General features: G+C 58.6%; 50 protein-coding genes (1 of these 50 running past the window's edge). 20 read left to right on the top strand and 30 right to left on the bottom strand.

Annotated features, from left to right (window positions below):
* The 13 genes from AC13D2_RS05275 to urtA all read right to left on the bottom strand — a co-directional run.
* Positions 1 to 464 carry the 5' portion of a HupE/UreJ family protein gene (locus tag AC13D2_RS05275; RefSeq protein WP_482938298.1) on the bottom strand. It extends 121 nt beyond the left edge of the window, so only the first 464 of its 585 coding nucleotides appear in the window; it begins with the start codon at positions 462 to 464; its stop codon lies beyond the left edge, outside the window.
* A 45-nt stretch (positions 465 to 509) separates the two neighbouring features.
* Positions 510 to 1,148, bottom strand: a complete 639-nt coding sequence (gene ureG, locus AC13D2_RS05270) for an urease accessory protein UreG (RefSeq protein WP_040474328.1) — start codon at positions 1,146 to 1,148, stop codon at positions 510 to 512.
* A gap of 165 nt (positions 1,149 to 1,313) precedes the next feature.
* The gene (locus AC13D2_RS05265; protein WP_482938304.1) at positions 1,314 to 2,009 is read right to left on the bottom strand and encodes an urease accessory protein UreF; all 696 of its coding nucleotides are present in this window, start codon (positions 2,007 to 2,009) and stop codon (positions 1,314 to 1,316) included.
* On the bottom strand, positions 1,999 to 2,466 hold the full coding sequence (ureE, locus tag AC13D2_RS05260) for an urease accessory protein UreE (RefSeq protein WP_300496546.1): 468 nt from the start codon (positions 2,464 to 2,466) through the stop codon (positions 1,999 to 2,001). Before ureE ends, AC13D2_RS05265 begins: the two co-directional genes overlap by 11 nt.
* A gap of 55 nt (positions 2,467 to 2,521) precedes the next feature.
* Positions 2,522 to 4,225: an urease subunit alpha gene (ureC, locus tag AC13D2_RS05255; RefSeq protein ID WP_420389367.1), complete on the bottom strand. Its 1,704-nt coding sequence runs from the start codon at positions 4,223 to 4,225 to the stop codon at positions 2,522 to 2,524.
* Between the two features lie 281 nt (positions 4,226 to 4,506).
* The gene (locus AC13D2_RS05250) at positions 4,507 to 4,821 is read right to left on the bottom strand and encodes an urease subunit beta (RefSeq protein ID WP_300496549.1); all 315 of its coding nucleotides are present in this window, start codon (positions 4,819 to 4,821) and stop codon (positions 4,507 to 4,509) included.
* 10 nt (positions 4,822 to 4,831) lie between these two features.
* Complete coding sequence (gene ureA / locus AC13D2_RS05245) at positions 4,832 to 5,134, bottom strand: urease subunit gamma (protein ID WP_007152777.1); 303 nt, start codon at positions 5,132 to 5,134, stop codon at positions 4,832 to 4,834.
* 353 nt (positions 5,135 to 5,487) lie between these two features.
* Positions 5,488 to 6,399, bottom strand: a complete 912-nt coding sequence (locus AC13D2_RS05240) for an urease accessory protein UreD (RefSeq protein WP_482938297.1) — start codon at positions 6,397 to 6,399, stop codon at positions 5,488 to 5,490.
* The gene (urtE, locus tag AC13D2_RS05235) at positions 6,396 to 7,094 is read right to left on the bottom strand and encodes an urea ABC transporter ATP-binding subunit UrtE (protein WP_482938303.1); all 699 of its coding nucleotides are present in this window, start codon (positions 7,092 to 7,094) and stop codon (positions 6,396 to 6,398) included. Before urtE ends, AC13D2_RS05240 begins: the two co-directional genes overlap by 4 nt.
* A gap of 17 nt (positions 7,095 to 7,111) precedes the next feature.
* A complete protein-coding gene (urtD, locus tag AC13D2_RS05230) occupies positions 7,112 to 7,936 on the bottom strand; it encodes an urea ABC transporter ATP-binding protein UrtD (RefSeq protein WP_292049257.1) in 825 nt (274 codons plus the stop codon).
* On the bottom strand, positions 7,933 to 9,069 hold the full coding sequence (urtC, locus tag AC13D2_RS05225; RefSeq protein WP_292049256.1) for an urea ABC transporter permease subunit UrtC: 1,137 nt from the start codon (positions 9,067 to 9,069) through the stop codon (positions 7,933 to 7,935). Before urtC ends, urtD begins: the two co-directional genes overlap by 4 nt.
* Positions 9,070 to 9,072: 3 nt before the next feature.
* Positions 9,073 to 10,671: an urea ABC transporter permease subunit UrtB gene (urtB, locus tag AC13D2_RS05220; protein WP_482938296.1), complete on the bottom strand. Its 1,599-nt coding sequence runs from the start codon at positions 10,669 to 10,671 to the stop codon at positions 9,073 to 9,075.
* A 98-nt stretch (positions 10,672 to 10,769) separates the two neighbouring features.
* On the bottom strand, positions 10,770 to 12,080 hold the full coding sequence (gene urtA, locus AC13D2_RS05215) for an urea ABC transporter substrate-binding protein (protein WP_292049254.1): 1,311 nt from the start codon (positions 12,078 to 12,080) through the stop codon (positions 10,770 to 10,772).
* A gap of 802 nt (positions 12,081 to 12,882) precedes the next feature.
* Between urtA and AC13D2_RS05210 the strand changes: the two genes are divergently transcribed.
* The 5 genes from AC13D2_RS05210 (at position 12,883) to AC13D2_RS05190 (ending at position 17,117) form a co-directional block, all read left to right on the top strand.
* Positions 12,883 to 13,152: a ComEA family DNA-binding protein gene (locus tag AC13D2_RS05210; protein ID WP_421911277.1), complete on the top strand. Its 270-nt coding sequence runs from the start codon at positions 12,883 to 12,885 to the stop codon at positions 13,150 to 13,152.
* 167 nt (positions 13,153 to 13,319) lie between these two features.
* Positions 13,320 to 14,096, top strand: coding sequence for a (Fe-S)-binding protein (locus tag AC13D2_RS05205; RefSeq protein WP_420389374.1), 777 nt, complete (start codon positions 13,320 to 13,322; stop codon positions 14,094 to 14,096).
* Positions 14,093 to 15,544: a LutB/LldF family L-lactate oxidation iron-sulfur protein gene (locus AC13D2_RS05200; protein ID WP_292049252.1), complete on the top strand. Its 1,452-nt coding sequence runs from the start codon at positions 14,093 to 14,095 to the stop codon at positions 15,542 to 15,544. Before AC13D2_RS05205 ends, AC13D2_RS05200 begins: the two co-directional genes overlap by 4 nt.
* Positions 15,541 to 16,200: a LutC/YkgG family protein gene (locus tag AC13D2_RS05195; RefSeq protein ID WP_482938295.1), complete on the top strand. Its 660-nt coding sequence runs from the start codon at positions 15,541 to 15,543 to the stop codon at positions 16,198 to 16,200. Before AC13D2_RS05200 ends, AC13D2_RS05195 begins: the two co-directional genes overlap by 4 nt.
* Positions 16,197 to 17,117: a DMT family transporter gene (locus AC13D2_RS05190; RefSeq protein WP_421911280.1), complete on the top strand. Its 921-nt coding sequence runs from the start codon at positions 16,197 to 16,199 to the stop codon at positions 17,115 to 17,117. The genes AC13D2_RS05195 and AC13D2_RS05190 overlap by 4 nt, the downstream gene beginning before the upstream one ends.
* 19 nt (positions 17,118 to 17,136) lie before the next feature.
* Here the strand turns inward: AC13D2_RS05190 and gloA are convergent, their stop codons facing one another.
* The 7 genes from gloA to AC13D2_RS05155 all read right to left on the bottom strand — a co-directional run bounded on the left by gloA (position 17,137) and on the right by AC13D2_RS05155 (position 26,325).
* Positions 17,137 to 17,694 (bottom strand): lactoylglutathione lyase, encoded by a 558-nt coding sequence (gloA, locus tag AC13D2_RS05185; protein ID WP_420389376.1) that lies wholly within the window; start codon positions 17,692 to 17,694, stop codon positions 17,137 to 17,139.
* Positions 17,695 to 17,944: 250 nt separating this feature from the next.
* The gene (locus AC13D2_RS05180) at positions 17,945 to 19,066 is read right to left on the bottom strand and encodes an alkane 1-monooxygenase (RefSeq protein WP_482938302.1); all 1,122 of its coding nucleotides are present in this window, start codon (positions 19,064 to 19,066) and stop codon (positions 17,945 to 17,947) included.
* Positions 19,067 to 19,282: 216 nt separating this feature from the next.
* Entirely contained in the window at positions 19,283 to 20,653 is a 1,371-nt protein-coding gene (locus AC13D2_RS05175; protein WP_278366628.1) for a sigma-54-dependent transcriptional regulator, read from the bottom strand.
* Positions 20,650 to 22,830, bottom strand: coding sequence for a sensor histidine kinase (locus tag AC13D2_RS05170; protein ID WP_482938294.1), 2,181 nt, complete (start codon positions 22,828 to 22,830; stop codon positions 20,650 to 20,652). The genes AC13D2_RS05175 and AC13D2_RS05170 overlap by 4 nt, the downstream gene beginning before the upstream one ends.
* A complete protein-coding gene (locus AC13D2_RS05165) occupies positions 22,817 to 24,835 on the bottom strand; it encodes a TRAP transporter permease (protein ID WP_482938293.1) in 2,019 nt (672 codons plus the stop codon). The genes AC13D2_RS05170 and AC13D2_RS05165 overlap by 14 nt, the downstream gene beginning before the upstream one ends.
* Positions 24,832 to 25,347: a DUF1850 domain-containing protein gene (locus tag AC13D2_RS05160; protein ID WP_420389379.1), complete on the bottom strand. Its 516-nt coding sequence runs from the start codon at positions 25,345 to 25,347 to the stop codon at positions 24,832 to 24,834. Before AC13D2_RS05160 ends, AC13D2_RS05165 begins: the two co-directional genes overlap by 4 nt.
* Positions 25,348 to 25,365: 18 nt before the next feature.
* Positions 25,366 to 26,325, bottom strand: coding sequence for a TAXI family TRAP transporter solute-binding subunit (locus AC13D2_RS05155; protein WP_278366623.1), 960 nt, complete (start codon positions 26,323 to 26,325; stop codon positions 25,366 to 25,368).
* Positions 26,326 to 26,607: 282 nt separating this feature from the next.
* Between AC13D2_RS05155 and AC13D2_RS05150 the strand changes: the two genes are divergently transcribed.
* From AC13D2_RS05150 to AC13D2_RS05130, 5 genes are all read left to right on the top strand, one after another.
* Complete coding sequence (locus AC13D2_RS05150; RefSeq protein ID WP_278366622.1) at positions 26,608 to 27,273, top strand: GntR family transcriptional regulator; 666 nt, start codon at positions 26,608 to 26,610, stop codon at positions 27,271 to 27,273.
* Between the two features lie 162 nt (positions 27,274 to 27,435).
* A complete protein-coding gene (locus tag AC13D2_RS05145) occupies positions 27,436 to 28,470 on the top strand; it encodes a DUF6160 family protein (protein ID WP_278366621.1) in 1,035 nt (344 codons plus the stop codon).
* 65 nt (positions 28,471 to 28,535) lie between these two features.
* A complete protein-coding gene (locus AC13D2_RS05140; RefSeq protein ID WP_278366620.1) occupies positions 28,536 to 29,594 on the top strand; it encodes a lysylphosphatidylglycerol synthase transmembrane domain-containing protein in 1,059 nt (352 codons plus the stop codon).
* Positions 29,591 to 31,807 (top strand): glycosyltransferase, encoded by a 2,217-nt coding sequence (locus tag AC13D2_RS05135; RefSeq protein ID WP_278366618.1) that lies wholly within the window; start codon positions 29,591 to 29,593, stop codon positions 31,805 to 31,807. Before AC13D2_RS05140 ends, AC13D2_RS05135 begins: the two co-directional genes overlap by 4 nt.
* A gap of 92 nt (positions 31,808 to 31,899) precedes the next feature.
* Positions 31,900 to 32,847, top strand: coding sequence for a YbgA family protein (locus tag AC13D2_RS05130; protein WP_278366616.1), 948 nt, complete (start codon positions 31,900 to 31,902; stop codon positions 32,845 to 32,847).
* 7 nt (positions 32,848 to 32,854) lie between these two features.
* Here the strand turns inward: AC13D2_RS05130 and AC13D2_RS05125 are convergent, their stop codons facing one another.
* From AC13D2_RS05125 to AC13D2_RS05115, 3 genes are all read right to left on the bottom strand, one after another.
* Positions 32,855 to 33,589, bottom strand: coding sequence for a DUF481 domain-containing protein (locus AC13D2_RS05125; RefSeq protein WP_278366615.1), 735 nt, complete (start codon positions 33,587 to 33,589; stop codon positions 32,855 to 32,857).
* Between the two features lie 19 nt (positions 33,590 to 33,608).
* Positions 33,609 to 34,622 carry an oxygen-dependent tRNA uridine(34) hydroxylase TrhO gene (gene trhO / locus AC13D2_RS05120; protein WP_278366614.1) on the bottom strand — a complete coding sequence of 338 codons (1,014 nt, stop codon included), beginning with the start codon at positions 34,620 to 34,622 and terminating at the stop codon, positions 33,609 to 33,611.
* A 211-nt stretch (positions 34,623 to 34,833) separates the two neighbouring features.
* Entirely contained in the window at positions 34,834 to 35,562 is a 729-nt protein-coding gene (locus AC13D2_RS05115) for a DsbA family protein (RefSeq protein WP_278366612.1), read from the bottom strand.
* A gap of 107 nt (positions 35,563 to 35,669) precedes the next feature.
* On the opposite strand from AC13D2_RS05115, the gene AC13D2_RS05110 reads away from it, so the two are divergent.
* Positions 35,670 to 36,635 carry an NAD(P)H-dependent flavin oxidoreductase gene (locus AC13D2_RS05110; RefSeq protein ID WP_278366610.1) on the top strand — a complete coding sequence of 322 codons (966 nt, stop codon included), beginning with the start codon at positions 35,670 to 35,672 and terminating at the stop codon, positions 36,633 to 36,635.
* Between the two features lie 15 nt (positions 36,636 to 36,650).
* Here AC13D2_RS05110 and AC13D2_RS05105 read toward each other — a convergent pair whose 3' ends face one another.
* Positions 36,651 to 38,591 carry a methyl-accepting chemotaxis protein gene (locus tag AC13D2_RS05105; protein WP_278366608.1) on the bottom strand — a complete coding sequence of 647 codons (1,941 nt, stop codon included), beginning with the start codon at positions 38,589 to 38,591 and terminating at the stop codon, positions 36,651 to 36,653.
* Between the two features lie 260 nt (positions 38,592 to 38,851).
* Here AC13D2_RS05105 and AC13D2_RS05100 point away from each other — a divergent pair, with 260 nt between their 5' ends.
* Positions 38,852 to 39,022, top strand: a complete 171-nt coding sequence (locus tag AC13D2_RS05100) for a DUF6435 family protein (protein WP_126813158.1) — start codon at positions 38,852 to 38,854, stop codon at positions 39,020 to 39,022.
* A 50-nt stretch (positions 39,023 to 39,072) separates the two neighbouring features.
* Here the strand turns inward: AC13D2_RS05100 and AC13D2_RS05095 are convergent, their stop codons facing one another.
* The 6 genes from AC13D2_RS05095 to tkt form a co-directional block, all read right to left on the bottom strand.
* Entirely contained in the window at positions 39,073 to 39,417 is a 345-nt protein-coding gene (locus tag AC13D2_RS05095; RefSeq protein WP_007154963.1) for a chaperone modulator CbpM, read from the bottom strand.
* Between the two features lie 14 nt (positions 39,418 to 39,431).
* Positions 39,432 to 40,415: a DnaJ C-terminal domain-containing protein gene (locus tag AC13D2_RS05090; protein WP_300496591.1), complete on the bottom strand. Its 984-nt coding sequence runs from the start codon at positions 40,413 to 40,415 to the stop codon at positions 39,432 to 39,434.
* A gap of 519 nt (positions 40,416 to 40,934) precedes the next feature.
* Positions 40,935 to 41,999: a class II fructose-bisphosphate aldolase gene (fba, locus tag AC13D2_RS05085; protein ID WP_292049236.1), complete on the bottom strand. Its 1,065-nt coding sequence runs from the start codon at positions 41,997 to 41,999 to the stop codon at positions 40,935 to 40,937.
* Between the two features lie 189 nt (positions 42,000 to 42,188).
* A complete protein-coding gene (locus AC13D2_RS05080; protein WP_421911293.1) occupies positions 42,189 to 43,349 on the bottom strand; it encodes a phosphoglycerate kinase in 1,161 nt (386 codons plus the stop codon).
* A gap of 29 nt (positions 43,350 to 43,378) precedes the next feature.
* A complete protein-coding gene (gene gap / locus AC13D2_RS05075; protein ID WP_482938292.1) occupies positions 43,379 to 44,407 on the bottom strand; it encodes a type I glyceraldehyde-3-phosphate dehydrogenase in 1,029 nt (342 codons plus the stop codon).
* Positions 44,407 to 46,407 carry a transketolase gene (gene tkt, locus AC13D2_RS05070; protein ID WP_300496601.1) on the bottom strand — a complete coding sequence of 667 codons (2,001 nt, stop codon included), beginning with the start codon at positions 46,405 to 46,407 and terminating at the stop codon, positions 44,407 to 44,409. The genes gap and tkt overlap by 1 nt, the downstream gene beginning before the upstream one ends.
* Positions 46,408 to 46,652: 245 nt before the next feature.
* Between tkt and AC13D2_RS05065 the strand changes: the two genes are divergently transcribed.
* The 8 genes from AC13D2_RS05065 to AC13D2_RS05030 form a co-directional block, all read left to right on the top strand.
* Positions 46,653 to 47,654: a metalloregulator ArsR/SmtB family transcription factor gene (locus AC13D2_RS05065; protein WP_300496604.1), complete on the top strand. Its 1,002-nt coding sequence runs from the start codon at positions 46,653 to 46,655 to the stop codon at positions 47,652 to 47,654.
* Between the two features lie 148 nt (positions 47,655 to 47,802).
* Positions 47,803 to 48,993: a methionine adenosyltransferase gene (metK, locus tag AC13D2_RS05060; protein WP_482938291.1), complete on the top strand. Its 1,191-nt coding sequence runs from the start codon at positions 47,803 to 47,805 to the stop codon at positions 48,991 to 48,993.
* 467 nt (positions 48,994 to 49,460) lie between these two features.
* Positions 49,461 to 50,855, top strand: a complete 1,395-nt coding sequence (gene ahcY, locus AC13D2_RS05055; protein WP_482938290.1) for an adenosylhomocysteinase — start codon at positions 49,461 to 49,463, stop codon at positions 50,853 to 50,855.
* A 12-nt stretch (positions 50,856 to 50,867) separates the two neighbouring features.
* Positions 50,868 to 51,737 carry a methylenetetrahydrofolate reductase [NAD(P)H] gene (metF, locus tag AC13D2_RS05050; protein ID WP_482938289.1) on the top strand — a complete coding sequence of 290 codons (870 nt, stop codon included), beginning with the start codon at positions 50,868 to 50,870 and terminating at the stop codon, positions 51,735 to 51,737.
* Between the two features lie 220 nt (positions 51,738 to 51,957).
* A complete protein-coding gene (locus AC13D2_RS05045) occupies positions 51,958 to 52,716 on the top strand; it encodes a transporter substrate-binding domain-containing protein (RefSeq protein WP_421843831.1) in 759 nt (252 codons plus the stop codon).
* Between the two features lie 69 nt (positions 52,717 to 52,785).
* Positions 52,786 to 53,457 carry an amino acid ABC transporter permease gene (locus tag AC13D2_RS05040; protein ID WP_292049227.1) on the top strand — a complete coding sequence of 224 codons (672 nt, stop codon included), beginning with the start codon at positions 52,786 to 52,788 and terminating at the stop codon, positions 53,455 to 53,457.
* Positions 53,458 to 53,470: 13 nt separating this feature from the next.
* On the top strand, positions 53,471 to 54,217 hold the full coding sequence (locus AC13D2_RS05035; protein WP_036208977.1) for an amino acid ABC transporter ATP-binding protein: 747 nt from the start codon (positions 53,471 to 53,473) through the stop codon (positions 54,215 to 54,217).
* A gap of 296 nt (positions 54,218 to 54,513) precedes the next feature.
* A partial coding sequence (locus tag AC13D2_RS05030; protein ID WP_482938288.1) for an invasin domain 3-containing protein occupies positions 54,514 to 57,671 on the top strand: 3,158 nt, incomplete at its 3' end.

The following is a 57,671-nucleotide window of genomic DNA, read 5'->3' as shown; positions in this document are numbered from 1 at the left end:
GTGGCGATGGAGAAGCCAGCCAGGTAGACGGCCAGTGTTGCGCCTTCCGGCATTTCTGTACCGTGGGCGAAGCCGTGGAACAGCATGAAGGCGCCAACCAGAACGCCGCCAACCGCAGCGGGCAATTTCGCCAGGGTGGCTATGAGAATGCCAGCCACCAGCACGGAGAAAGTGATGCCGGTTTCAACGCCGGGCAGGCTCAGGCCTCCCCAAGCCAGGGCTGCGCCCAGAACCATGCCACCGATTACGAAGGCCGGCGTCGCGTTTTTCATGAGGTTATTCTGGCGCACACCCCAGAACCCAATAGCCGCCATGGCCAACAAATGGTCCAGGCCCAGCATTGGGTGCAACAGGCCACTGAGGAAGCCGCTTTCAGCGTGGGCACCGTGGCCGGTGTGGGCGGCTGAGGTGGTGGCGGTGAGTAGCAGGCCGGCGGCCATGAGGAGTTTGGTGGTCTGGTTCATGGTGTTCTTCCTTGTGTTACTGGATTCGGTGTTGGTGGTTCGGTGTCAGGCGGTTTCGGCCACTTTGTTGGGGCGCCGTTCCGGCAGCATGCCGCGCTCGAGGATGAAACTGATGATGGTTTCCAGCCCTACTCCGTCGTAGAGGTTGGTGAACACGAAGGGGCGTTCGCCGCGCATTTTCTTGGAGTCACGGTCCATTACATCCAGGGAGGCATGTACCTGTTCGGCGATGTCGATTTTGTTGATGATCAACAGGTCGGATTTGGTGATGCCGGGGCCGCCTTTTCTCGGGATTTTGTCGCCGGCGGAGACGTCGATGACGTACAGGGTGAGGTCGGACAGCTCTGGGCTGAAGGTGGCGGAGAGGTTGTCGCCGCCGGATTCGACCAGCACCAGTTCCAGGTTGGGGTGTCGGCTTTGCAGGTCGTCGATGGCGGCGAGGTTCATGCTCGCATCTTCGCGGATGGCGGTGTGCGGGCAGCCGCCGGTTTCCACGCCGAGGATGCGGTCGGCTGGGAGGGCCTCGTGTTTCAATAAGAAGTCCGCATCCTCACGGGTGTATATGTCATTAGTGACCACAGCAATGTCGTAGTGGTCTTTTAGGGCTTTGCAGAGTTGGCGCAGCAAGGCGGTTTTACCTGAGCCGACTGGGCCGCCGACTCCTACTCTCAGACAATGTTTCATTGGTTATCTCCTCTTCTTGTCTTGTTCCGAGAAGGTCAGCAAGTAGGCAACCCTTTTTGAAAAACGCTTCAAGCACATCCATGTGCGCTTGGGCTCCGCCATCCATGGCTCCGCACATTTTCAAAAAGGGTTGCCTACTTGCCTCCCCGATCATCGGAGTAATGTTCAGCTTCTGAAAAGCCGTGAGTACTGGGTTTCGTGGTGTGCGCTTGCGAGCGCGAGGCCGGGCAGTACCGGGCCGAGTTCGTTATCTTCCCGCGTCAGTGCCTGGTCGACGGCGTGTACCAGTTTTGGGCGCAGCCGTTCGGTCAGCCGCTGTGCGGCGGTGTGGCCCAGGGGCATGGCTTTGCAGGCGACGGCGAGTTGGTTTTCCAGCCAGGCCCAGGCGAAGCCGAGCAGGGTTTGGCGCACGGGTACGTGGCGCATGTGGGCCGCCCTGGCGAAGACGGTGACGTAGCCGGGGTTTTCCGGCATTCGGTCTTCCGCTGGTAGCAATTCCAGGCTGCCCAACAGGCGGACGAGTGCGGAGCCCAGGCGGGTGTCTTCGTCGCTCAGTTCCGCGGTTTCGCGGGTGGCGTGCAGCCATTGGTTCCAGTGGGCCAATTCGGCGCTGTCACTGTTGGCCCAGGCGGTTTGCAGGCGCGCCAGCAGGGGCAGTTCGCAGCGGGTGAGGCCGTCTTCCAGTACGCCTTCCAGCCAGTCGCCCAGTTGGTCTTCGTTGTTCACCCAGCCCAGTTCGAAGGCGCTTTCCAGGCCCTGGGACCAGGCGAAGGCGCCGATGGGCAGCGCGGGGCTGACGAGTTGCATCAGGCCCAGCAGGGACAGGTCGCCGACGGCGGTCTGGCTGCTGTCAGTGAGCATGAGCGTGGTCATGTTTTTTCTCTGAGTAAGCGCCAGGTTCCGGGTCAAACGGGGCGCGGTGGTGTTCCAGCGTGGCGCCCAGGCGTTCGGCGAGTTCTTCCAGTACGTGGTCCGGCGGGAAGCGTACCCAACCGGCTTGTTCGTCGGCGCCGATTTGGAGAGCCACGTGGCGGTTACCGAGGTGATAGCACAACCGGGCCAGAGGCAGGCCGGGTTCGATGCGGGCGGTGACCACAGGTTCGTCCGCCGCGCGGATGCGGATAACTTCGCCGCTTTGCGCCTGCAGGAATTCGCCCTCTCGCAGCACAGGGCCGCGGTCGAGGAACAGGCCAACGTCGTAGCCGGTGTCGGTTTTGGCGCGCAGGCGGCCGCGCATGCGCAGTTCGAAGGGCAGCGTTAGGTGGTCGTGGATTTCGCTGGTTTCCACTGGGCCGATTCTTTGTGTCAGTTCAAGCATGTTGTGCTCCTCAGCCTTGAGCTGTATTTGTTAAAACAGCCTTGAGCTGTCGTGATTAAAAGAGATGATATAGCTGCGCCAGTGGCAGTTCGGTGGCGGGCTCGCAGGTGAGCAGTTCGCCATCGGCGTGCACTTCGTAGGTTTGTGGGTCCACGGTCAGGTGTGGGCAGGCGTCGTTGAGTTTGAGGTCGCCCTTGCGAACGCTGCGCACGTTTTTACAGGCCGCGAGGGTGCTGTTCAGCCCCAGTTCTTTACCAATATCCGCATCCAGCGCGGCCTGGCTGACAAAGCTCAGGCGGGTGGCACTGGCGGCCCGGCCCAGCGCCCCGAACATCATGCGGTAGTGCACGGGCTGGGGTGTGGGTATAGAGGCGTTGGGGTCGCCCATGGGGGCGGCTGCAATCATGCCGCCTTTGAGGATGAGCGCGGGTTTTACGCCAAAGAAGGCCGGGTCCCACAGCACCAGGTCCGCCAGTTTGCCCACTTCCACGGAACCCACTTCGTGCGCGATGCCGTGGGTGATGGCGGGGTTGATGGTGTACTTGGCGATGTAGCGTTTGGCGCGCAGGTTGTCGGCGCCGAGTTGTTCGTCATCCGGCAGCAGGCCGCGTTGTACTTTCATCTTGTGGGCGGTCTGCCAGGTGCGGCACACCACTTCCCCCACCCGGCCCATGGCCTGGGAGTCGGAGGCGATCATGGAGATCACGCCCATGTCCTGGAGGATGTCTTCGGCGGCGATGGTCTCGCGGCGAATGCGGGAGTCGGCGAAGGCGACGTCTTCCGGGATGTTGGGGTCCAGGTGGTGGCAGACCATGAGCATGTCGAGGTGTTCGTCGATGGTGTTGACGGTGTACGGCCGTGTGGGATTGGTGGAAGACGGTAGTACGTAGTCTTTGGAGCAGGCGGTGATGATGTCGGGGGCATGGCCGCCGCCGGCGCCTTCGGTGTGGTAGGTGTGGATGCACCGGCCTTTGAAGGCGGCGAGGGTATCTTCCACGAAGCCGGATTCGTTGAGGGTGTCGGTGTGAATGGCAATCTGTACATCGAACTTGTCCGCCACGGTGAGGCAGTTGTCGATGGAGGCCGGTGTGGTGCCCCAGTCTTCGTGGAGTTTTAGGCCCATGGCGCCGGCTTTGATTTGCAGTTCGAGGGACTCCGGCAGGCTGGCGTTGCCTTTGCCGAGGAAGCCGATGTTCATGGGCATGTCGTCGACGGCCTGGAGCATTTTGCCGATGTGCCAGGGGCCGGGGGTGCAGGTGGTGGCGTTGCTGCCTGTGGCCGGGCCGGTGCCGCCGCCGAGCATGGTGGTAACGCCGCTCATGAGGGCTTCTTCGATTTGCTGGGGGCAGATGAAGTGGATGTGGGCGTCGATGCCGCCGGCGGTGAGGATTTTGCCTTCACCGGCGATGATTTCGGTGCCGGGGCCGATGACGATGGTGACGTCTGGCTGGGTGTCGGGGTTGCCGGCTTTGCCGATGGCGGCAATCCTGCCGTTTTGTAGGCCGACGTCGGCTTTGACGATGCCCCACCAATCGAGTATCAGGGCGTTGGTGATGACGGTGTCCATGACGGCTTCGTCAGCGCGCTGGCTCTGGCCCATGCCGTCGCGGATGACTTTGCCGCCGCCGAATTTTACTTCGTCGCCGTAGTGGGTGGCGTCGCTTTCAACTTGTATCCACAGTTCGGTGTTGCCCAGGCGGACTCGGTCCCCGGTGGTGGGGCCGTACATGTCGGCATAGGCTTGTCTTGTGATTTTCATGCTATCCCTCTCTTTAACTTTGGGAGCCAGAGCAAGTGGCAATGACTTTCCAAAACACGCTCAAGCACATCCTTGTGGCGCTTGGGCTCCGGCATCCATGCCTCCGCACAGTTTTGGAAAGTCATTCCCACTCGCTCGTCAGAGTTGATTCGTGTAGTCCAAAGGCCAGGCACAAACCTCTGCTCCGCACATTCCTGGAAAGCCCTGTCCGACCGGCCCTTAGAGCTAGTTCGCGCCTTCCGCACAGTTTGAAAAGTCATTCCCGCTCGCTCCCCTAGTCATCAGTTCTTGTCGAGGCTTCCCATGACTTCCTGTCGGAAACCATAAATCTCTCGCTTACCGGCGAAGGGTATTAACGTCACTTCGCGGGTTTGACCGGGTTCAAACCGGATGGCGGTGCCGGCGGCGACGTCGAGGCGGTAGCCGCGGGCTTTGGCTCGGTCGAAGTCCAGCGCGGGGTTGGCTTCGGCGAAGTGGTAGTGGGAACCGATCTGGATGGGGCGGTCGCCGGTGTTGCCCACTTCGATGGTGATGCGTTGGCGGCCTTCGCAGAGTTCGATGTCGCCGTCTTTGAGGTCGTATTCTCCGGGGATCATGGCGCGCTCCTTAGACGATGGGGTTGTGGACGGTGACGAGTTTGGTGCCGTCCGGGAAGGTGGCTTCCACCTGGACTTCGTCGACCATGTCGGCCACGCCTTCCATGACGTCGTCGCGGGTGAGGATTTCGGTGCCGGCGGTCATCATTTCAGCCACGGTGCGGCCTTCACGGGCGCCTTCCATGATTTCGGCGCTGATGAGGGCGACGGCTTCCGGGTAATTGAGCTTCAGGCCTTTGGCTTTTCTTCGTTCGGCTAACAAAGCTGCTGTAAACAGCAGGAGTTTGTCTTTGTCTCTTGGGGTTAATTCCATTTTTGTTCTCCTCGGGTTCTGGAGTTCTTCGGCAGGAGGGAAGGGGTGCACGGGATACGCTGTGAATACGTCCATGTACGCTCGGAAAAAACATCCATGTTTTTTACGATCCCGTGCACCCCTTCCCTCCTGCCTTGTCTGAATACTGAGTTGCCTGCCGGATTAATCTCCGTTGCTCAGAACAACAATGTCTTGCCCTATCGAGCTAGTGCGCTAACTCGGATGTCCACTGAACAGGGCGGGGCGAACCATCCGGGGATGTCGAAAACATGGATGTTTTCGTCAAGCGTACATGGACGTATTCACAGCGTGCCCCGGACGGTTCGCCCCGCCCTGTTCCCACACCAATACAATCAAGTCAGCCATATCCGAGGCACCACCGCAGACTGGCCGGCCAACAGAGGCCGAAGTACCTCCCAGGCCCGCTGACAAACATCCCATGCTTCGTTTCGTTCATTGCCCAGGTAACGCAACAACACCACACCGCGCCGGCGAGTAACGGCCCAGTCGGTGGAGGCCTGTAGTTGTTCCCGGATCGCTTCCACTGCACCGGCTTCGTCCTCCAGGCCAACTACCCATAAGGTCGCCTGAACGGTGGCGCCGCCCTGCCCCCATTTGCCTTGAAAACGGGCATGAGAGGGGTCCAGGAGTTGGCGTTCCAGCCATAGCGGTTTGCCGTTCATACTCAGGCTGAAGCGTTGCTCCATGTGGCCGGTGATGAACGGCAGGTTGCTGGCCGGGCGGCCCAAAGCAAGGATTTCCCAGCCCAGGCATTTGGCGCCGGTTTCCAGGTCGATGGTGGTGGTCTGCTCGCCCCGGGAGCCGTTGAAACCGAGGGTTTCCTGGGGCAGGTATTCGAGAATGCCGCCATTGGCGACGTTCAGGTGTGTGTGCTGCGCCCAGGCGACGCCGTTGCGGTCGGCTTTGTAGAGTTTTGCCGCCGCGGGGGTGGTCACCAGGGTGTGGGCGCCATTTCCAACCGACACGTTGATGTTCAGGGCGTCGCCGCTGACCAGGCCGCCGGGCGGGTGTAGCAGGTACACGTGGCAGCAGCCGGTTTTGCCTTCCGGGTAGAACGGGCGCTGTACCCGCAAAGGCCCTTTGAACCGGGTGCGGGTCATGCGGGTAACCTGCGCGCCCTGCTCCTGCCTGGCGTCGAAGGCCAGGTCCAGGGTGGCGGCCCAGCGCCGGCCCGCGTCGAAGCGGTGGCCGGAGTCGTGGGCCGCGTTGGTGGCGCGGGTTGTGATGGGCTCGTAGGCGGTCATACCGTCAGGTGCTTCTTGATGAGTTCATCAGACAGTTCGGCAATCTCGCCCTCAGCCACTCGGCGGCCGCGGTCCATGATGGCGAAGCGGTCGGCGTATTTGCGGGCGAAGGGCAGCTTCTGTTCCACCAGCAACACCGTCAGGCCGTCTTCCTTGATCAGCCGGCGGATGACCTCGCCGATCTGGGCCACGATGTTGGGCTGGATGCCTTCGCCGGGCTCGTCGAGGATCAGTAACTGGGGTTCGATCACCAAGGCACGCCCGATGGCTAGCTGTTGCTGCTGGCCGCCGGAGAGGTCGCCGCCACGGCGGCTTTTCATTTCCTTGAGTACGGGAAACAGCTCGTAGATGCGTTCGGGGATTTTCTTGCTGCCGTCCTTGCGCACGGCCAGGCCGGTGCGCAGGTTTTCTTCCACGGTCAGCAGCGGGAATATCTGCCGGCCCTGGGGTACATATCCGATGCCCAGGCGGGAGCGTTCTTCCAGTTTCTGTTTGGTCAGTTCGGTGCCGCCATCAAACTGGATGCTGCCGCTGCTGGTGGTTTCCTCACCCATGATGCATTTCATCAGGGTGGTTTTGCCAACACCGTTGCGGCCCATTACGCAGGTGCACTGGCCTTTGGGCACGTCCAGTTCAAGCTCCCAGAGGGTGTGGCTCTCGCCGTAGAACTGGTTCAGCTTGTCGATTTTCAGCATTTGCTTTTCGTCAGGCATCAGGCTTCCTCCCCCAGATACACCTTGATCACTTCCGGGTCGTTGGAGACCTGGTCCATGGTGCCTTCCGCCAGCACACTGCCCTGGTGCAATACGGTGACCTTGCGGGCGATGGAGCGTACGAAGCCCATGTCGTGTTCCACCACCACCACCGACTGCTTGCCAGCCAGGCTGGTGAGCAGTTCGGCGGTGCGTTCCATTTCCTGTTCAGTCATGCCGGCGACGGGTTCGTCTACTAAGAGCAGTCGCGGCTTCTGCATCAGCAGCATGCCGATTTCCAGCCACTGTTTCTGGCCGTGGGAGAGGATGCCCGCCAGCTGGTTTCGCAAGTCCTGCAGGCCGATGGTTTCCAGCACTTCGTCGATGCGCTCGCGAAACTCCGCTTTCATGGTCGCCCGCAGGGTGGGAATCACCCGCTTGTCGGTGGCCATGGCCAGTTCGAGGTTTTCGAACACCGTTAAGGCCTCGAACACGGTGGGCTTCTGGAACTTGCGGCCGATGCCGAGGGTGGCGATTTCCGGCTCGTTCATGGTCAGCAGGTTGTGGCGGCTGCCGAACCAGACCGAACCGGTGTCCGGGGCGGTTTTACCGGTGATGATGTCCATCATGGTGGTTTTGCCCGCGCCGTTGGGCCCGATGATGCAGCGCAGTTCGCCGTCGTCGATGGTCATGTTGAGGTTGTTGATGGCGCGGAAGCCATCGAAGCTCACGTTGACGTCTTCCATGTACAGAATCGGCCCGTGGCGGGTGTCCACGGGGGAGATCGCCGGGGTCAGGAATTCAAACACCCGGTCGCGGTTGGAAAGCTCCTCGAGAATGCTCATGCGGTCGCCTCCGTGGTGGATGGGGCGGTTGGGGTGTCTGGTTCATCCTGTTTGCCCTTGCGGCGGCTGGCCAGCAGGCCGGCGATGCCTTTGGGCAGGAACACGGTGACCAGCACGAACAGGCCACCGAGGGCGAACAGCCAGGCATCCGGCATCACGCCGGTGAACACGGTTTTGGCGTAGTTCACCAGTACCGCGCCAATCACCGCGCCATAGAGAGTTGCCCGGCCGCCAAGGGCGACCCAGACCACCACTTCAATGGAGAACAGGGGTGAGAATTCACTGGGGTTGATGATGCCCACCTGGGGCACGTACAAGGCGCCGGCCACACCCGCCAGCATGGCGGAGACCACAAACACGAACAGCTGCACCCGGTCCACCCGGTAGCCCAGGAAGCGGGCGCGGGCTTCGGCGTCGCGACAGGCGATGCTGACCCGGCCCAGTTTGCTGGTCACAATGCCGCGGCAGATCACGTAGCCAATGGCCAGGGCGATGCCGGTGGCGATGAACAGCCCCAACCGGGTGGCGTCGGTGCGCAGGTTGAAGCCGAGGATGTCGCGGAAGTCGGTCAGGCCGTTGTTGCCGCCGAAGCCCATCTCGTTGCGGAAGAACGCCAGCATCAGCGCGAAGGTGAGCGCCTGGGTGATGATGGACAGGTAGACCCCGGTTACCCGTGATCGGAAAGCGAGGAAGCCAAACACCAGTGCCAACAGGCCCGGGGCCAAGAGCACCATGATAAAGGCGAACCAGGCCATGTCGAACCCGAGCCAGTACCAGGGCAGTTCCTGCCAGTTCAGGAACACCATGAAGTCCGGCAGGATGGGATCGCCGTAGGTGCCGCGATCGCCGATCTGGCGCATCAGATACATGCCCATGGCGTAGCCGCCGATGGCAAAGAAGGCACCGTGGCCCAGGCTGAGGATTCCGAGGTATCCCCACACCAGGTCCACAGCCACTGCCAGCAAGGCATAGCACAGGTACTTGCCCAGCAAGGTCACGGTGTAGGCACTGACATACAGGGCACTGTCTTCTGGCATGGCCACGTGAAGGAAGGTCACAATGGCCAGCGCTGCAAACAGCACGCCCAGAAAAATCTGCGTGGATCGCTCACGCAAGGGTCTAGTTAGCCACATAACTTAGCCTTCTGCCGCACGGCCTTTCTGGGGGAAGAGCCCCTTCGGCCGTTTCTGGATGAACAAGATGATGAAGACCAGCACAATGATCTTCGCGAGTACGGCACCGGCCCAGGGTTCCAGCAGCTGGTTGATGGTGCCCAGCGACAGCCCGGCGATAAGCGTGCCCCACAGGTTACCGACGCCACCGAACACCACCACCATGAACGAGTCGATGATGTAGTTCTGGCCCAGGTTGGGGCCGACGTTGGTGAGCTGCGACAGCGCCACACCGGCCAGGCCGGCAACGCCGGAGCCAAGGGCGAAGGTCATGATGTCCACCCGCGTGGCGCGAATGCCCATGGAGCGGGCCATGGCACGGTTCTGGGTAACGGCGCGCACTTCCAGGCCGAGGCGGGTTTTACGCATGATCATCATCAGTGCGGCGAAGACGATCAGTGCGAACGCCAGTACGTACAGGCGGTTGAGTGTCAGCGACAAGGCGTCGTTGATCACCAGCGAGCCGCTCATCCAGTCCGGTGTCACCACGGTGCGGTTCTGGGGCGAAATCACGGTACGCACCAGTTGCTGCAGGATGAGGCTGATGCCGAAGGTGGCCAGCAGGGTTTCCAGCGGGCGGCCCTTGAGGAACTGGATCACGCTGCGTTCGATGATGATGCCGGCAGTGGCCGCCACCAGGAAGCCGGCGGGAATGGAGAGAATCAACGCCAGGCCGGGCTGGCCCGGCAGCAGTTGCTGCATGCCCCAGGTGGTGTAGGCGCCCAGCATGATCAGTTCGCCGTGGGCCATGTTGATCACGCCCATTACACCGAAGGTGATGGCGAGGCCGATGGCGGCCAGTACCAGCACCGAACCCAGGCTGAGGCCGAAGTAGAGGGTTTCGGCGGCGCGGTTGAGCTTGAGTTTCTGTTCGATGGTGCCCAGTGCCTGCTCTGCCTTGTCGGCCAGGGCCGGGTTATCGCTGCGCACGGCTTCGTTCAGGGCAGCGCGGGCACGGGGGTGCAGGCTGCCAGCCAGCACGTCCACGGCGTCAAGATTACCCTCACCGACCCGGTAAATGGCCAGTGCCTCTTCGATGCGGTGGCGCACCGATGCGTTCTCTTCCAGCGCAAGCCGCGCCTCCAGCGGCTCGACCAGGGAAGCGTCCACTTTGCCCATCATGTCCTGTGCGGAGGCTTCACGCACGTCAGGGTCTGCGGCGTTCAGGTCCAGCATCGCGAGAATGCCCTCAAGCTGGCCCCGAATCCGGTTGTTGATGGCGATTCTGTCCAGCTCGCGGCGGGACATTTCGCCCATGTTCTCGCCGGTCAGCGGGTTGGCAATTTCCCAGTCCCGGCTCCGGTTGTTCAATACGATAACGACCTGGCCGGTGTCTTCTATCCGGCTCAGGCGGTTGTTGCCATAGGCTTCGAGCCAGCCCCTGGCTCGTTCATCACCGCTACTAACGATGGCATTGATGGCGTCTTCCACGCGGCTGGCCGGCGCTTCTGCAAGGTTGTTCAGCAAGGCCTTTCCGGGATCGTCTTCCTGGGCGGAGGCTGGAAGCGACAACACGGAAACCAGGGCGATAAGCAGCAATGTGAGCGATCGAAGGATGCTCATGAGGGTGTCCTGTCGGTTGAAAGCGAGTTGCGGAGGTGGCAATTCGGGGCAGCATTGCCACCCCGAATTGCCTGTATTGCACTGTTGGCGGCCCTGCCTTACTCGGCTTCTTCAGCCGCCATTTCTCCGGCGGAGGCGCCGCACTTGCCGGTTGCGGTGTTGAAGCTTCCGCAGAACATCGGCTTGCGCCAGTCGGCGATCAGGTCACGCGAACCCGGCAGGAAGTCAGACCAGGCATCGCCAGCCACTGTAGACGGGGTTTCCCAGACTACGGAGAACTGGCCGTTGTCCTGGATTTCACCGATCAGCACCGGCTTGGTGATGTGGTGGTTGGGCATCATGGTGGCGTAGCCGCCCGTGAGGTTCGGAACGCTCACGCCGATGATGGCGTCTTTGACCGCGTCCACGTCAGTGGTGCCGGCTTTCTTCACCGCTTCGATGTACATGTTGAAGCCGATGTAGTGGGCTTCCATGGGATCGTTGGTAACGGCTTCTTCGTTGCCGGTGTGCTCGATCCACTGGTCGATGAAGTCGTAGTTGGCGTCGCTGTCCACGCTCATGAAGTAGTTCCAGGCCGCCAGGTGGCCAACCAGCGGGCCGGTGTCGATGCCGGAAAGCTCCTGCTCACCCACGGAGAACGCCACCACCGGGATGTCGGAGGCGGAGATGCCCTGGTTGCCCAGTTCACGGTAGAACGGAACGTTGGCGTCGCCGTTGATGGTGGAGACCACGGCGGTCTTCTTACCAGCTGAGCCGAAGCGCTTGATGTCAGACACGATGTTCTGCCAGTCGGAGTGACCAAAAGGCGTGTAGTTGATCATGATGTCTGCCTTGGCCACGCCCTGGTCCATCAGGTAGGTCTCAAGGATTTTGTTGGTGGTGCGCGGGTACACATAGTCGGTACCGGCCAGCACCCAGCGCTCAACGCCGATGTTGTTCATCAGGTAGTCCACCGCAGGAATGGCCTGCTGATTGGGCGCGGCACCGGTGTAGAAAACGTTCTCGGAAGACTCTTCACCTTCGTACTGAACCGGGTAGAACAGCAGGCCGTTGAGTTCTTCAACCACCGGCAGTACCGATTTACGGGACACGGACGTCCAGTTGCCGAAAATCACGTCCACTTTTTCCTGGGCCAGCAGTTCACGGGCCTTTTCGGCGAACAGCGGCCAGTTGGAGGCAGGGTCAACCACAACCGCTTCCAGTTCACGGCCCAGAACACCACCTTCGGCGTTCTGCTTGGCGATCAGCATTTCAACGGTGTCTTTCAGGACGGTTTCACTGATGGCCATGGTGCCGGACAGAGAATGAAGGATACCGACCTTGATGGGATCTTCGGCGGCCATTGCGTTAAGAGACATAGAGAGAGCCAGCGCTGACAGGCCCAGTTTCACGTGTTTTCTAATCGTCATGTTGTGCATCCTTTTCGGATTGATTGGTGTTATTGCCCCAAAATGCACCAACCCCTCTGCATCAGCTGTTCCAGAATGCAAATCATGCCTTATTTTTCAGCTACTTGAACTACATCCATCGATTATTGATCGGGTGTCGGGACCACCGTTGACGCACCACGATGAATCGCTACCCGGCTAAGCGCACTAATACGATGCGTCAGGGTCGAAGCAATACAACCCAATGGACTTATCAAATACCCCTTTGTTTTCATGGGAATTTTTATTACCTTGACGTCTATCTTCCTGCCGCTGCCAAAAAACGGGGCAACCGCATGTTCAACTCTGGTGCCCTGGACCTTTAATCGTGCACCCGCGTCACGAACAGGAAAACCTCATAAAATGCATGAGCATACGCTCAACTTTTATCTGCACTTTGATTACAAATCTGTAAGAGATATCGCACAGATGAGGGAGCGAATGTCCGATTTCTTGAGAATAGCTCCCATGTAGAATGGTCAACGTCAAGGATGAGAAGCTGGCAAGGAAAGCTGGCTCAGGGAAGATAACTCCACGGATCAGGAGTTGCCCAGGGAATCAGGGCTGCAGGGACGAACAACAGGGAAGACGCGCACAGGATGGTGCGCAGCCTGAAGGACCAGGCATGGGGTCAGCCACGGGCTCAGGAGCATAGGGAATGTGTTCCTGTCCGTGCACTTCCCCACCCCGCTAGCGACCTTCTTCTTTATTCAACCAGCTCCGCCGCTTTTACGTCCTGACGAATAATCAGACACGTAAAATCACTCTCAGGAGCAAAGCAAGAATGAAACGCACCCCTTTTATCGCCATGATGGTCCTTCTGTTCAGCCTGTTGACCGGGTTCGCCCACGCTGAACCTGCCACCATCAACATCAACACCGCCGACATCGAAACCCTGGCCAGTCTCAACGGCATCGGGCAGAGCAAAGCCGAAGCCATTGTGGCCTATCGCGATGCCAACGGTCCTTTCCAGTCCAGCAATGACCTGACCAACGTCAAGGGCATTGGTGAGCGTACGGTTGCGAAGAACGCCGAGCGCCTGACGGTCGAATAACGCTATCCGGGCAGTGGCCGGCTGCCGCTGCCCGCTCCCAAGCCACGCGCGATTACCCACCCGTTTTCCAAGCACGCAGACTCCCCATAAAGTCGTCTGGCAACTGCCAGGGCACCGCCCTATTATTGTGGTTCAGAGAGACAATAATAATCGCGAGCGACGGCACTATGGTTGATCCCATCAAGGTTTACCCGGCCAAACCTTCCAAGGTCTATTTCTACGGCACCTGCCTGGTCGACATGTTCTACCCGGACGCAGGCATGGCCGGCATCCAGTTGCTGGAGCGGGAAGGCATTCAGGTCATCTACCCCGAAGACCAGACCTGCTGTGGCCAGCCCGCCTACACCTCCGGCTATCACGATGAAGCCCGCGCGGTCGCCCGCGCACAGTTGGGACTGTTTCCGGAAGACTGGCCGATTGTGGTGCCCTCCGGCTCCTGTGGCGGCATGATGCGCAAGCATTACCCGGCGCTGTTCAAGGACACCTCCGATGAAGTCGCGGCTGCTGAAATTGCCGGGCGGGTGTGGGAGCTGACGGACTTCCTGGTGAACGTATGCCACATCAAGCTGGACGACCTGGGTGAACCCACCACCGTGGCGATGCACACCTCCTGCTCCGCCCGCCGTGAAATGGGTGTGGCGGAAGTCGGCCCCAAACTGCTGGGGCAGCTGAAAAACGTCAACCTGGTGGAACAGGTTCGGGCCGAGGAATGCTGCGGCTTTGGCGGCACGTTCGCGGTGCGACACCCGGAGATCTCCGGCGCCATGGTCAGTGAAAAGGTGGACACCCTGGTGGACACCGGCGCCAAAGAGTTTGTCACCACCGACTGCGGTTGCCTGATGAACATCGCCGGTTACGCTGAGAAAAACCAGAAGCCGGTGACCGGCCAGCACATTCTGAGTTTTCTCTGGGAACGCACCAGCAGTGGAGGTGAACCGTCATGAGCGAGACCGCACACGGCTCTTCACACCATTCCGCCCACCACATCGATGTGAAGGAGTTCCACCCGCGTGCCCGGGCGGCGATTCACAACCCGCAGGTTCGCCAGAACTTCCGCAAGGCGATGGACGGCTTGATGAGTAAGCGCAAGTCCGCCTTCGAGGGTTGGGATCTGGAAACCCTGCGGGACCTGGGTGCCAATATTCGCATGCGGGCGCTGGCCAGCCTGCCGGATTTGCTGGAGCAACTGGAACAGAAGCTGACCGAGAACGGCATCACCGTGCATTGGGCCGCCGATGGTGATGAAGCCTGCCGTATTGTGCGAGACATCTGTGTGGCGAGGGACGCCAAGACGGCGATCAAAGGCAAGTCCATGGTCTCTGAGGAAATGGAACTGAACCATTACCTTGAGGAACAGGGCATCGAGGCCCTGGAGTCAGACCTTGGTGAGTACATTGTGCAACTGGCGGAAGAAACACCCTCGCACATCATCATGCCGGCGATTCACAAGAACACCGGTGAGATCTCCCAACTGCTTCACGACAAAACCGGCACCGACCTTTCCAACGACGTTGAGTACCTGACTGCGAACGCCCGGTTGCAGTTGCGGGAAAAATTCCGCAACGCCGACGTGGGCATTTCCGGCGTTAACTTTGCCGTGGCCGAAACCGGCACCCTGTGCCTGGTGGAAAACGAAGGCAATGGCCGTATGACCACCACCGTACCGCCCTGCCATATTGCTGTGACTGGCATCGAGAAGGTGGTACCCAAGCTGGAAGACGTGACCGCCCTTTTGGCACTGCTGACCCGTTCGGCCACCGGCCAGCACATCACCACCTACTTCAATATGATTTCCAGCCCCCGCAAGGCCAATGAGCTGGACGGCCCGGAAGAGGTGCACGTGGTGCTGGTGGACAATGGCCGCTCTACGATTTACCAGGACGACGAGCTGCTGGACACCCTGCGCTGCATCCGTTGCGGCGCCTGCATGAACCACTGCCCGGTGTATACGCGGGTGGGCGGCCACACCTATGGCACCACCTACCCCGGCCCCATCGGCAAGATTCTGATGCCGCATATGGTGGGCCTTGATGAGGGTCGGCATCTGCCCACGGCTTCAAGCCTGTGTGGCGCCTGCGGCGAAGTCTGCCCGGTGAAGATTCCGATTCCGGACCTGTTGGTACGGCTGCGCCAGGAATCCGTGGACGGCGACAAGCTGCATCCGGCCAAGGTGCGCGGCCATGGCGCCAAGCGCAGTGGCGTGGAGGCCATGATCTGGAAGGGCTGGAGCTGGATGCATGCCAGGCCTGGGCTCTATCGCCTGGGCACCAGCCTGGGTGCGCGGTTCCGCAAGCTGCAACCGGGCAAGGTTGGCGCCTGGACCCAATACCGCACGGCGCCAAAACTGGCGCCCAAAACCCTGCACGAACGGATGAAGGAGCGTGGCCAATGAGTTCCAGAGACGCCATTCTCCAGCGCCTGCGCAACCGCACCGGCGGCGAACTGACGGCCCCGGAATGCGATTTTTCAGTGCTTGATCGTCCGGACTGGAGTACCGCTGAACGGCTGGATATGTTCGAACGGACCATCGAGTCGGTTCACGGGGAAGTGCATCGTACGACCGAATCCGGCTGGATTGATCGGTTGGCTGAAATCCTTCAGAGTCGCGGCGCCCAGACCCTGCTGATTGCCAAGGAACATGAGATCGGCCAGGCCCTGAGAAGCGCCACAAAAAACCGCGAGAACCTGCCTCAGTTGCTGGTGTACGACGAGCCCATCGAAAGCTGGCAGGAAGCGCTTTTCAATGAGGTGGACGCCGGCATCACCTCTACCCGGGGCGGCATTGCCGAAACCGGCTCGCTGATTCTTTGGCCGACGGCGGATGAACCCCGGCTGATGAGCCTGGTGCCGCCCATCCATATTGCAGTCCTGAAGGCGAATGAGTTGTACACCACCTTCCACGATGCCATGCAATCCCAGAACTGGGCCGCTGGCATGCCAACCAATGCGCTGTTAGTCTCCGGACCTTCGAAGACCGCTGATATTGAGCAAACCCTCGCTTACGGTGTTCACGGTCCCAAGGAACTCATCGTACTGGTTATTGAATGATCCGAGGCGCATTACTGATTGCCCTGGCCGCCCTGCTCTGGGCGACCACGGGTATCGTGGCAAAATTCCTGTTTTCCGGCTCCGACCTGCAGGCAGTGACACTGGGTTTCCTGCGCCTGGCGGTCGCTTTACCCTTCTTCTTTGGGCTGATGCTCAGGGAGCAGCGCGCACTCGCCCGAAGCGCAACCTTGCCACCAAAGTTCACCCGTAAAGCTCTGGCTCCGCTTGTGGCCCTGGGCTTCTTCCAGGCTGTCTATCAGGGCAGCTACCTGCTGGCCGTGGATATGACCGGTGCCGGTATCGCCACGCTGATTGCCCTGTGCCTGGCCCCCGTGCTTGTCGCCATCATGGCGGCGCCGCTGCTGGGCGAGAAACCGGGCGTGGTGACGGTGCTGGCGTTGGCCGCCGCCATTGCCGGCACCGCGATGCTGGTGATCAGTGACATGGACAGTGCCGGGCGGCTGCGCCTTGGCGGTATTCTGGTGGCGGTTCTGGCGGCGCTGGTTTACGCCGGGTTTACGCTTACCAGCCGGCATACGTCCACTGGCACACCGGTGTTCACCACGGCGTTCATCTGCTTTTTTACCGCGGCGCTGATCCTGCTGCCTGTCGTTGCGCTGAGTGGTGGTTTTGACGGGCTACAAAGCCTGGGAATCGCTCAGTGGCTGATGGTGGGTTACATCGGCGTGGTGCCCACCTGCCTGGGGTATGTGAGCTTCTTCAGCGGCATGAAGACAACACCGGCTACACTCTCGAGCATTATCGTGACCCTGGAGCCGCTGTTCGTGGCTATGCTTGCCTGGATGATTCTGGGGGAGGAATTGGGGATGATCGGTATTGCCGGGGCGTTGATTCTGACGGCTGCGGTGATCGTGGCTTCAAGAAGCAGTGCCGGGAACCGCCCCGACACTGCCTGATACCGCCGGTTCAGGCGGTTTACTCTTCCTCTTCCTCCCGACGCTGCTTTTCAAGCATGTTCGGCTGCAGGATTTCGATCCAGTAGCCGTCCGGGTCCTTGATGAACGCCAGGCCCTTCATTTTGCCATCGTCCGGCTTCTTGACGAAGTCCACGCCCAGTTTTTCAAAGCGATCGCAGGCACTGTAAACGTCCGGCACAGCAACGCCGATGTGGCCAAAGCCCTGGGGTTCGTCGTTGCCGTTGTGATACTCGAAGCCTTCCTCGTGTTCGGTGCCCCAGTTGTGGGTCAGTTCCAGCATGGCTTCGCGGCCAAAGATGAAGGTAGTGCGGTGGGCGTCATCGTTGGGGACCATGTTGGCCTGACGGTCGTCAAGGAAGGCGAGGAAGTAGAGGGTGAATTTCATTTCCGGGAAATCGAGTTTTCTGACTAGGCGCATGCCCATTACCCGAGTGTAGAAATCCATGGAGCGCTCGGGGTCTTTGATGCGCATCATGGTTTGGTTGAAGACGTAGCCTTCGGTTTCGGGGACGGTTGCTTCGTGCAGGCCTGGGGCTTGTTCGAAGTGTTTGGGCATGGGAGCTCCCTTTTATGGGTTCAGGATTCAACCATTATACTTGCGTGCGTTAAGGGGAGATTTCAAGGCCTGCTTTTGATTGCTTTCCTTGGGGCTGGTCCAAGCGGGTATGCCCCTCCCAGACACGCCGTGAACCCATCCATGGGGGCTCGGCATTGCCATCCTTGGCAATGCACGGTCTGGGAGGGGCATACCCGCTCGGACCGATCTGACTTTTCAGGTAACGCCTTCAGTTTTTACCAATTTTGCTTTAGACCAACTGATGTTCTTCGCCTTCGTAATACGCTTCTACCCTCGGATTCATCACCTTTTTCCACAGTGGCGGGATCATCGCCAGCACGACCATGGCGGCGTAGCCGGCGGGCAGTTGGGGCGCTATATCGTGGTGGCGGAGGACCTGGTAGCGGCGTTTGGCCCAGGCGTGGTGGTCGCTGTGGCGCTGGAGGTGGAACAGGAAGACGTTGGTGAGGAAGTAGTTGGAGTTCCAGCTGTGTTCCGGGCCGGTGCGTTCGTAGCGGCCGTTTTCGAGTTTGCGGCGGTGGAGGCCGTAGTGTTCGAGGTAGTTGACGATTTCCAACAGGTTAAGGGCGATGAAGCTCTGGCCGAGGAAGAACACGGCGCCGAGCCAGCCGAATGCGATGGTGAAGGCGGCCAGTGCGAGCGCGGTGATGCTGTACCACCAGATGAGTTCATTGCGCCAGCTTAAGGCGTTGTGGCCTTTTTTCTCGAGGCGTTTGGCTTCCAGTTTCCAGGCGTTCATGAAGTTGCGGGCGTAGGCCTGGGGCAGGAAGTTGTAGAGGGACTGGTTGTAGCGCGAGGACGAGGCGTCTTCCGGGGTGGAGACGTGGACGTGGTGGCCGCGAAGGTGTTCAACTTTAAAACCGGCGTAGCTGACCAGTGACAGCAGGAAGCCGCCGGCCCAGGTTTCGAGTTTGCCGTCTTTGTGGATGAGTTCGTGGGCAACGTTGATGCCCAGGCCACCGACGATGCCGATGGAGAAGATCCAGCCGATGCCTCCGGCCACATTGAACAGGCCGGACGCCAGCACAAACATGCTCCACATCAGCAACACCGCAAAGGCGGCAACCCAGCCCAGGGTGATGAACTTATAGAAGAGTTCTGTGTTCATGCGGGGAGTATCGGCTTCCTCGTCCGGGTTGAGGGCGTCTTTGCCCAGCAGCAGGTCGAGGATGGGGATGATGCCGAAGACGACCACCGGTACGCCCCAGGCGAACAGGTTGACCCATCCGGTGGCCTGCCCGGCTGCCAACAACAGGGGCGGCAGGGCCAGGGGCAGCATGGCGATCAGGTAGCTGTATTTCTTGAGTGTCAGCAGCACTTTCCGGCGGGCGGACTCGGTGCTCAGGAACAATGGTTTGGTACTCACGTGTTTTCCCTCATCGGCTGTTGCGTTGGATCTTGGCAATCGCTTATTGTTGATCGCATTATTGTTCGACAATACGACAGTCGTCAACAAAGAAATTCCAACTTTTTTGATCAACACACCACCACTCCGAGTGTCGATTACTGACAACCGGTGTGGATTCAGGGAGTTGTAAAGAATGGTTCAGGACAAACGAAGGGAGTGTCAGTCGGCAACAAACGCATCACGTTTGAGACCGTACTTCTGCATCTTTTCATTTAACGTGCGGCGGGGAAGGTCGAGCACTTCCATCACCCTTTTAATGCTGCCGTTGTGATGGCTCAACTCGGCACTGATGAGAGCCTTCTCGACCTGCTCCAGGCGGTCGCTAAGCGAGCCCTCTCCGGAAAACCCCGTCGAGCGATTGCTCTGCCCGAGTTGTAGCAGGTCCGACAACGATATGCCGCTGAAGCTGCGGGTCAGCAGATACCGTTCGGCCGTGTGTTTTAGTTCACGGACATTGCCGGGCCACTGGTGCAGCTCCAGCGCGAGAACGTCCTCGTAGTTGAGAGCGGGCACCGCCAACTGATTGCTCTTGCCCGCTTCCCGCAGGAAATGGCCGAACAGTGCCGGCACGTCATCAATGCGGTCCCGCAAGGCGGGCAGATATATGTCTGCCACCATCAGCCGGTAATAGAGGTCTTCCCGGAAGTGCCCGGCTCTGGCTGCTTCTCTCAGGTCTTCCTTGGTGGCTGAGATGATCCGAACATTGATCGGAACAGGCGCATGGGACCCCACTCGTACCACTTCCCGCTCCTGCAGCACCCTCAGCAATTTAATCTGGAACGACATCGGCATGCTTTCGATTTCGTCGAGAAACAAGGTGCCTTCATGAGCCGCTTCGAAATAGCCAATACGGCGTTTCTGGGCCCCTGTGAACGCGCCCGCTTCATGGCCAAACAATTCACTTTCAAGCAGGCTTTCGGGTATGGCCCCCACATTGATGGCGACAAACGGTTGATCTCGCCGGATGCTCAGCTGGTGAAGGCTTCTGGCGACCAGTTCTTTGCCGGTGCCGGTTTCCCCGGAAATCACCACGTCGGCATTGGCCCTCGCCAATGCCTGTATGTGTTGCCGGAGGGTTTGCGTTGGTACAGACTCACCAATAATGGCCGAGGCCAGCCACTCCCCTTCCTTCGCGGTTGAATGCTGTGGCTGGGTCGCGAGGGTAACCTGCCGTTGCTGGCAGGCACGTTTGATCAGTTCAACCAGGCGATCCTGCCGGTAGGGTTTCTCAATAAAATCAAAGGCGCCCAGCTTCATGGCTTCGACCGCCTGGGCAATACCACCATGGCCGGTAATCAGTATCACCGGTATCCCCTGGTCGATCGACTGAAGCAGGCTCATGCCGTCCATGCCAGGCATGCGGATATCGCTGACGACAACGCCGCGGAAATCGGTGGTCAACAGGGGTAACGCATCGCGGGCATCGCTGAAGGTGGTGACCTCAATGTCCGCCAGCATCAACAGCTGTTCCAGTGATTCCAGTACCGTGGGTTCGTCATCAATCACTACGGCATGCGTTATGTTTTTCAAGAATGACCCTCCCTTCTCTCGGCACTGGCGGCACTGGCGGTACTGGTGATCGGCAGGATCAGGGAAAAACAGGTCCCTTTGCCGAGACGACTGCTGACAATCAGTTCAGCGCCGATATCACAGGCCAGGCTATAGCTGATTGCCAACCCCAACCCAAGCCCCTTTCCCATTGGTTTGGTGGTAAAAAAAGGCTCGAAAACGTGTGTCAGCTGCTCATCGGTCATTCCGTGGCCATTATCTTCAATGCTCAACGAAACTTTCCGGGGCGGCCCGTCCAACTCTTCCAGTTTAATATCAATTCGGGCGTCAACCTCGCCGACGAGCGCGTCCATGGCGTTGGTCAGCAGGTTGACGACAATCTGTTCGAGCACCATCGCATTGGCCCGCACCTCGTAATCGCGGGGCAGCGACAGCCGACACTCCACCTGTTCACTGGTGAATCTCGGCGCCAACAACTCCAGAGCATACTCAACCGGAGCCTGCAACGAAACAAAGGCGCTGCCCGAGTTGCGCTTACCAGAGAAAATTCGCAGCTGACGGGACAGCTTCGACAGGCGAGCCACCAGATCCTCAATCTTGAGGAAATTGTCGTTCACCGCGTCCACCTTGTTTCTCGCCAACAACATTTGGCTGCTGGCAACGAAATTCGACAACGCCGTGAGCGGCTGGTTGATTTCGTGGGCTATCGCGGAGGACATCCTGCCCAGGGCCGCCAGCTTCTGGTTCTGCGCCAGTTCGGCCTGCGCTTCTTCCAGATCCCGTGTGCGCTCCTGAACACGTCGCTCAAGGGCCCGGTTCGCCTCCTGAAGCGCCTGCTGCGCAGTGGTCAGTTCGGTTATATCCTGAATGGTCAGTATAAACTCGTTGTGCTCTCCCACTCGAATCGGGTTGAGTGTGTATAAAATAGGAAAGCGGTTGCCATCTGAGCTGACACCCTCGGCGCGACAGGAGCCATTGCCTGTTTCTTCCGGCTGCCACGGCTGAATCAACTCCGAGGGATCTCGGAAAATGGCGTCATGACCGAGCCTGAACAGGTTTCGGGCATGTTCGTTGAGGAACAGTGGCCGGAATTGGTCATCCAGGTTGAGCAGCCCCACATCGGTGTTCTGAATGATGGCACGTTGATGCGATTCACGCTCGGCGGTCAGCCGGGCAAGTGCATTCTGGGCATGGGTGCGACGACGGCGTTCGCGATAGAACAGACTGCCTACAGCGAAGCCGGCATAGAGCAGGACAATCATGCTCTGGGACCACTGCACCTGGGCTTTGACCTCGGCCAGCGGTATCCGGTGGTGCATTCGCCATGGGTAGCCCGGGATAGGCGAACCAAACACCAGCTGGGGGCCGCCTGCATTCAGATCGAACGTGGACCAATCGCTCGATTGCCATTCGGTCACCCGTTTCAGCGGGGTGACCGGACTACTTCCGTACTGGCGGGTTTGAGCCAGCTCAGCCTTTACGCCCGCGGAGAGCGGCTGCAATGTGGAATAGTGCCACTGCGCGGCAGATGCCAGGAAGATAATTCCCCTCCTGTCCGTCACCCACACTGCGTCTCCTGATGCCTGCCAGCTCTGCTCCAGTTTCTGCAGGTCTATCTTCACCGCGATAACGCCCTGCGTCTTTCCTCCTGCGGAGTAGACCGGTGCCGACAGGAACAACCCCGGAATACCGGAGGTTGCCCCAACGGCAAAGTAGAATCCGCGAGCACCCTCCAATGCATCGCGGAAGTACGGGCGGTAACCGTAGTTCATGCCCACGAAACTGTCTTGCGTGGTGTAATTGCTGGAGAAGTGGGTGGTGCCCTCCGGATCCATCAGGAAGATTTCATCGGAGCCGGCCTCACGATTGATCTGATCCAGGAGCCGGGATATCGATACATCACCCGACAACCGCATCCCCTTACCATCAGGCGAGCCCAGGCTATTGACGATGCGCGGGTCGGAGGCGAGAACCCGTGGCAGGTACAAGTGACGATCAATCGTGGCCAGAAGGGACGTTTTGTACGCGCCCAATCGCTGCAGCGAATCAATCTTCGCCTGATTGATTTCGTACCGCATCAATGCCGGATGGGTAAAAACAAGCACCAAAACCAGCAAAAACAGCCCGACAAACAACCAGAACGGCAATGATCGAAGCGTCGGGCTGTAACGCCGTAATGGCTGACTACCTGAGGGCATAGTTTTGTTGTTCCTGGTGGCGCTGCCAGTAGTTCATGGCCAGCAACACAAGCATCGTCATGACGCCCGCAACTTCCACGTTGAAGTCAGGGTAAAACACCGCTATGACGGCGCCACTCAGCGCAATTCGCATCCATGCTTTCATGCTGGTGAAGAGGAAGCCTTCCAGCGCCGCCGCAAAGGCCGTCAGGGCGAGAATGGCAATGAATCCGTTCCACAACACCAGAGGCAGCGGCCCGCCTTCTATGATGACGGGGTTGAACACCATAAACAGCGGAATGAGGTAAAGGCCCTTCGCAAACTTCCAGGCCTGAACACTGGTTTCCATGGTTTTACTGCCTGCGATCGCCGCCCCTGCAAACGCCGCCAGCGCTACAGGCGGGGTGACATTGGAATCCTGGGAATACCAGAACACCAGAAGGTGGGCCACCAGCAACGGGATACCGAACTCGTTGGTCAACGCCGGCCCCACCAGCACGATCAGCACGATGTAGCTGGCGGTCACCGGCAGCCCCAGCCCCAGGATCAGGCTGGCAATGACCACCAGGAACAGCGCCATCAGGATGTTGCCGTCAGCAAATGCGATCATCATGGAAGAGAACTTCAGGCCCAGCCCGGTTAGGCCAACCACCGCCACCACGATGCCGGCGATGGCACAGGCAATACTGACCGGAACAGCGTTGCGCGCGCCGAGCTCCAGCCCCTGCAAAAGCTTCACGGTGCCTTCCCGACAGGCATGAGTCAGTGCTGTGCCAAGCTGGTTCTCCGCTCGGCCCTGTTTGTAAGCGACGTACAGGCCATTCAGCCCGGCGATACCAATGATACCCATCACGGCGTAAAAACCGACCCGCATCGGGGAAATACCAATGACCAACAGATACACCAACATGATGATCGGCAGCAGAAAATACCAGCCGGTGGCCATCACATCCTTGACCTGGGGAAGATCGCTGGAAGGCAGGCCCTTCATGCCCTGTTTCACCGCACAGATATGAACGAGCAGATACACCGTGGCGAAGTACAGCAGGGCCGGAAATACACTGACCTTGACGATATCCAGATACGGCACGCGGGTGTATTCCGCAATCAGGAAGGCGCCGGCGCCCATCAACGGCGGCATGATTTGCCCCCCCGTACTGGCGGCGGCTTCTATACCACCCGCCTGGGCGGGACGAAAGCCCAGTTTTTTCATCAGTGGGATCGTAAACGCGCCAGTGGTCACCACGTTCGCGATGGCGCTGCCGGAAATCGAGCCCATACTGGCCGATGCCAGCACCGCGGCCTTGGCCGGGCCGCCACGCTGACGACCGGTTGCCGCAAAGGCCAGGTCAATAAAAAAGCGACCGGCACCGGTGACTTCCAACATGGCGCCAAACAGCACAAAGATGAAAACAAACGTTGCCGCAACACCTAACGGCAAACCGAAAATGCCCTCTTGCCCCAGATACAACTGGGCACCGATACGATCCAGGGAATAACCGCGATGGTTTAGAATACCTGGTAGCCATTCCCCCAATTCCGACAGCGGTCCGCGCTGACCACTCATCGCGTAAACGATCGCAATAACACCGATCACCGTGAGGCCGGTACCTACCGCACGGCGACTTGCCTCCAGCAAGGTTATGGTGCACACCCAGGCCATGACAATATCGGTCTGGTTCCAGAACCCTGCCCGGCTGGTAATCTCGTCAAGAAACCAGACCAAGTAAAATCCAGACGCTGCTGAGGCAATCAACAGCGCGGTATCGATCAGCGCCGCTATCGGGCCACGGGGCTTACCGGGGCGCGGCCCGAATAACAGAAAACACAGCACCAGCACCAACGCAAGGTGAATACCGCGTTGATAGAATAAGCCTAGGGGCTGGATACCTGCACTGTAGAGTTGAAAGAGCGACAGGCCGATACCGACGAGCGCAACAAGCCAGAGCAGAAGCCTGGGCCCGTTCATCCGTTCAGGTTGCCAATCGCCATTGGTTTTCAGGTAGATGGCCGTTTGTTGACTCATTTGAGTTCGTTTCCTTTATCGCCTGCAGGCCGCACTCGAATCTCAACGAGTTGATCTGCCGCCAGATCGCTGAGACTGATCAGGCGCGCCCCCAATTCAATACGGTGATTCACCGAGGGGGCACCGACACGCAGCGCGAGGCGATTGTTGGGTATGGCCACCTGCATATCAACAATGCGGTAACCGTGTTTGTCATCAGACGTCAGTGTTCCACGCCCGCTCGTGTAACCAAGGCCGGCGGCAAAGTCTGGCGTGTGACTGCTGTCCAACACCAGTTGGCCCCCTTCCATCTGAAAGCAATCGGTGACCGGGAATCCCTGAACCGAGTGATTCCACACCAGGCACCACCGCCCTGCTTTAGGCAGGCCGATCTCGACCAGTGTGGTTTGGTCGGCGCCCGACACCGTCAACTGCCAGGGCGCGGAGCCCTGTGCGTTGACTACCGGGGGCAATAGCCCCCACAGCAGTATTCGCGTCAGGCAGCCGGCCAGGAAGACCATGCGCCGAGGCATGATGGTGGTAAATTCCGATTATTCGCGCAGGTGGTCCGGCACCGTGGCGCCGGCTTCCTCGTAATAACGGATCGCACCCGGGTGGAGCGGAATGGGCGTGGACTCCAGGCTGAACTCCACGGTGGTGTCGTCAGCGGCCGGATGAATCGCCCGCAGGTCTTCCACTTTTTCGAACAGCAGCTTGGTGATTTTGTAGGCAAGCTCCTCCGACATGGCGTTATTCACCGTGAGTACGTTGGGAATGCCAATCGTTGAAGTGGCCGCATCAACTCCCTCGTAGGTCCCCGCGCGCAACTGATAGGGCGCAAATACCGGCACGTCGGCCCTGGCGTTGGCGACTTCTTTCTCAGAGAGCGATACCAGAGCGATGTCGCGTGTGGTGGCAAGGCTAACAATGGAGCTCGTTGGAGGCCCCACACTCCAGAACCCGGCGTCGATGTCGCCATCGCGAATGGCATCCGCGGACTCGTTGAAGTTCAGGCCGCGAACATCGAAATCGTCGAAGCTCATACCGTTAGCTTCCAGCAGCGACTTGGCGTTAACTTCGGTACCGCTGCCGGGCGCGCCGACGGACACACGCTTGCCAGCCAGATCTGCCAACGAAGTAATACCGGAGTCCGCCAAGGTAACGATCTGAACCGCATTCGGGTAGAGCGAGGCGATGGCCAGCACATCCAGCTTATTGCCATTGAAGCGATCACCGCCGTTGTAGGCCTGATGCACAGTATCGGCCAGAGCAATGGCCAGGTCGGAATCCAGGCGATGGACCAACCCCATGTTTTCTACCGAAGCGCCTGTTACTTCAGCAACCGCGCTATAACCTTCAATATGGTTACTGATCAACTCGGCAAGCCCACCGCCCAGAGGGTAGTAGGTACCGCCGGTGCCACCAGTGGCAATGGAAAGATTCGTGTCCGCCTGTGCGGGAGACACACCGATCAGCGCGGTTGCGCCCAGAGCAAGGAATAACTTACGCATGTTTCTTACCTCGTTTTTGTTTGAATAGCGTCGGTACAGGTGATGCCCGTTGACGTCTCTACAGGATAGCAGCTTGTGTGCCAATTCTCGGAGACGCGTAAAAAGGGAGCTATGGCGCAGGCCAAAGAAAAGATAAGCAGAATTCCGCCGATTTGGCAGAACGCTGATAAGCGGAATTCCGCCTATTGGCAACTACTGATTATTCTGGCCATTAAGGTTAGTATCCGGATACGATTTCATACTGCAATCGCGGTTTTGAACCTCAGGAGTATGCATCAGTCAATGGATTTCCAGATCCCCAACACCCTCGCCGAGCAGATCGCCAACTACCTGGCAGAGCGCATCATGACCGGCCAGATAAAGCCCGGGCAACGCTTGCACGAGGCAAGCACCGCCAAGGAATTGCAGGTAAGCCGGGCGTCGGTGAAAGAGGCACTGTATACCCTGGAACGCTGGCACCTGATTGAAATCACCCCTCGTAAGGGCGCGTCGGCCACCAAACTGGATGCGGCGCATGCATCAGAGCTCTATGACGTTTATATGCATCTGTTGATCATGCTGGCCCAGCGCCTGTGTGAGCGTTGGCGGGAAGAGGACAAAACAGCCTTGTTATCGGCGGTTGGCCACGTCACTGAACAGATGCAGGGCAAAGACGCCAATATCACGGCCATTGTGGAAGCGAGCTTTGAAGTGATGGGTGTTTGCTGCCAGGTGGTGGGCAACCCCTACCTCACCGAGGCACTGACCAACTTCAAACCGGCCGTCAGCCGGGCCTACTATTTAAGCGCGGATCGATACCGGCAGGATCTGGATCGCACCGGCCGCTTCTTTACCAATCTGACGAAGGCCATCCTGGCGCGGGATTCCGATGAATCCGAAGCACTGGTGGCGGATTTCGGCGCCCATCAAAAGGCGCTGATCCAGCAGGCGTTGGCCTCTTCGGCCTGACCGGGTCTGTGACTCAACTCACAGACACCCCTCCCTATCCCGCCTATCGTAACAGTCTGTAACAAATTCATCAGTCCGCTGCGCTGGTTAGGCTGTCCCCTGCGGCTACACAACGACTGAGACCGGCCTGAAGCCGGCATAACAACAACGATCGGGGCCACCATGACACGTCGAAACGCCCGCAAGCGCCTGAAACCATTCAAACCTGCCCTGCGCAGGTTCTTTACCCTGAGCCTGACCACCAGCCTGTCGTTACCGGTAATGGCCGACTTCCGGCCTCTGGACGACAGCAGCCTGGGCAACGTTACCGGCCAGACCGGTGTCACCATCGAAATGGAAACGAAGATTGAGATGGACCGCCTGAGCTGGACGGATGAAGGCTCGCTGAACGTCAACGGTATTCGCCTGTCGGGTCAGAACGACACGGTGCTGGACAACCTCAAGCTGACGCTGGACATTGCCGGCCAGGATGAGGTGCTTGAATACGGCTTCTCCGAGATCGCCCGCCGCGCCGACGCCGGCCTTCTGGATGCCTCCAACCCGGATGTGGCCGATGCCCTCGCCCGTTATGCCGTGGGTGGGGGTTACGGCAAACAGTTCGACAGCGGAGATCTGGTGATTCACCTGGGGGCCACGGATTACGGCGATCCCTCCAGTCTTGACGACTACCTGCAGGCCGTGGATTTCGAACTGGCCGTAGACAGTGTTGAAGCGACGGGCTCCGGCGGTACCGCCAGCCTGTTCTCCAACATCATGCTGCAGGGTTATATCGGCCCTACCGATCTGGTGATTCGTAACCAGGGTAACAACACCCGGACGCTGTCCAATGGCAACGTGGTGTCGGGCTCGGAACTTCAACTGGATACCCATTTCGAGATTACCGACGGTAGCCTGGACTGGGACGCCGCCGACGTGATTCTGCTGTTCAACTTTGCCGCCGTTGGTATTGAAGGCCTGCAGATTCACAATCGTCGGGGCGATGACACCCTGGGCCACTTCGGAATGGCAAGTGCCACCGCAAAGCTTTCCCGGGGCACCAGTGCCGCCTCAGGCAAGGAGGGCCTTTCCATTCACGAAGTGGACTTCCGGGCAGACATCGATATGCCGGTGTTCAAAGTCGGTGGCACCAGTATCGGCTCCGTACAGTTCACGGATTTTGCCATCAAAAACACCACCATGATGGTGTATGGCCACTAGTAAGACACTGGACAAGCCCCCCGCCACCAACAGTAAACTGCCCGTCTCTTAACGGCGGGCAGTCCATGACCAACATCCCGGATCAAGATTATCAGCAGCGCGCGTCCTGGCGCCGGCTCACGGTATTCAGCCTGATATTCATCGCCATGACCGCCGCCGGGCTCTATGCGGTTTACGATCAGTTTGCCGGGCGCAGCGTCACCTTCGACACGCGCCTGGTTTCGCCACAAGCGCTCGCCTCCATCATTGGCCTGTTGGTCGTTTATTTCGTGTCTGACGGCCTGCGGCTGCATTTCACCCTGCGGGCGCTGGGGCACCGCCTGCCCTTCCCGGCGATTTTCCGGCTGGTGTTCATCAACCTGTTCTTCTCCAATGTGACGCCCATGGCCACCGGGGGCGGCTTTGCGCAGATCTGGTATCTCCAGCATCATGGCGTGCCGGTGGGCCGCGCCACGGCGGCCACCACCATCCGCACTGTGATCGCGGTGATCTTTATCTTTTCCCTCACGCCGGTATTCCTGCTCACGCTCAGCGCTCTGGACAATCAACCCCTGGTTGGTGAACTGGGGCCGGTGCTCGCCGTGCTGATCCTCCTGTACCTCGGCTTTTTCATGGTGGTGCTGTTCCGCACCCATTGGCTGATTGCACCATTAGGCCGGTTTCTGAGCTCACTGCGCCGGTTTCACCTGATCAGTGAACGCCGGCATCGCCGCTGGCAGTTCAAGGCCAAGCGGGAGATGATGCGATTCTCCCACAGCTTTGGCGACTACCTCAGGGGCCCCAAACGGTTCGTTGCGCTATCAGTGTTGTTCACCTTTATGTTCCTGCTTAGCCTATTCAGTTTTCCGGCGTTGCTGATCTCAACTCTGGATTACGAGGTAGACTACCTGGTGAGCACGGGACTGCTGGTGGTCACCACCTTTGTGATGTACTTTTCACCGACACCCGGTGCGTCTGGCATTTCGGAAGGGGTGTTCGGCAGTTTCTTCCGGGACATACTCACCGCCAACCACCTGGTGCTGGTAACCATCAGTTGGCGATTCATCACCATCTACCTCGGCATGCTGGCCGGCCTGGTGATACTGCAACGGGAACTGGTGAGAAACAGGAAGGCATCCGAATGAAGCGACGTCACCCGTTAAAAGTGCTGTTCTACATCAGCCTGACGATCGTTGTGCTGCTGATCGGATACAAGGCCTACCTGAACCTGTTCGCGCCGGATTTCGAGGCCCTGCACACGGAACAGGTTGCCCGTATCAATGACAAGCTCTCTGATAACGGCGGTTTCAGTTTTGCGGTTGTGGGCAATATCAATAATTCCGTGGGTGTTTTCGAGGAACGCATGATACCGGCCCTCAACCAGTCCGGCGTGGATTTCATGGTGTCCGCCGGTAACGCGGTTAGTGGCGGCGGCGAAGACAAGTACCGCGCCATCCAGGGCACACTCTCCCATCTGGAGATTCCCTACCTGCTGACCTTCGGCGAGAATGAGTACGAAAACTTCGGCAGTTACCGGTTTTACGACCACTTCGGCCCTCACTTCTTCAGCATCAAGGCGGGCGGCGCCCGCCTGATCTTCCTCGACAGCACCGGCAAGACGCCCTGGCAATGGCAAATCCGCTGGCTGAATGACCTGCTAAGCCAGGAGCGCAACCGGCTGCGCTTTCTCTTCGTTGGTCACCCACTGCTCCACCCGGATCAGGAAGCCCCTTTCGAGCAGGATGATGATTTCCTGCAACCCCCGGAATTTAGAACCGCCCTGCTGGACGCCATCGACCGCCATGATGTGGATATGGTGTTCTCCGCCAACCTCTCGCTGTATGCAGATCAGGCCGAGGGTGATACACGCTTCATCACCACCGGCGGAGCGGGTGGGCTGGTTCTGAACAACGACACCAGCTTCTACCACTACGTTCGGGTGGATGTGAGTGACGATGGTGAGATCAGCCACTCCCTGGTGCGCCTTCAGGCCAGGCAGCATCCCGTGCTGAGCACCCTGGAATCCCTGTGGTTCTTTATCTACTCGCTGTTCTATGTGGGCTACATCAACTTCATTCTGCTGGTTGCTGTGTTCGTGCTGATCAGCACCAAGCTGTACACCGCCATTTTCGTGGCGAAGGACTACTACCCGGACTACGATCTGGACCCCCAGCCCTGGCTATCGAAACCCTTGCGGGTGGCCATGTTCACCAACAACTACCTGCCGTTCATTGGCGGCGTGCCCATCTCCATCGCACGCCTGCGCAAAGGCCTGGAAACCCTGGGGGACATCATCCTCATCGTTTGCCCCCGCTATCGCGACCAACCGCCCGAGGAGGCCAACGTGGTGCGTGTGCCTTCCCTGCTGGCAATGGGGGAGAAACGGGAGTTCCGCCTTGCCAATATCTTCCTGGCAAGAATCCGCCAACAGGTGAGAGCGTTCAAACCCGACATCATCCACATTCACCACCCCATCTGGCTGGGCTCGCTGGGGCTGTTCGTGGCCCGGCGCCTGAAAGTACCGGCGGTGTACACCTACCACACCCGCCTTGAGCACTACGCCCACTTCGTGCCGCTGCCGGGCAATCTGTTCCGCAACCTGATCTCCCACGAGCTGATCAAACGCTTCGCCAACAAATGCGATGGCGTGATCGTGCCTACCTACTCCACCGAGGAGTACCTGCGGGTGATCGGCGTAAAAAGCCCCACATTCGTTCAGCCTACGGGCATTGAGTACCAAACATTTCAGGAAGTGGACGACGGTGATGTTCGCAAACTGCGGGACTCCCTGGGCATCGGCGATGAGACCGTGTTTGTCAGCGTCTCGCGGCTGTCCAACGAGAAGAACATTGATTTCATGATCGATGCCATTGAGGCGCTTCGCCGTCGCACCGACCGCCCTTTCCGGTTCCTGATGATTGGCGAAGGGCACCAACACGAACGCCTGCAGCAACGCATTGAAGAAGTGGGGCTTCAGGACTGCTTTACACTCGTCGGCTCCGTTCCGCCGGAGGATATGGCCATCTGGTATCACCTGGGCGACGCGTTCCTGTTTGCTTCCAAATCCGAAACGCAGGGCATGGTGATCCTGGAAGCCATGGCAGCCGGGTTACCAGTGGTGGCGGTGCGTTCCAGTGGCATCGAGGATGTGGTTCGCCATGGCTATAACGGCTTCAAGACGCCGGAGAAACAGGACCAGTGGTGCGACCACGTGCAGCAATTGCTGGAAGACGACACCCTGCGCCAGGAACTGGCCGACCACGCACTGGCATTCGCGGCGGACTATTCCGTCGAGCAGTTCGCCCGGGACATGCGGGAAATCTACGCCCTGACCCTGGCGCGATCCGCCTCCCGCTGAGAGCCCCATCGCGCCGCATTTAACATCGGAGATGATCGGTTTAAACTGGAAAAGCGTACTTTGAAAGTACTTTTTCGATTCGGAGACTGACAGTGACTGGCATTCCCGTTGGCATCAGCACCTGCCTGCTGGGCAAGGAAGTCCGCCATGATGGCGGGCACAAGCATTCCCGCTTCTGCACCCAGGTACTTTCCCGCCATTTCGAGTTTCGTTCCATTTGCCCCGAGCTGGAAGCCGGCCTCGGTGTACCCCGGCCCGCCATTCACCTGCGGGAATATCACAACAGCCTGAAGCTGATCGAAACCAAAGGCACGGCGGATCACACCGATGCCATGCAGGGATTTATCGACCAGATTCTACCGACCCTTGGGGACCTGCGGGGCTACATCCTGATGGCCAAATCCCCGAGCTGTGGTATGGAGCGCATCAAGGTGCACAATGAAGATGGCAACGTTACGCGCCGCGATGGCCGGGGACTGTTTGCCGAGGCACTGATTCGTCACTACCCGCTGATGCCGGTGGAAGAAGAGGGTCGCCTGAATGACGACATGCTGCGGGAAAACTTTATAGAGCGGGTGTTCGTCTACGATGACTGGATGCAGAACGTCGCCGGCGACAACCTCACTGCCCGTGCATTGATCGAGTACCATACCCGCCACAAATTCCAGCTACTGGCCCATTCCGAGAAACTCTATCGGCAGTTGGGGCCGATGCTCGGCGACCTGAAATCAGAACCGTTGAAAGACATTGCTGACCGATACATCGCGTCGTTCATGGAAGCGATGACCCAGCGGGTCAGCCGGGGCTCCCACGTGAACGCCATGCAGCACCTGATGGGCTATCTGCGGGATTCCATGGCAGACGAAGACCGGCAGGTACTGATGGAGCAGATAGACGCCTACCACCGGGGCGAAGTGCCCTTGGTAGTGCCGATGACCCTGCTGCGGATGGCCCAGCGGCGGGAGCCGGTGGACTATCTCAGCAGCCAGAAATACCTGACCCCCTACCCGGATGAGCTGGGGCTCAGGAATCGGGTTTAGGGCCGACTCAGAACCCGTAGAGCAGTGACAATGAAACCTGGGTGTCGGTGTCATCGACTCCTTCCGGCTCGTCTGACACGTACTGGACCAGATACGCAGCCTTCATCGAGAGGTTACCCACGACGGTTGCCTGTATGGAGGTTTCAGACTCGCTGATGGTGTTGTTCTCCGACAGACCGATTTCGGCACTCAGCTTCTGACGAAACAACGCCGTATCGGACAGAGCGTAATCGAACTTGCCTGCCAGCCGGGCGATGGCTTCTTCTTCCTCCTGATTACCGTCTGGTTCCGGTTCCTCCAGCCTGTTAAACCGGTAACCGCCACCAACGGAGAGATCCAGGAAAGAGCGCTTGCCACGCTGCCAAACACGGTTACCGTAACCGGTGGTCAGCGAAGACTGAAAGTCATATCCGGAAAAACGGTCGTCTTCATAAGCTCCGCGTACGAACAGGTATTGGCTGCCCTCAAACTTGTAATCAGACTGCACTTCAGCGCTGTATTTTTCAGCCGTTGTGGTGTCATCGGTTTCGGAATAATATGAACGAAAATCACCGGTATTCCGCCACTCTGAAACTTCGTGGACTAGGCCCAGACGGCCGTTGATATTGGTCTCCTCGGTGTTGCCGGACGTAACAAGCACACCCACTTCCCCTTCACCTTCCCAATTGTCATACTCAGCGCCAAAGACCATCGTCGGCGATACCGTCAAAGTAATGATCGCCAGAGTTGTTCTGAACTGCATAAATTCTCCTTGTTTCCTGTCAGGATTTCGCGCGGCGCTCCTCCCCTATGGCACTCTTACGGGCTTGCTGCGCCCGCTCTGCCTTTTTCCGGGCCTTGCGCTCTGCAATGATGCGCGCCGCATCTCCACCTACATGGGTTTCGCCCCGTTGCTCCGCCAGCCGCATCTGCCGCTCACGCTCGGCAAAGCGGGCTTTCTGCTCCGCCGTCAACGAATCGATGCAACGGTGGCAGCTCACGCCCTGCTCATACTCCGGGCGCTGTTTGTCTTCCTCGGTGATCGGCCGGCGGCACGCGTGGCACTGATCGAATTCGCCCCGTTCCAGCTTGTGGTTCACCGTTACCCGATCATCGAATACGAAGCACTCTCCGCGCCACAGACTCTGTGATTCCGGGATTTCTTCGAGGTACCTGAGGATGCCGCCCTTCAGGTGATACACCTCATCAAAGCCCTGCTCCTTCAGAAACGCCGTGGATTTTTCGCAACGGATGCCCCCGGTGCAGAACATGGCCACTTTCTTGTGCTGCGAAGGGTCCAGGTTCTCTTTCACATACTCCGGAAACTCACGGAACGTATCCGTGGCCGGGTTCCTGGCATTCTGGAAAGTCCCAATTTCCACTTCGTACTGGTTGCGAGTGTCCACTACCAATACGTCCGGATCGGAGATGAGATCATTCCATTCTTTCGGGTCCACATAGGTGCCGACGATCCGTTTCGGGTCAATGCCCTCCACACCCATGGTGACGATCTCTTTCTTGAGCTTCACCTTGGTTCGCTTGAAGGGCTGGATGTCTACGAACGATTCTTTGTAGTCGATGCCTTCAAACCGCTGATCAGCCTCCAACCAGTCGCGAATGGCATCCACACCTTCACGACTGCCGGCTATGGTGCCGTTAATGCCCTCGCGGGCCAGCAGCAATGTGCCGTGTACCCCTTTCTCCAACATCAGGCCCAGCAATGGCTGACGAAGGGCCTTGTAATCATTCAGAACTGCGAACTTATAAAGCGCGCAGACAACAACATCCTGGCTCATGAGTCTGGTTTCTCCTGCGGGCCGGACCGTAAATCCGGAGCATGGTTAATAATCGCCAAAGGGCGCGAGGGCCCATTCTAACGAATACGGAGGAGGGAAAGTATTACGGGGGGTTACAGCGACGTCATTAACAGTGCCCGGCGCTGTCGCTTTCGGCCTGGAAAACTCCCGCAACGCGGGAGTTTTCCAGAGAGAAGCTGTCGCCGTATTATTACTGGGAGCCGGCCAGCTCCCGTTCAACCACAGCCGACAGTTGCCCCCAGCCGGGGCGAGTCAGGCGGATATTGTCCACCAACACGGTTGGGGTACTGGTAACGCGGAGCTGCATGGCCACTCGACGGCTCTGCTCGATTTCTTCGACGTGAAGATCTGTGGTCATACACCGGCTGAAACGGCGCTCATCGAGCCCCAGATCGTCAGCGTAGCGGCTAAAGGTATCAACCGGGCTGCTGGAACCGCTCCATTCGGTCTGCATGTCGAACAACTTGTCGTGCATGGCCCAGTAACCATCCTGGTCACCGGCGCAACGAGCGGCCTGTGCCGCTGGAATGGCGTTGTCGTGTTGCTGGAGTGGCAGATCAAAATACACAAAGCGCACCTTGCCGGTCTCCACGTATTCCTGTTTCAACTGCTGGCTGGCGTCCGAAAAGCGCGCGCAGGCGGGGCACTGGTAGTCTGCGAACTCCCGCACCACCACGGGTGCGTCTTCGTCACCAACAGAGACGCCGAAGCGGTCCAGTTGGGCAGGAAATGGATCGGCGTTAGGGCCGGCAATCGGCAACTCATCCGAGGTGGGGGCCGGGCTCGCCGTCAGGAAAAAGACGCCCACCGCAACAAAGACAAGAACGATGACACTGATGCCGATGTACAACGACTTACGATCTTTCTTCCTGTTGGGCGGCGGTGCGCCGGTCTCTTTTCTTCTTTTTGCCTCGCCCATGGTAAAGCTCCTTATTGTTTATTCATTCGTGGACATTTTCATGCGGTAATGAGCACGCTAAGATCTTTATACATTACATAAGTTCCAACAAAAATTAAGGAATTCTCATGGCCTTACCTGAATCCCTGAAGACATCGCTGAGCCTCCCGCTGGTGGCGGCGCCCATGTTCCTGATCTCCGGCCCGGAGATGGCATTGGCCTGCTGCAAGCAGGGCATTGTTGGCAGCTTCCCGGCCCTGAACCAGCGCACCAGCGAGGGCTTCGAGGAATGGGTGATTCAGATGAACGAAGGCCTGGAAGACTTCCGGGAAACCCATCCGGACCAGACAGCCGCGCCTTACGCTGTGAACCTCATCGTACATCGCACGAACCCGCGCTGGGAGGCCGATCTGGACCTGTGCGTGAAACACCAGGTGCCCATAGTGATCACCTCCCTGGGAGCCGCCACCAAAGTGACCGAAGCGGTGCACAGTTACGGTGGCCTGGTGTTCCACGATGTGACCAACCAGAAACACGCCCGCAAGGCAGCCGAAGCAGGTGTGGATGGCATTATCGCGGTGTCTGCCGGTGCGGGCGGACACGCCGGCATCATTAACCCATTCGTGCTGGTGCACGAAATCCGCGAGGTGTTCGACGGCGTGATCCTGCTTGCCGGCGGGCTTTCCAAAGGCGAAGATATTCTGGCCGCCCAGGCGATGGGCGCGGACCTGTGCTATCTGGGCACGCGGTTTATCAACACCACCGAATCGCGGGCGGAAGCGGCCTATCAGAGCATGATTATCGAGGCGGTATCCGGCGATATCATCCACACACCGGCGGTGTCCGGGATTCCCGCAAACTTCATGCGCCAAAGCCTGGAGGCGGCAGGCTACCCCATGGACAAGCTGAACCAGGCCGGGGAACTGGACTACGGCAAAAAGCTCAAACCGGTGGACGACGAAGCCAAAGCCTGGAAAACCGTCTGGTCTGCCGGCCAGGGCGTCAGCCAGATCACCGACGTTATCTCGGTCAGCGATCTGGTCGGGCGAATTGGCAGAGAATACCGGGAAGCCCGCGCACGGCTCCGTGAGTAGAGTAACCGGGCGTACTTACACCCGGAACTGGGATGCCTTGCCCTGCAGGGTTTCCAGCAGTTCCCCGATATGCCCGCTGGCCTGATCTGAGCGTTCGATGGCGTCTACGGTTTCACCGGACAGGCGGGCGATGTCGGTGACGCTGATGCTGACTTCACCCGCATTCCTGCCCTGCTCTTCCGCGACCGCCGAAATCTCAAGCGCGCGTTTCTGGAGGCTGCCCAGCAATTGGTTGATCTGGTCGAAGTGCTCGTCGGCACGACGGAATTCGGCGGAGGATTCCGCCACCTGCCCCGAAACTTGATCAATCACGGTCACCGCCCGGCGGCTGCCCTGCTGAAGGCGATCAATAATGCCCTGAATTTCCGTGGTGGATTCCTGGGTGCGGCTGGCCAGGGTACGCACTTCATCCGCCACGACCGCAAAGCCTCGTCCGGATTCACCCGCCCTCGCCGCTTCAATGGCGGCATTAAGCGCCAACAGGTTGGTCTGCTCGGCAATGGCTCCGATCACTGACAGCACGGAATCAATTTCCGTACTCTGGCTGTTCAGTTCATTAACCGCCGCGACGGCCTGCTCCACATTGCTGACGACCTGATCCAGTCGCCCTCTCACATCGCGGGAGATTGTTGCCGTTGCCTCACTCTCCGCGTTCACGTTCTGGACGGAACCGGCCATTTCCTGGACGCTGTCGGCCACCTCGGTAATACTGCCTGACATTGCCGACATGGTATCCGATACCTCGGCCACTTCCTGCTGCTGGCGATTAACGGCCGAGACCGCATCGCGGCTAATCTGTCCCTGCTCACGGGCCCTGTCGGCGGCTGATTCGGCAGAAGACTTCACGTCTGACACCAGCTCCTGGATGCGAGCGATGAACTGATTCATGCCCCGAGCCATTTCCGTCAGTTCGTCGCGGCCTCTGAGGGATACCCGGCGAGTCAGATCGGCCTCACCATCGGCGATTTGCCAGATGGCTGAACTCAACCGGAGCACGCGGGGAAGAAGACCGCCGCCGAGCACGGCCGCCACCAGAACAATCAACACAACCACGGAGCCGACGGCAAGGAACGAGAGATTGGAGGAAAGGCTGCCCGCCTCTCGATCCAGTGCCTCCACAGTGCTATCAATACGCGCCTGTGTATCTTCACCCATGGTGGCAAGCTGTTGCTGTAGGCGCTGGTTGACCTCTCCGGTTTCAACCTCCAGGGTCTGGCGCAGCGCATCGATGCTGCCGCTGATGGTCTCGCTGAATTCTTCTTCCAGGGCTGCCAGGTCACGGTTGATCCCTTCCAGGGAGAGCCCCATCCTCAGTTGGCCAATCGCCGTGCCCTCGGGCTGGATATCAGCGGTGATAATAACCACATTGGGATCGCGGCTTGCCGCATCCAGGACTTTGTTTGCTGCACCACGGCCTTCCCCCTGCTCCATCAAGGTGCGTACGCGATCATCCGTGCGATCGACATAGCGGGTCAGCCTTTCCCCATATTGATCGTAATAGACCGCAAAAAGAACCGACTCCCGGGCATCCGCCAGCTCAATAAGATCCGTCAGCCGGGGCACATCGCGGTCCCAGATCAGCGGCGCGGCAACCGCCGCCAGCACCTCCGCCAGACCCTGCGCTTCCGACATAACCGCCGACCGAACGTTGTTGGCAACCCGCTCCTGCTGTGCCGTCTGCTGGCGCGTCAATTCACCCGCCAACTCCTCCGTGGTCCTCTGCTGCATAAGCTGTAGGCGATTGCGAACGTCTTCACGCGTGTCACCAAACGACGCACTGACTTCCCGGCTACTGGCCTCAAGAGCGGAACCGGCGGTATCGACCAGGCTGTTCACCTGATTGGAAATCAGCCATTGACTCATGGCCACCTGCACCACGCCAGCAACAATCAGGATCAGGAAAACAGGTCGCAGCAAGCGGCTGGTTACCAGTGCCTTCAGAAAACGAGGGGGCATACGGACTCCGTCAACACGTTTGAATCACACATCCCGGCGGCAGGACGTGGCCTGCCTGGCCATGCTTATGCCTGACTATAGAGCAAAACGTAGACTACGGAGTGGCGTGTTCGTGTACCGATTTTGTAACAACCCCGTGAAATTGTTTGAAATTGGGAGTCCGGCATACGAATACCATTCGCAACACGGGGGCTCGTCTGTGAACTTTCGTGCCCAATTGGCGTAAGCTCCCAGACACATGAATGAAAACAGGTGAGAAAATGCTGGGATTCCTGAAGGGCGATCCAAAGAAGAAACTGCAGAAGGAATACGAAGCCAAGCTTCAGAAGGCGCTGCATGCCCAGCGCAATGGCGACTTACGTACCCATGGCACGTTGATGGAGGAAGCGGAGAAGATTTACGCGGAGTTGCAGAAGATGGACAAGGAGTAGCGTTTCAAGTTTGGCGGGTGGGTCGGCTGGCACACCCGCCAAACTTATGACTATGCCTCGCCTAAAAATTGCCTCAGTTGTCGATTCAGGCGATCGACTTCACGTCGCATCTCCTGGACCTCGTCAAGAAGCTCAAGGGACATGGCCAACCCCGGTAGGTTCATTTTCAGATCACGCTGCAAACGCTGGGCCTTTCGCAAGCGGGCGAGGGCCTCCAGATCAAATTGCCACTGGCGCGCTTCCGGGGATTCCTCTACCGGGGCGATCACACCGTAGCTCACCAGTTTAATAACAAACTCGGCATGGCACTCCCCGCGTTCGCAGATTTCCCGCAAGGTGAATGTAGCGGTTGGTTCCACCAGTTCGACGCTCAGGATATGGTCTTTGTCAGTCATCCTTCATCCCCCGCTTAGACATGCAACTTGCTGCGTGGATTGAACCCTTTTTCGGCCTCGGCCAACTGTTTGTATAGTTCCTCGGCTTTTTCGCTGTGCTGCTCAGGCATCACGATCTGCAACACCACTAGCTGATCGCCAGGATGCTTGCCTGGCAGGCCCTTGCCTTTAAGGCGCAGCTTGCGACCGCTGGAAGAGCCCTTGGGCACCTTCACGTTCACCTTCGAGCCCACGGTCGGCACCGTGACCGAGGCGCCTAGAGCCGCCTCCCAGGGTGCGATGGGAACCGTCACTATTATATCCCGCCCTTCGACCGTAAAGTGGGGGTGCGGTGCGTATTCCACCTCGATAAACAGGTCACCGTTCTCCGCACCGCCCATACCGGGAGCGCCCTGGCCTTTCAGGCGGATGTGCTGCCCTTCTTTCATGCCAGCGGGGATCTTCACATTGAGGGTTTTCTGACGCGGCACGACGCGGCCCTGGGCGTCGGCTTCCTGGACGTTAAACGACACCTGCTTTTCGCAGCCATGGAAAGCTTCCTCCAGGAACAGCGCGATCCGGGCATGAACGTCTTCACCCCGCATGCGCATAGATTGGCGCGCGCCCCCGAAGCCACCGCCAAACGCGGAGCCAAATCCGGCTCCCGCGCGACGGCCACCGCCGAAGATTTCCTCGAAGAAGTCGCTGAACTGGGCCGCATCGGCTTCGGTGTAGCCACCACCCCCGAAGCCGGACGCGCTCTGCCATCCGGGAGGCGGCTGGAACGATCCGTCCTTCTGGGAACCGTACTTTTTCAGCTCGTCGTATTCGGCCCGTTTTTCGGGATCTTTCAGTACTTCGTAGGCCTCGCCGATGTCCTTGAACTTGTCGGAGGCATTCTCCTCCTTACTGACGTCCGGATGGTATTTCCGGGCCAGTTTGCGGTAGGCCTTCTTGATCTCCTCGGGGGAGGCAGACTCGCTCACACCGAGTACGGCGTAATAGTCTTTGAAGTCCATGCTTTCCCTCACACCTGCTTAGATGGCTGGGCATTTTTCGCCCGATTATTAACTCTATATTTGATGAGTGAGGGGAAATTACAAGGTGGGGGCGTATCAGAATTGATGCGTATCAGTTGTTGGCTTTTGTCATGCCTTAAGGTTGGGCTTGTAGCCTGTTGATTTCTGCGGGTGGCGCCCCGGTGAGAATACCTTTCCAGAAAACGCCCGTGAATACGTCCATGTAGGGCTTGGTCGCGCCATCCCTGGCGCTCCACATTTCTGGAAAGGTATTCCCACCGCGACTCATGTCAGCATCAGTGTTATCGCAAAAGATATTCGGGCAACGTTTGACGAAGACTGATAGAGCGGGCGATATCGAGAGGCTAAACAAGCAGAGGCGGGCTTTTCTTCCGGGACCCTAAAAAACAGGGATGTTTTTTAGGGGTCTACAGGGACGTATTCACGACGTGTCCCGGAAGAAAAGCCCACCTCTGCGAAGCCCCGCAACCAACAGGCTACAGAGGCAAACCCCAAGGCTTATTGAACCTTGGGATCCAGCTCACCAGACGCATACCGCTCAAACATACGCTCAAGGTTAACCGGTTTGATCTTGCTGGCGTTGCCGGCGGTGCCGAAGGCTTCATAGCGAGCAACACAGACTTCTGTCATCGCCTGCATGGTCGCCTTGAGGAATTTGCGCGGGTCGAACTCAGCCGGATTCTGGGCCAGGAAGCGACGGGTTGCGCCGGTGCTGGCCAGGCGCAGGTCGGTGTCGATATTGACCTTGCGAACACCGTGCTTGATGCCTTCAACGATTTCCTCAACAGGCACACCGTAGGTTTCCGGGATTTCGCCGCCGTATTCGTTGATGATCTTCAGCCACTCCTGGGGCACCGAGCTGGAACCGTGCATGACCAGATGAGTGTCCGGAATGCGCTTGTGGATGGCTTTGATCTGCTCAATCGCCAGGATGTCACCGGTCGGTGGGCGGGTGAACTTGTAGGCGCCGTGGCTGGTGCCGATGGCGATGGCCAAAGCGTCGACGTGGGTTTTCTTGACGAAGTCTGCAGCTTCTTCCGGATCGGTCAGCATCTGGCTATGATCCAGGGTGCCCTCTGCGCCAATGCCGTCTTCTTCGCCGGCTTGGCCGGTTTCCAGTGAGCCCAGACAACCCAGTTCACCTTCAACGGAAACACCACAAGCGTGAGCCATTTCCACGGTGCGACGGGTGACGTCCACGTTGTACTCGTAGTCGGTCGGGGTTTTACCATCTTCGCCCAGGGAGCCGTCCATCATCACGGAGCTGAAGCCCAGTTGAATGGAGCGTTGGCAGACCGACGGGCTGGTGCCGTGGTCCTGGTGCATGACCACCGGAATGTGGGGAAACTCTTCAATGGCCGCAAGGATCAGGTGCCGCAGGAAAGGCGCACCGGCGTATTTGCGGGCACCAGCGGAGGCCTGAACAATCACCGGAGAATCGGTTTTGTCAGCCGCTTCCATGATGGCGCGCATCTGCTCAAGGTTGTTCACGTTATACGCCGGTACACCGTAACCATGCTCGGCGGCGTGGTCCAGCAGTTGCCGCATCGATATCAGGGCCATTGGGGTTGTCTCCTTGGTTTATTTAATAATGTCTTTGGCAGACTGCTTGGTTTGGAGTCTGCTTTAGAGGGCCAGTAAGCCCCGTCCGGGACACGCTGTGAATACGTCCATGTACGCTCGACAAAAACATCCATGTTTTTGACGGTCCCGGACGGGGCTTACTGGCCCTCCTCGCGATTCAAATTTGTGCTATTCGCCGCGCTTTTCCAGCACAGCGACAGCAGGCAATGTCTTTCCTTCCACGAATTCCAGGAAGGCGCCACCTCCGGTGGAAATGTACGAGATTTTGTCACTCACACCGTACTTATCAACGGCGGCAACGGTATCACCGCCGCCAGCCAGGGAGAAAGCATCGCTTTCGGCGATGGCTTTCGCCAGGGACTGGGTGCCGTTGCCAAACTGGTCAAATTCGAAGACGCCGACCGGCCCGTTCCAGAGGATGGTTTTGGCATTTTTCAGCAGCTCGGCGAACTGGCCAGCGGTTTCCGGGCCAACGTCGAGGATCATGTCGTCGTCGCTGACGTCGGAGATGTTCTTGGTGGTGGCGGTCGCGGTCTCGGCGAATTCGCTGGCGACGACTACGTCTACCGGCAGCGGGATTTCTACGCGGGAGGCGATTTCGCGGGCCGTGTCGATCAGGTCGTGTTCGCACAGGGATTTGCCGACCGGGTGACCGGCGGCCGCCAGGAAGGTGTTGGCGATGCCGCCACCGACGATGATGGAATCGCAGACTTTTTCCAGGGCGTTGAGGACGTCCAGCTTGGTGGACACCTTGGAGCCGCCGACAATTGCAACCACGGGCTTGGCCGGGTTATCCAGGGCTTTGCCGAGGGCTTCCAGCTCTGCTGCCAGCAACGGGCCGGCACAGGCTTCCGGGGCGAAGCGAGCGACGCCATGAGTAGAGGCCTGGGCGCGGTGGGCGGTGCCGAAAGCATCCATCACGTAGACATCGCACAGGGCGGCGTACTTTTTGGAAAGCTCTTCGTCGTCTTTTTTCTCGCCCTTGTTGAAGCGGACGTTTTCAAACAGGACAACTTCGCCATCGGCGACGTCAACGCCATCCAGATAATCGGTAATCAGGCGAACGTCCTGGCCCAGCACTTTACTGAGGTGATCAGCCACCGGTTTCATCGAGGAGGCTTCGTCGTAGACGCCTTCTTCCGGGCGGCCGAGGTGAGACATCAGCATAACCTTTGCGCCGGCGTCCTTTGCCGCCTTAATCGTCGGCAGCGAGGCACGGATGCGGGCGTCGCTGGATACTTCGCCGTTCTTTACCGGTACGTTGAGGTCTTCACGAATCAGTACCCGCTTACCGGCGAGATCCAGATCGGTCATTCTCTTGATAGTCATCGTTGTTCATCCCCTGATCAAAAAATGTGTCAGTGGCTGGAGAGCCAGTGTTTGCTGACGTCCAGCATCCGATTTGCGAACCCCCACTCGTTATCAAACCAGCACAGCACCTTCACCATGGTGCCGCCGGTTACGCGCGTCTGACCTCCGTCGACGATGCCGGAATGGGCGTCGTGATTGAAATCGGAACTGGCCAGAAGCTCATCGGTGTAGCCCAGTATGTGTTTCAGCGGGCCGCGGGCGGCGTTTTCTAGTAAGCTGTTTACCGCCTCCACCGAGGTGTTTTCTCTGACATTCACCACCATGTCGATTGCCGATACGTTCATGGTGGGCACCCGCATGGCCACCGAGCTGAACTTGCCTTCCATGTGAGGCAACAAACGCTCAATGCCCTTCGCGAGGCCTGTATCGACTGGAACAATGTTGTGCAAGGCGCTGCGGGTTCGGCGCAGGTCCTGATGGTGGTAGGCGTCGATCACCGGCTGGTCATTCATGGCCGCATGAATAGTGGTGGTCGTGCCATGCTCTACACCCAGCGCGTCGTCCAACACCTGGATAACCGGCACCAGGCAGTTGGTGGTGCAGGAGGCAGCGGCCACGATTCGGTCGGACCTTGTGAGTTGATTCTGGTTCACACCATAAACAATGGTGCGATCCACATCGGATTCAGCCGGTTGTGAGAACAGCAGGCGCTCCGCACCAGCCTTCAGGTGTTGCTCGGCCGTCGCCCGGTCGGTGAAAGCACCGGAGCACTCCAGCACCAGATCAATGCCCAGCTCGTCCCAGGGCAGTTCCGATGCTTCGGCGCAACGGACGACACGAATACGGTCGCCGTTCACCAGCAGGGAACCGCCCTCAACGGTTATCTCACCCTGGAATCGACCATGGGTGGAATCGTAGCGGGTGAGATGGGCAATGGTATCGATATCCGCCAGTTCGTTGATCGCGACCACCTGAAGATGATCGCGAAAACGATTCTCATAAAGTGCACGCAAGACGCACTGGCCGATACGGCCGTATCCATTGATGGCGATGCGATACGGTGCAGCGGTACTCATCAGGCTTCCAGCAGCTCCCCGGCCACAGCAACGATGTTATCCACCGTAAAGCCAAACTCCTTGAACAGCTCACCGGCCGGCGCTGACTCACCAAAGGTGCTCATGCCCACCACACGGCCGTCCAGGCCAACGTACTTGTACCAGTAGTCTTCAATAGCCGCTTCAACGGCAACCCGGTTGGTCACTTCCAGCGGCAGCACTTCCTGCTTATACGCAGCACTCTGGGCATCGAAGGTGTCGGTGGAAGGCATGGACACCACGCGAACCTTGTTACCCTTCTGGCGCAGAGCTTCAGCGGCGTCCTGAGCCAGCCCCACTTCACCGCCGGTGGCGATGAGGATCAGGTCCGGCGTGCCTTCGCTGTCTGACAGGATGTAGCCACCCTTGGCAATGTTGGCCAGTTGCTCGGCATCACGCTGCTGGTGCGGCAGTCCCTGACGGGAGAAGACCAGCGCAGTCGGGCCATCGACACGCTCCAGGGCGGCTTTCCAGGCCACCGCGGATTCCACGGCATCCGCCGGGCGCCAGGTGCTCATATTGGGCGTGGTGCGCAGGCTCGCCAACTGCTCTATTGGCTGGTGAGTAGGACCATCTTCACCCAGGCCAATGGAGTCGTGGGTGAACACATAGATGGAGCGCTGCTTCATCAGCGCGGCCATGCGCACGGCGTTGCGGCAGTACTCCATGAAGATCAGGAAGGTGGCGCCGTAAGGCACGAAGCCGCCATGCAGGGCGACGCCGTTCATGATGGCAGCCATGCCGAATTCGCGAACACCGTAATAAACGTAGTTACCGCTGGCGTCTTCTTTGGTCAGCGGCTTGCTGCCATTCCAGATGGTGAGGTTGGAGCCCGCCAGGTCGGCAGAGCCACCCAGCAGTTCCGGCAGCATCGGGCCATAGGCGTTCAGGGTGTTCTGGGACGCCTTGCGGCTGGCGACCGTTTCGCCTTTGTCCTGGCACTCCTGAATATACGCCTGGGCCTTCTCGGAGAAGTCCGCCGGCAGTTCTCCGGCCATACGACGCTTGAGCTCAGCGGCCAGCTCCGGTTCAGCCTTTTCGTAGGCGGCAAACGTCTGCTCCCACTCAGCCTGTGCGGCGGCGCCTTTTTCACGGGCATCCCAGGCACCATAAATTTCCGAAGGAATCTCGAAGGCACCGTGGCTCCAACCCAGCTTCTCACGGGTCAGTGCAATTTCGTCCTCTCCCAGCGCTGCGCCGTGACAGGCTTCGGTGCCCTGCTTGTTGGGGGAACCAAAACCAATAATGGTCTTGCAGCAGATCAGCGTGGGCTGGGCTGTATTCGCCCGGCCAGCCTCAATGGCAGCGCGAACGGCCTCCGGGTTATGTCCGTCAACAGCAGGGATTACCTGCCAGCCGTAGGATTCAAAACGCTTGGGCGTGTCGTCGGTAAACCAGCCGTCCACTTCACCGTCGATGGAGATGCCGTTGTCGTCATAGAACATGATCAGCTTGCCAAGGCCCAATGTACCAGCCAGGGAAGACACCTCGTGGGAAATACCTTCCATCAGGCAGCCATCGCCCAGGAAGGCGTAGGTGTAGTGATCAACAACATTATGGCCAGGGCGATTGAACTGCTCCGCCAGGGCTTTCTCTGCCAGCGCAAAGCCGACCGCATTGGCAATACCCTGCCCGAGCGGCCCCGTAGTGGTTTCAACACCCGGTGTGTAGCCGTATTCCGGATGGCCCGGGGTTTTGGAGTGCAGTTGGCGGAAGTTCTTGATGTCTTCGATGGAGACGTCATAGCCGCTCAGGTGCAGCAGGGAATACTGCAGCATGGAGCCATGGCCGTTGGACAGCACAAACCGGTCACGGTTAGCCCACTGGGGGTTGGCCGGGTTGTGGCTAAGGAAATCATTCCAGAGGACCTCGGCGATGTCCGCCATACCCATGGGCGCGCCCGGGTGGCCGGATTTGGCTTTCTGAACCGCATCCATGCTCAGCGCGCGAATGGCGTTGGCGAGATCTGTGCGAGACGGCATTGACGTTTCTCCAGTTTTTGGTCGGCAAAAGGTGAGCAGTTGAAAATAAGGCGCGTATTTTCGCCGATTAGTGACCATCGGGGCAAATCGGCGACGCTCTTTTTAAGGATGTTTTACGGATGTTTCCCACACTGGAATTATCGCCCTGAAATTTTATCTGATTTTTCAAATAGATCTGAATCTATATCAATTTATTTTGATATAGATGTTGATTGCCCGGCACGACATGCCTACACTTTCCTCCCATGACATCCTTGACCACGCATGCTAATGACTTGTCCTCTGTGGACGCCCTGGCACCGATTTTCAAAGCGAGCGGCGATCCGTTACGCCTGGAGATTCTGCGGGTGTTGCGTCGGGACACCTTCGGCGTTCTGGAGCTGAGCCAGCTCTTTGAGATGCGCCAGTCGGGCATGAGCCATCATTTGAAGGTGATGCACAAGGCAGGACTGCTGGAACCCCAGCGGGAAGGCAACGCCATTTTCTACCGGCGCCCTCTGAACCTTGAAAGCGACAAGCTGACGGACCAGACCATCCGCCAGGTTTTCCAGAGCGTGGACCGTATTCCTCTGCCAGGGCACCTTCAGGAAAAAATCGAAGCCATTCGCAATCAGCGCGCGGACCAGTCCCAGGCCTTCTTCTCCCGCTATGCGGAGAAATTCCGGGAGCAACAGGAGCTCATCGCCGCGTTTGATCTCTACGCCGAACCGGTGGCGAACCTGATTCGCAATCGTTCCGAGCGTCATGACTGGAAAACGGCCCTGGAAATCGGCCCCGGTGAAGGTGCATTCCTGCCGGTGCTCTCAAAGATTTGTGAGCATGTAGTGGCACTGGACAACTCCCGCGACATGCTCGCCAAGGCCACGCGCACCTGTATTGATGAGCGCCTGAACAATGTCGATCTGATTGAAGGTGTCACCGACAACCTGTTGGCACGTGGTGACGATTTTGACCTGGTAGTAGCCAACATGGTCCTGCATCACGTGCCCAGCCCGGCGGACATTTTTCTGGATGCCTCGGCACTGATGAACACCGGTGGCTGCCTGTTTGTCAGCGATCTGTGCAGCCACGACCAGGATTGGGCGAAGGAAGCCTGCGGCGATCTGTGGCTGGGCTTTGAACCCGAAGAGCTCACCAGTTGGGCGACCGATGCCGGCCTGGCCGCAGGAGAGTCACTGTTCATCGGGCTCAGAAACGGCTTTCAGGTGCAGGTAAGAGAATTCTGGAAAACCGCAGAGTCCACATAAGACAGAAACCAGAACTGTATCAATTTTTTTTGATATAGAGTTATGCAGACTCTGAAAACTGATTTACGATACCGACATCAAAACAGCCGGCCTCAACCAAAGACCTATTGCCGGCCCGAATTTGCAACGCTCACAGAGGAGCAACCCTATGCCTGACTACAGCGTCTTTACCTCCGAATCGGTCTCTGAAGGCCATCCTGATAAACTGGCTGACCAGATTTCCGATGCCGTCCTCGACGCCATCCTGGTTGACGACCCCCGTGCCCGGGTTGCGTGCGAAACCATGGTAAAGACCGGGGTTGCTATCGTCGGTGGCGAAATCACTACCAGCGCCTGGGTGGATCTGGAAGACCTGGTGCGCGGCGTGATCAAGGACATTGGCTACACCTCCTCTACTGTGGGCTACGACGGTGACACCTGCGGCATCATCAACATCATCGGCAAGCAGTCCGTGGACATCGCCCAAGGTGTTGACCGCCAGAAGCCGGAAGATCAGGGTGCCGGTGACCAGGGTCTGATGTTCGGCTACGCCAGCAACGACACCGATGTGCTGATGCCGGCCCCGATCACCTTCTCTCACCGTCTGGTACAACGCCAGGCCGAAGCCCGCAAGAGCGGCCTGCTGCCATGGCTGCGCCCCGACGCGAAAAGCCAGGTCACCTGCCGCTATGAAAACGGTAAGGTCACTGGCATCGACGCCATCGTTCTGTCCACCCAGCACGACGAAGACGTGTCCCAGGCTGACCTGAAAGAAGCGGTGATGGAACTGATCGTCAAGCATGCCCTGCCGGCGGAATTGCTGCACAAGGATACCCAGTTCCACATCAACCCGACTGGCAAGTTCGTGATCGGCGGCCCCGTGGGTGATTGCGGCCTGACCGGGCGCAAGATCATCGTCGACACCTACGGCGGCATGGCCCGCCACGGTGGTGGTGCTTTCTCCGGCAAGGACCCGTCCAAGGTCGACCGTTCCGCCGCCTACGCCGGCCGTTACGTCGCCAAGAACATTGTCGCAGCCGGCCTGGCGGAGAAGTGTGAGATTCAGGTGTCCTACGCCATCGGTGTGGCGCAGCCTACGTCCATCTCCCTGAATACTTTCGGCACCGGGAAGATCAGCGACGACAAGATCATCAAGCTGGTCCGCGAGCATTTCGACCTGCGCCCGTATGCGATCACCAACATGCTGGACCTGCTGCACCCGATGTACCGGGCCACCGCGGCCTACGGCCACTTCGGCCGCGAGCCGGTTGAGATGACGGTGGGCGGCAAGACGTTTACCTCGTTCCCCTGGGAGAAGACGGATCGTGCGGACCTTCTTAAGGATGCTGCTGGCATTTGAGTTGTGTTGAGCTTGGGTTAGCCCGCTGCTGATGGGGGCGGCGGCGCTGAGGGACCCCTTTCATGGACACGCTACAAGCACATCCGTGTGCGCTTGGGGTCGGCCATCCCTGGCCTCCCACAGTCCATGAAAGGGGTCCCTCACCACCGCTTCGCATTGTGGTGAGGGCTTCTCGAAATAGGCGGGATAGAGGTTTTGTCTCCCGCATTGATTTCAGCGGAGACAGTTTTTAAAGGCCAAATCAAAGGCCTTGGTCGTACTAATGACGGCCATCACCAAAATTTAAACGAGGCGGTGGGGGGATTCTCTCCCCGGAATGTGGGAGGCCAAGGATGGCCGACCCCAAGCGCACATGGATGTGCTCGTAGCGTTTCCGGGGAGAGAATCCCCCCACCGCCGATGCACCAAATTCCAAGGCCAGGGGACCAGTACTCCAGGCCAACAGTTCAAAGACGGGAGAACACCATATGAGCACTCCGGCAGAAAAACTGAAAAACTTCGATGACTACAAAGTTCGCGATATCTCACTCGCGGGCTGGGGCCGTAAGGAAATCAACATTGCTGAAGGCGAAATGCCCGCACTGATGGCTCTGCGTGAGAAGTACAAAACCGAGCAGCCGCTGAAAGGCGCCAACATCATGGGCTGCATTCACATGACCATCCAGACCGCCGTGCTGATTGAAACGCTGGTCGAGCTGGGCGCTACGGTGCGCTGGTCATCGTGCAACATCTTCTCAACCCAGGATCAGGCAGCTGCTGCCATTGCCGAAAGCGGCATCCCCGTTTTCGCCTGGAAAGGTGAGACCGACGAAGAATACGACTGGTGCCTCGAACGCACAGTTGGTGCCGACGTCGATGGCTGGGAACCCAACATGATTCTGGACGACGGCGGCGATCTGACGGCCCTGCTCCACGAAAAGTATCCGGAGATTCTGGCTAACTGCCACGGCGTGACCGAAGAAACCACCACCGGCGTACACCGCCTGCAGGAAATGCTGCGGGACGGCAAGCTGAAGGTGCCGGCCATCAACGTCAACGACGCAGTGACCAAGTCCAAGAACGACAACAAGTACGGCTGCCGCCACAGCCTGAACGATGCCATCAAGCGTGCCACTGACCACTTGCTGTCCGGCAAGAAAGCGCTGGTCATCGGCTACGGCGATGTGGGCAAGGGTTCTGCCGCTTCCCTGCGTCAGGAAGGTATGATCGTGAAGGTCACCGAAGCCGACCCGATCTGCGCCATGCAGGCCTGCATGGACGGTTTCGAAGTGGTGTCGCCGTACCTCGATGGCGTCAACACCGGAACTGAAGCAGGCGTCGACAAGGCGCTGTTGCAGAATACTGACCTGTTGGTAACCACCACCGGCAACATGAACGTGTGTGATGCCAACATGCTCAAAGCCATCAAGAGCGGCGCCGTGGTGTGCAACATTGGCCATTTCGACAACGAAATCGACACCGCCTACATGCGCAAGAACTGGGAGTGGGACGAGGTCAAACCGCAGGTGCACGTGGTGTATCGCGACAAGTCCGCCAACGACCACCTGATCCTGCTGTCCGAAGGCCGCCTGGTAAACCTGGGCAACGCCACCGGCCACCCATCACGGATCATGGACGGTTCCTTCGCCAATCAGGTGCTGGCGCAGATGTATCTGTTCGAGCGCAAGTTTGCCGACCTTCCGGAAGAGGCCCGTGAAAAGGGTATCTACGTTCAGGTTCTGCCGAAACATCTCGACGAGGAAGTGGCCCGCGCCATGGTGGAAGGCTTTGGTGGCGTGATCACCAAGATGACGCCGGAGCAGGCGAAGTATATTGGTGTACCGGTCGAAGGCCCGTACAAGCCGGAAAGTTACAAGTACTGATCAGGTAGCAGCATGGAAACCCAGAAACAGTTCAAACGCCGCTTCAGCTTTGAGTTTTTCCCACCCAAGACCGACAAGGGCTGGGAAAAGCTGCAAGGGGTTCGCAACACCCTGGCCGAGGTTGATCCGGATTTCTTCTCGGTTACCTTCGGTGCCGGCGGCTCCACCCGGGATCGCACCGTGCAGACGGTGCTGGACCTTCACAAACGGGGCGTTTCAACGGCGCCGCACCTGTCCTGCGTGGGCGCCACTCGCGACAGCATCGCGGAACTGCTGGACGTCTACCGCGACAACGGCATCAACCGGATCGTCGCCCTGCGAGGCGACATGCCATCCGGCATGGGCGCTGCTGGTGAACTGCGTTACGCCAATGAGCTGGTGAGTTTTATCCGCGAGTACAGCGGCGATACCTTCAATATTGAAGTAGCGGCCTACCCGGAGTTTCATCCCCAGGCCCGCACCGCGGAAGACGACCTGAAGAACTTCGCCCGCAAGGTCGAAGCCGGTGCCAACAGCGCCATCACTCAGTACTTCTTCAACGCGGACGGCTACTTCTACTTCATCGACCGTCTGGAGAAGATGGGCGTCACCATTCCGGTGGTGCCGGGCATTATGCCCATCGTCAACTTCTCCAACCTGACCCGCTTCTCGGACATGTGCGGCGCGGAAATTCCCCGCTGGATCCGCAAGCAGCTGGAAGCCTACGGCGATGACAGCGACAGCATCCGCAAGTTTGGTGAGGAAGTGGTCACCGAAATGTGTGCGAAACTGCTTGCCGCCGGGGCGCCCGGGCTTCACTTCTATACCCTGAACCAAGCGGAACCGAGCCTGAGTATCTGGAAAAACCTGGGGATTGGTGAGCGGGAGAAAATTGCGTTCTAGGCTTTCACGGCTCTCCCCTGCACTCCCCCAACCCTCTCCCTGCATGGGAGAGGGTTGCCCCCTCCAACCATTTGATTTTCTGCATTTCTCCGCCTGATGGTCTAAAGTGTAAGGGTTGCAGTTCCACAAACCGCCCCCGGAAAGAACAGGCTTGATCAGCCCGCATTTCTGGAGCACTCCACCGGGTGCACGGGCAACAAAAGTAAAAACAGGAGATTGTATGAGCACCAAATGGCTTAAGACGGTTGGCGCAACACTGGCACTTACCGTTGCCGCAGGCACTGCCAGCGCAGAGACCCTGCGCGTCGTCACCGACCCCAGCTTCGTGCCGTTCGAAATGATGGACCAGGAGACCGGCGAGATGATCGGTTTCGACATGGAGATCATCCGCGAAGTGGCAGACCGTGCCGGCTTTGAGATCGACCTGAACACCATGGACTTTAACGGCATCATCCCTGCCCTGCAGACGGGCAACGTGGACATCGCCATTGCCGGGATCACCATCACCGAGGAGCGTGAGGAAATCGTTGATTTCTCCGATCCGTATTACGATTCCGGCCTGAGAATTCTGGTACGCCAGGACAACGGCAAAGTTGAAGAGATCTCCGACCTCGAAGGCGTCAAAATCGGCACCAAGATCGGCAGCACCAGTTACGACTACCTGATGAAAACGCTGGACAAAAATGACGGCGTAACACCCTACCCAGGCAGTTCAGACATGTACATGGCCCTGATGTCAGGCGCCGTTGACGCGGTGTTCTACGATGCGCCCAACGTTGGCTACTTCGCCAGCACCCGCGGTGAAGGCAAGGTCAAAACCGTTGGCCAACTTTACGAAGGCCAGCAGTACGGCATCGCCCTGAAAAACGGCAGTGAGTGGGTGGACGACGTCAACGAAGCCTTGGCATCCATCAAGGAAGACGGCACCTACAAGAAAATCTACGAGAAGTGGTTCGGCCCCATGCCGGAAGACATGTAAAACTGAAAACCACAGCCGGGGTGCACAACACCCCGGCTGGTAACTCCCCATCCAACGGAGACATCCACTGTGGAATTCCAGTTTCAGTTTGACTGGCAGGCAGCCATCAATGCCATTCCTTACCTGCTCAAAGGCATTCCCTATACCCTGCTTATTTCCTTTGGCGGTCTCGCCATCGGTTTTGTGCTGGGTATTATTTTCGGCCTGCTGAGCATCAATAAAAAATGGTTCTTTCGCTGGCCCGCAACAGCGTATATCGAAATCTTTCGCGGCACCCCCATTCTCGTGCAGGTGCTGTTTATCTTCTACGGCCTTCCGGACCTGGTGGGCGGCCCCATTGACCCACTGACCGCCGGTATTGCTGCTATTGCACTGAACTCCGGCGCCTATATTTCCGAAGTGGTTCGGGGCGGCGTGCAATCCATCGACAAAGGTCAGACCGAGGCCGGCCTGTCGCTGGGCCTGTCCCGTTCCCAGACCTTCTGGTCGGTTGTCTGGCCCCAGGCCTTCCGCCGCATGATCCCGCCCCTGGGCAATCAGGCGATCGTGAGCATCAAGGACACGTCACTGTTCTCGGTCATCGGTGTGGGCGAGCTGGTTCGTCAGGGCCAGGTGTACATCGCCAACACCTTTACCGCCTTCGAGGTCTACTTCGTGGTGGCGATCATGTACCTCGCGATTACCCTCTCCCTCTCACTCGTGCTCCGCCTGATTGAGCGGCGCGGACTGGCTTCTGTCTGAAGGATAGGTACCCATGACACAGATCGTGCAAATGCAGGGCATGAACAAGTACTTCGGTACCCTGCATGTCCTCAAGGAAATTGACCTGACCGTTGAAGCCGGCGAAGTGGTGGTTGTTATCGGCGCCAGTGGCTCCGGCAAATCCACCCTGATCCGTTGCGTCAACGGGCTGGAAGAGTTCGAGTCCGGCAAGCTGGTGGTGGACGGGAACGAGCTTGCCCCGAAGAGTGGCAACCCGAAAGCTCTGGCTGAAATCCGCAAGGAAGTCGGCATGGTGTTCCAGCAGTTCAACCTGTTCCCTCACCTGACGGTGAAGAAAAACATCATGCTCGCGCCCCGAAAGGTCAAGGATGCCCCCGAAACCGTCGCCAACGCCACGGCGGAACGCCTCTTGAATCGAGTAGGTATCGGCAGCCAGGCGGACAAGTTCCCCAGCCAGCTCTCCGGTGGTCAGCAGCAGCGAGTGGCCATTGCCCGCGCATTGGCCATGGAACCCCGCCTGATGCTGTTCGACGAACCCACCTCAGCGCTGGACCCGGAAATGATCGGTGAAGTGCTGGACGTGATGCGGGAATTGGCCAAGGAAGGGATGACCATGATGGTGGTGACCCACGAAATGGGCTTCGCCCGCGAAGTGGCCGACCGCGTGATCTACATCCACGAAGGCCAGATAGTCGAGGAAGGCAAACCGGCAGATGTCTTCGACAACCCGCAGAATGAGCGTACCCAGGCGTTTCTGAGCCGGGTATTGGCGCACTGACTTACCATCCAAGCCCCCGGAACCGGGGGCTTCAATCCCTCACACCCATTAATCCCATTCTCTCTACCAGTAGCAACCTACCCATAACCTCTCCTGAACTCAACAAATTAACCCTCTAAAAAATTTACATTTTTTTACAGTTCGAAGCGCATCTTTTCTAGGTTTATTAACGTTTATTAAGTTTAATAGCGGTGTTTGAAAAATGATCAACGGAGTTGTAAGCGCGGATCGTTTTCTACCACCTATGAGCCTTCGCTGAAGAGCTTTAACGATAACAATGGGGGGGGGGGATTCCCGTGCCATCAAACCAAGGGCGCCGTTTTCCGGCGATCATTTTCAGACTTTTGCTGTGTCTCCTGGCTTTTCAGGTCAGTGCACAAGCGTTTGCCGGCGAAACCTATTTCACCGACACAGACAACGAAGACAATGCTCGCTCAGGTGCAGCTGACGGCGACATGGATTTTCGTCTGGACAATACCAACGTCATCTATCCTATTGAATTTAACATTGATGTCACCGGGGCTTTGCCGAGCACCAGCGCTGTTCTGACAATCAATGCCAACGATGTCGACGAAGAAGCGGGGGAGACCGATACGGTTTTCCTGAATGGCGTTGAACTGGGAAGGCTGTCGGGGGAGAACAACATTGACAACACAACCCGCTTCTCAGTAGACCCAAGCATTATCCAACCGGGTAATAACCTCGTGGAAATCACCATCGCTGATTCGTCGGGTACCGGTACCATGTGGGCGCTAACGGTCTACTGGGGACAGCTACTGGTCGACGGCGGCTCGGAAGAGGATGCCGACACCACCGCGTTCAGCATCACCAATTACGGTATTGCCGGCTCCACCGTCACCATGGACGTGGATGCCGTCATCGACATTAACACCACCGGTGACTATCGCGTGGAACTGAACGTCATCGATCCGGACGGAAACAACATTGGCGTTCTCTCCGAGGACTTTTCCGCAACGGCTGGAGAAACCCTGACTAAATCCTACAGCCCGACATACCAGATCGAGGAGCAAAGCGGCACCTACACCATCGAAGCACTGCTTTTCTATAATGATGGTGGCTTCCCCGTTCAGCAGGATTTCAATTCTGTCAGCTTTACGCATGTGCAGAACGAGGGGCCGGAGCTACCCGGCACTGCAGAGGACTCAATCCTCTCCGCCAATCCAGTTTCCATTGTCGCAGACGGCATAACCACGTCCACAATTACGCTCCAGGCCAGGGACGTTGCAGCGAACAACACGTCGTTCAGCGGCCAGACCGTCACTTTCTCAACCACCCTCGGTACTCTTGGCGCCGTTACCGACAATGGCGACGGAACCTACTCAGCCACACTGACGTCCGACACAACCGCCGGCAATGCAACGATCACCGGCACCATTGACGGTGAAACCGTTGTTGACGACGCCACGGTTACGTTCACTCCGGGCCCGGCATCAGCGGCCAATACCACACTGACGGCCGCACCACTGTCGATTACCGCCGATGGCGTAACGACTTCGACTGTGACCGTCCAGGCAATCGATGCCAATGGCAATGCCCTCACCTCTGGTGGCGATACCGTGGTACTGGCAACAACCGCGGGCACTTTGAGCAACGTCACCGACAACGGAGACGGTACCTATTCGGCGACGCTGACATCGTCAACAACCGCTGAAACCGCAACGATCACCGGTACGGTGAACGGCGCCGACATAACTGACAGTGCCAGTGTGGAATTCGTGCCAGGTGATGCCTCGGCTGCGACATCCACCATTACCGCCACGCCGTCTTCAATTACTGCAGATGGCGTTTCCAACACCACCATTACCGTGCAGGCCAAAGACGCCAACGGTAACAACCTGACTACCGGTGGTGACACGATTGCTCTGAGTTCGAACGCCGGAACATTGTCTAACTTTGCCGACAATGGCGATGGCACCTACACGGCTCTGCTAACGTCATCCACGGTAAAAGGAACGGCCACAGTGAGCGGCACACTGAACGCGGCTTCGATCACCGATAGCGCCAGTGTCGCCTTTGTTGCGGGGCCAGCCACAGCCGCCAACACGACCATTACGGCCTCGCCATCACCCATTACGGCGGACGGCACGACAACCTCTACGGTGACGGTTCAGGCCGTTGACGCGAACGGGAACAGCCTTGATTCAGGTGGAAATGCGGTTGTCCTCACCACCTCTTCAGGCAGTCTTGGCCCGGTAACCGACAACGGCGACGGTACCTACACGGCAACATTGACCTCGTCTACCGAGGCGGGAACAGCGCTGGTCAGTGGTACTCTCGATGCCTCACAGATCAGTGACACGGCCAGCGTGGAGTTTGCGCCCGGCGATGCCAATGGCAGCCAGAGTACTATCGCTACTTCGTTACCGACACTGGTCGCGGACAGCAACACCCAGAGTGGTTTAACGGTTCAGGCCGTCGATGAAAACGGCAATGCCCTGACCACTGGCGGTGACACCGTTACCCTGAGCGCGACGCTTGGCACCGTTGGCAACGTGACCGATAACGGCGACGGCAGCTACAGCGCGACGTTTACCTCCGACAACACCACCGGCAGCTCCAACATCACCGGCACGATCAACGGCGTAGCGATCGGCAACACCGGCACGATCACTCTGGTTGAACGGCCGACAGTAGACAGCCTGCTGACCAATGACAGCACGCCCGAACTGACAGGTACTGCCGTGGTCTTTTCCGGTGCGTCGCTGGCTGTGAACGTTAACGCCAGAACCTACACCGAAGGCGATGGTAATCTCACGCTGACAGGCAACAATTGGACACTTGTCATTCCGGGTAACGCTGCGCTGAGCGACGGGCAGTACGAGGTGGTGGCAACCGTTACCGACTCTGCTGGCCAGCAAAGCTCAGACATAAGCACCGACGAACTGACTGTCGATGTCACTTTGCCTACCATCTCGCTGGCCAACTCCGAAGGCCCGGACAGCACCACAACACCCGCCTACACGGTAGCCGGCAGCTGTAGCGCCGTGGATGACACCCTTGACCTTGATATCAGTGATGCCAGCACAACCCTCTCCCGGACAGGCATTGCCTGTGCCGATGACGGCAGCGGTGGGGGGTCGTTCTCGGTGGTCTTTGATACAACCGAACTCGACGATGGCCCGATTTCCATCAGTGCGATCATCCGCGACACGGCGACCAATCAGGCAACTGACCAGGTGAACCTGGTGAAAGACGTCTGTTCACCGGACAACACCGTCTCTCGCTGTGACGAGGACGATGACGGAGTGCCCGACGGCTTTGAAATCGCGGCTGGCACTGACCCGTCCGTTCCCGACTCTGACGGCGACGGCATCCCGGACGCGGAAGAGTTTGGTGGTGACCTGTCTAACCCCCGTGACAGCGATGGCGACGGCGTTATCGATGCGCTCGACACCGACAGCGATAACGACGGTATTTCCGACGCCCAGGAACT

The sequence above is a fragment of the Marinobacter sp. B-12 genome, from assembly GCF_056857915.1.
The sequence above is the reverse complement of the archived record's forward strand: the minus strand, read 5'-3'. Positions and strand labels throughout refer to the sequence as shown.

Coding starts and splice junctions, on each gene's coding strand:
- ureG (WP_040474328.1), bottom strand. CDS start 1,148: ATGAAACATTGTCTGAGAGTAGGAGTCGGCGGCCCAGTCGGCTCAGGT.
- AC13D2_RS05265 (WP_482938304.1), bottom strand. CDS start 2,009: ATGCTCACTGACAGCAGCCAGACCGCCGTCGGCGACCTGTCCCTGCTG.
- ureE (WP_300496546.1), bottom strand. CDS start 2,466: ATGCTTGAACTGACACAAAGAATCGGCCCAGTGGAAACCAGCGAAATC.
- ureC (WP_420389367.1), bottom strand. CDS start 4,225: ATGAAAATCACAAGACAAGCCTATGCCGACATGTACGGCCCCACCACC.
- AC13D2_RS05250 (WP_300496549.1), bottom strand. CDS start 4,821: ATGATCCCCGGAGAATACGACCTCAAAGACGGCGACATCGAACTCTGC.
- ureA (WP_007152777.1), bottom strand. CDS start 5,134: ATGGAATTAACCCCAAGAGACAAAGACAAACTCCTGCTGTTTACAGCA.
- AC13D2_RS05240 (WP_482938297.1), bottom strand. CDS start 6,399: ATGACCGCCTACGAGCCCATCACAACCCGCGCCACCAACGCGGCCCAC.
- urtE (WP_482938303.1), bottom strand. CDS start 7,094: ATGCTGAAAATCGACAAGCTGAACCAGTTCTACGGCGAGAGCCACACC.
- urtD (WP_292049257.1), bottom strand. CDS start 7,936: ATGAGCATTCTCGAGGAGCTTTCCAACCGCGACCGGGTGTTTGAATTC.
- urtC (WP_292049256.1), bottom strand. CDS start 9,069: ATGTGGCTAACTAGACCCTTGCGTGAGCGATCCACGCAGATTTTTCTG.
- urtB (WP_482938296.1), bottom strand. CDS start 10,671: ATGAGCATCCTTCGATCGCTCACATTGCTGCTTATCGCCCTGGTTTCC.
- urtA (WP_292049254.1), bottom strand. CDS start 12,080: ATGACGATTAGAAAACACGTGAAACTGGGCCTGTCAGCGCTGGCTCTC.
- AC13D2_RS05210 (WP_421911277.1), top strand. CDS start 12,883: ATGAAACGCACCCCTTTTATCGCCATGATGGTCCTTCTGTTCAGCCTG.
- AC13D2_RS05205 (WP_420389374.1), top strand. CDS start 13,320: ATGGTTGATCCCATCAAGGTTTACCCGGCCAAACCTTCCAAGGTCTAT.
- AC13D2_RS05200 (WP_292049252.1), top strand. CDS start 14,093: ATGAGCGAGACCGCACACGGCTCTTCACACCATTCCGCCCACCACATC.
- AC13D2_RS05195 (WP_482938295.1), top strand. CDS start 15,541: ATGAGTTCCAGAGACGCCATTCTCCAGCGCCTGCGCAACCGCACCGGC.
- AC13D2_RS05190 (WP_421911280.1), top strand. CDS start 16,197: ATGATCCGAGGCGCATTACTGATTGCCCTGGCCGCCCTGCTCTGGGCG.
- gloA (WP_420389376.1), bottom strand. CDS start 17,694: ATGCCCAAACACTTCGAACAAGCCCCAGGCCTGCACGAAGCAACCGTC.
- AC13D2_RS05170 (WP_482938294.1), bottom strand. CDS start 22,830: ATGCCCTCAGGTAGTCAGCCATTACGGCGTTACAGCCCGACGCTTCGA.
- AC13D2_RS05165 (WP_482938293.1), bottom strand. CDS start 24,835: ATGAGTCAACAAACGGCCATCTACCTGAAAACCAATGGCGATTGGCAA.
- AC13D2_RS05160 (WP_420389379.1), bottom strand. CDS start 25,347: ATGCCTCGGCGCATGGTCTTCCTGGCCGGCTGCCTGACGCGAATACTG.
- AC13D2_RS05155 (WP_278366623.1), bottom strand. CDS start 26,325: ATGCGTAAGTTATTCCTTGCTCTGGGCGCAACCGCGCTGATCGGTGTG.
- AC13D2_RS05150 (WP_278366622.1), top strand. CDS start 26,608: ATGGATTTCCAGATCCCCAACACCCTCGCCGAGCAGATCGCCAACTAC.
- AC13D2_RS05145 (WP_278366621.1), top strand. CDS start 27,436: ATGACACGTCGAAACGCCCGCAAGCGCCTGAAACCATTCAAACCTGCC.
- AC13D2_RS05140 (WP_278366620.1), top strand. CDS start 28,536: ATGACCAACATCCCGGATCAAGATTATCAGCAGCGCGCGTCCTGGCGC.
- AC13D2_RS05135 (WP_278366618.1), top strand. CDS start 29,591: ATGAAGCGACGTCACCCGTTAAAAGTGCTGTTCTACATCAGCCTGACG.
- AC13D2_RS05125 (WP_278366615.1), bottom strand. CDS start 33,589: ATGCAGTTCAGAACAACTCTGGCGATCATTACTTTGACGGTATCGCCG.
- trhO (WP_278366614.1), bottom strand. CDS start 34,622: ATGAGCCAGGATGTTGTTGTCTGCGCGCTTTATAAGTTCGCAGTTCTG.
- AC13D2_RS05115 (WP_278366612.1), bottom strand. CDS start 35,562: ATGGGCGAGGCAAAAAGAAGAAAAGAGACCGGCGCACCGCCGCCCAAC.
- AC13D2_RS05110 (WP_278366610.1), top strand. CDS start 35,670: ATGGCCTTACCTGAATCCCTGAAGACATCGCTGAGCCTCCCGCTGGTG.
- AC13D2_RS05105 (WP_278366608.1), bottom strand. CDS start 38,591: ATGCCCCCTCGTTTTCTGAAGGCACTGGTAACCAGCCGCTTGCTGCGA.
- AC13D2_RS05100 (WP_126813158.1), top strand. CDS start 38,852: ATGCTGGGATTCCTGAAGGGCGATCCAAAGAAGAAACTGCAGAAGGAA.
- AC13D2_RS05095 (WP_007154963.1), bottom strand. CDS start 39,417: ATGACTGACAAAGACCATATCCTGAGCGTCGAACTGGTGGAACCAACC.
- AC13D2_RS05090 (WP_300496591.1), bottom strand. CDS start 40,415: ATGGACTTCAAAGACTATTACGCCGTACTCGGTGTGAGCGAGTCTGCC.
- fba (WP_292049236.1), bottom strand. CDS start 41,999: ATGGCCCTGATATCGATGCGGCAACTGCTGGACCACGCCGCCGAGCAT.
- AC13D2_RS05080 (WP_421911293.1), bottom strand. CDS start 43,349: ATGACTATCAAGAGAATGACCGATCTGGATCTCGCCGGTAAGCGGGTA.
- gap (WP_482938292.1), bottom strand. CDS start 44,407: ATGAGTACCGCTGCACCGTATCGCATCGCCATCAATGGATACGGCCGT.
- tkt (WP_300496601.1), bottom strand. CDS start 46,407: ATGCCGTCTCGCACAGATCTCGCCAACGCCATTCGCGCGCTGAGCATG.
- AC13D2_RS05065 (WP_300496604.1), top strand. CDS start 46,653: ATGACATCCTTGACCACGCATGCTAATGACTTGTCCTCTGTGGACGCC.
- metK (WP_482938291.1), top strand. CDS start 47,803: ATGCCTGACTACAGCGTCTTTACCTCCGAATCGGTCTCTGAAGGCCAT.
- ahcY (WP_482938290.1), top strand. CDS start 49,461: ATGAGCACTCCGGCAGAAAAACTGAAAAACTTCGATGACTACAAAGTT.
- metF (WP_482938289.1), top strand. CDS start 50,868: ATGGAAACCCAGAAACAGTTCAAACGCCGCTTCAGCTTTGAGTTTTTC.
- AC13D2_RS05045 (WP_421843831.1), top strand. CDS start 51,958: ATGAGCACCAAATGGCTTAAGACGGTTGGCGCAACACTGGCACTTACC.
- AC13D2_RS05035 (WP_036208977.1), top strand. CDS start 53,471: ATGACACAGATCGTGCAAATGCAGGGCATGAACAAGTACTTCGGTACC.